The sequence below is a fragment of the Methylobacterium sp. 174MFSha1.1 genome (genome assembly GCF_900116815.1).
Taxonomy (GTDB): domain Bacteria; phylum Pseudomonadota; class Alphaproteobacteria; order Rhizobiales; family Beijerinckiaceae; genus Methylobacterium.
Window position 1 is genome coordinate 1 of the sequence record NZ_FPCB01000027.1, and the last position, 55,932, is coordinate 55,932.

Here is a 55,932-nt window from a genome sequence, read left to right on the forward strand (position 1 = left end):
GCGACCTTCGAGAAGACGGTCTCGAACATGCAGGAGGTGGCGGCCCGCGGCGGCAAGATCGTGCTGATCGGCGACGCGCGCGGCGCCGACGCGGCCGGCCTCGACACGCTCGCCACCCTGATGATGCCGGACCTCGACCCGGTCGTGGCGCCGATCGTCTACGCGGTGCCGGTGCAGCTGCTCGCCTACCACACCGCCGTGGTGCTCGGGAAAGACGTCGACCAGCCGAGGAACCTCGCGAAGTCCGTCACCGTGGAATGAGCCCGGCCTGCCGCGGCGGCTCGCTTCGGCGTGCCGACGCCTATCCGCGCGGCAGCGGCAGCGCCGCTGCCTCCTTCAGCGTGTCGAGCACCACCGAGGAATGGACGTGCGCCACGCTCTCGTGCGGCAGCAGCACGTCGTTGACGAGCCCGGACAGCGCCTTCAGGTCGGGCACGATCACCTTCAGCAAGTAGTCGCTGTCGCCGGTCATCACGTGGGCCTCCAGCACGCAGTCGAGGCCGCGGACCAGTTCGGCGAAGCGGCGGGCATTGTCGCGGTTGTGGGTGGCGAGCGCGACCTTGGTGAACACCGTGACGCGCAGGCCGAGCGGCTCCGGCGCCAGCTCCGCCCGGTAGCCCCGCACCACGCCGCGCTCCTCCAGCCGCAGGCGCCGGCGCGAGCACTGGCTCGGCGACAGGTGCACCCGCTCCGCCAGTTCCTGGTTGCCGAGCCGGCCATCCTCCTGCAAAGCCGCGAGGATTTTCAGGTCGAACCCGTCGAGGGTGAGAGGATCGGTCATCGAGGGCTCTGTCCATGCACGATCCGTGCATCGAGCCCGGGCCGGCGCCCGGATTTCGCACGCCCCGCGCGGTCCGTCCATGCTGTGATGCACACCATCAGCACGGAGGACAGAGATGGGCCCCTATCCGCACGACGCTCCCGCCGCCGAGGTCACCGCCCTGAACCCGATGGGCACCGACGGCTTCGAGTTCGTGGAATACGCCCATCCCGAGCCTCAGGCCCTGCACGACCTGTTTCGCGCCATGGGGTTCTCGGCGGTGGCGCGCCACCGCACCAAGGCGATCACGGTGTATCGCCAGGGCGACGTGAACTACCTCGTCAACGAGGAGCCCGGCAGCCACGGCCACCGCTTCGTCGCCGCCCACGGCCCCTGCGCCCCGTCGATGGCGTTCCGCGTCGTCGACGCGAAGGCGGCGTTCGACCGGGCGGTGTCGCTCGGCGCCGAGCCGGCCGACCCGGCGGACGGGGCAAAGACCCTCGACGTGCCGGCGATCAAGGGCATCGGCGGCTCGCTGCTCTACTTCGTGGAGACCTACGGCGCCAAGGGCTCGCCCTACGAGGCCGAGTTCGAATGGCTCGGCGAGCGCGACCCGCGGCCGGAGGGCCTGGGCCTGTTCTACCTCGACCACCTGACCCACAACGTGCATCGCGGCCGCATGGGCGTCTGGGCCGGGTTCTACGAGAAGATCTTCAACTTCCGGCAGATCCGCTACTTCGACATCGAGGGCAAGCAGACCGGCCTGTTCTCGAAGGCGCTGACCTCGCCCGACGGCAAGATCCGCATCCCGATCAACGAATCGGCCGACGCGAAGAGCCAGATCGAGGAATACCTGCACGCCTATAACGGCGAGGGCATCCAGCACATCGCCTGCGGCTGCCGCGACATCTACGCGACGATCGAGGCCCTGCGGGCCGGCGGCGTCGCCTTCATGCCCGCGCCGCCCTCGATCTACTACCGCCGCGTCGAGCATCGTCTGCCCGGCCACGGCGAGCCGCTGGAGCGGATGGAGCGCAACGGCATCCTGATCGACGGCGAGGGCGTGGTCGAGGGCGGGATGACCAAGATCCTGCTGCAGCTGTTCTCCGCCAACGCGATCGGGCCGATCTTCTTCGAGTTCATCCAGCGAAAAGGGGATGACGGCTTCGGCGAGGGCAACTTCAAGGCCTTGTTCGAATCGATCGAGGAGGACCAGATCCGCCGCGGCGTGCTGACGGCGGGCGACAGTCGCGACGCGGCGGCGTGATGCTCTCCGCCTGCCCTGAAGCGGTTTCAGCCGATAGAGGAAGCCTGATGGCGGGTGCCGGGCCGCATCGGGAATTCGCCTCCCTCGCGTTTTCGTAAGCCACCCCGCCCTTTCCCGGACGACTGAAGCGATAGCGGAAGGAGATCCGGGATCCAGCACAGAAAGTGCCGCGAAGCGGCTCTATATGCTGCACCGTCGCAGACATAGAGACGCTTCGCGACTTTTCATGCTGGATCCCGGATCTCCTTCCACTTCGTTACAGTCGTCCGGGAAAGGGGCGGGGGGCAAAACATGGAGGCCGGTTTGAGCCTGGCCGCCACGAGGCACGAGCGGGCGGTGTGCTTCCTGCCCACCATCGGGCTAGCTTAGCCCACGGCGTGGGTATGACGGCAAGCAACTTGTGGTCTCTCCCTCGGGGGACAAGGACATCCATGGCGTCTTCGATTTAGAATAATACTGAAATTCGGTCGTCCGACAGCACCGCCACCCCTCCCGACCCACCCTGTCTTTTCTCCGCCAAAACTCTCTCCGCCGGAGCGGCCCTTTGGCACGCGCCGTGACCTTGTCGCGCCCACACTTTCCCGCGTATCAGAACCCCGCGCGCCGGCCCGGCCGCGCCCCACCTCCGCCGGCGAGACCCGTCCCACCGACATGCTCAAGGCCTTCCTCGCCTATTACCGGCCGTACCGGACCCTGTTCCTCGTCGATTTCGGCTGCGCCATCCTGTCCGGCCTGCTCGAGCTCGGCTTCCCGATGGCGGTGAAGGCCTTCGTCGACGTGCTGCTGCCGCAGCAGGACTGGAGCCTGATCCTGCTCGCGGCCGTCGGGCTCGCGGCGCTCTACGTCGCCAATGCAGGATTGATGGTGGTGGTGACCTACTGGGGTCACGTGCTCGGCATCAACATCGAGACCACGATGCGGGCCCGCGCCTTCGACCACCTGCAGACGCTGTCCTTCCGCTTCTTCGACAACCAGAAGACCGGCCACCTCGTCGCCCGCGTCACGAAGGACCTGGAGGAGATCGGCGAGGTCGCCCATCACGGGCCCGAGGACCTGTTCATCGCCGTGATGACGCTCGTCGGCGCCTTCGGGCTGATGCTCACCGTCCACCCGCCGCTGGCGCTGATGACCGCCGCGATCCTGCCGGTCATCGCCTTCGTCACCGTCCGCTACGGCGGCCGCATGACCCGGAACTGGCAGGCGCAGTACGGCCGCGTCGGCGCCTTCAACGCCCGCATCGAGGAGAATGTCGGCGGCATCCGGGTGGTGAAAGCTTTCGCCAACGAGGCCCACGAGCGGCGCCTGTTCGCCGCCGACAACGAGCGCTACCGCGCCACCAAGCTCGACGCCTACAAGATCATGGCGGCGAGCCTGTCGCTCAACTATCTCGGCATGCGCCTCGTCCAGATCGTGGTGCTGCTCGGCGGCGCCGCCTACGTGGTGCGGGGCGATCTCAGCGCCGGCGGCTTCGTCGGCTTCCTGCTCCTCGTCGGGGTGTTCTACCGGCCGCTGGAGAAGATCAGCGCGGTGGTCGAGACGTATCCCAAAGGAATAGCGGGTTTCCGGCGGTACATGGCGCTGCTCGCCACGGCCCCCGACATCGTCGACCGGCCGGGCGCGATTCCCGCGCCCGCCTTCCGCGGCGAGATCCGTTTCGAGGGCGTGCAGTTCGGCTACGGCGGCCGTCCGGTGCTGGACGGGGTCGACCTCGCGGTGGGGGCCGGCGAGACCGTCGCCTTCGTCGGTCCGTCGGGGGCCGGCAAGACCACCCTGTGCTCCCTGGTGCCGCGCTTCTACGACGTCGAGGCCGGGCGCATCACCATCGACGGGCACGACATCCGCGACCTGACCCTTTCGTCGCTGCGCAGCCAGATCGGCATCGTGCAGCAGGACGTCTTCCTGTTCGCCGGCACGATCCGCGAGAACATCGCCTATGGCCGGCTCGACGCGAGCGAGGCGGAGATCCTGGAGGCGGCGCACCGCGCCCGGCTCGACGCCCTGATCGCGATGCTGCCCGACGGCCTCGACACGGTGGTGGGCGAGCGCGGCGTCAAGCTCTCCGGCGGCCAGAAGCAGCGCCTGGCGATCGCCCGGGTGTTCCTGAAGAACCCGCCGGTCCTGATCCTCGACGAGGCGACCTCGGCCCTCGACACCGAGACCGAGCGCGAGATCCAGCAGGCCCTCTCGGAACTGACCGAGGGCCGCACCACCCTCGTCATCGCCCACCGCCTCGCCACCATCCGGCACGCCGACCGCATCGCCGTAGTGTCGAACGGCCGCATCCTGGAGCAGGGCTCGCACGAGGCGCTGGTCGCGGCGAACGGCGCCTACCGGCGCCTGCACGCGGCGCAAGGAGGGATCGTCGCGGCGGAGTAGATGGTCTCAGTGCGCGGCGGTGTGGAGCGCCCAGACGTCTTCCTCGACGTCGAGCAGGGTCTCGTGCACCTGCCGCGCCAGGGCGAGCGCCGCCTCGTCGGTCGTCGCCGCGCCGCTGAAGCGGGCGATGGTCGCGAGCGACTCGACCGACAGCGCCTGCCGGAAGCGCGCGAAGCCGCCCGGACACTCCGCCTCGTAGGACAGGGCGAGGTCGCGCAGGACGTGCGCGAGCAGTTCCGCGGCGCGGGGAGGGGTGGGTGGACGGACCTTGTTAGCCGTCGCCGTGTCGTATGTCAGGATCATACGCGCACAGGTAGTACTTGATCTATGTTAGAAACACTCGGACTTACAGCCTAGGCCGTATGGCGTAGCACGCGCGCGCGAAGACGTCGCCGCCCTTCACGTAGCGGAGACGGCCCGTCCCGGAGCGAGTCGCGCAGGGTTTTTCCCGCCGCCATTCGCCACGGCGCCCAGTCGCGCGCAATAACAAAAGAGATCTATTGGTCGGCCCGCGCGCCGGATCCGCGGCATGCCGCTGGTGACGGATCGGACCGTCGGCCCGGCCGGCCGGGCTCCACGATGCCTGCGGCCGGTCGAGGCTCGCGGAGACCGGTCGCCGCGGTCGGAGAGATTGTCGGGCTCGGTGGGTGAGCCGACCGGGGGGAGGGCTCCCGCGACCCTTGTTTCTTCCGCGGACGGCCTCCGGCATCGTGTGGCCCGTCCGTCGAAGGCGCCGATCCGGCCGAGATCTTCGGGACGACGCGCCGTCCGAGACCGGGGGCGGCCGAATCGCGGGGCACCCCTCGGCACCGCCCGGCCGCGGTACCCTCGCCGCAAGGCGATCGGTCACGGACAGGCCCCGGCGCCGGGTCCGGGGCCCGTATCCAGCATCCCGGTTCACCGCCGGATGACTCGACGAGCCCCCGTGGGGCGATTGGGCGCCGCGCGGGGGAGGGGGGAGCGTCAGGTGCTCTGCAGCGCCGGGGCGAGGCGGGCCGCCGGGGTGCCGAGCCGGCCCTTGAGCAGGATGCCGCCCGCCGCGGCCAGCGCCGGCACGGCGACGATGCCGAAGGTCGCCGGCAGGCCGTAGCCGAGGCCGATCAGCGAGGCGCCGATCATCGAGCCGACCACCGAGCCGACCCGGCCGACGGCATTGGCCCAGGCGACGCCGGTCGCCCGGTTCGCGGTCGGGTAGGTGCTGGCCGCGAGCGCGTTGATGCCGATCTGCGAGCCGGCGACGCAGAAGCCGGCGCCGAACACCGCCGCCACCAGGAGGGCGACCGAGCCGGTGGAGCTGCCGATCAGCGCCACGAAGCCGGCGGCCGCGAGGTAGGACAGGCCGAGCACGGCGTGCGGGTTCACCCGGTCCATCAGCGCGCCGAGCACGAGGCCGCCGACGGTGCCGCCGGTCGCGAGCATGACCGTGACGAGGGAGGCTTCCTTGAGGGTGAGCCCGGCGCTGCTGATGATGGTGGGGAGCCAGCTCGACAGCAGGTAGAAGATCAGGAGGCTCATGAAGAACGTCACCCACAGGCACAACGTGCTGGCGACGAGGCCCGGTTGAAAGAGCTGGCCGATCGGCGAGCCTTTCGGCTTGGCGATGCCGGTGAAGACTGCACCCGAGAAGTCTTCCGCGGGGGCGATGCGCTTGAGGAGCCGGGCGACCGTCTCGGCCGGGGCCTGCTTGAGAACGAGGAAGCGGGCCGATTCCGGCAGGCCGAGGGCCAGAACCGGCACGAGGGCGAGCGGCAGCACGCCGCCGATCACCAGCACCGAGGACCAGCCGTGATCGGCGATCAGGTGCGCTGCCGCGAAGCCGCCGAGCGCCGAGCCGACGGTGAAGCCGCAGAACATCGCCATGGTGAGGAAGGAGCGGCGGTGCTCGGGGCAGTATTCCGAGGTCAGCGTGATGGCGTTCGGCATCGCGCCGCCCAAGCCCAGGCCGGTGACGAAGCGCAGCACCGTCAGCATCTCGATCGAGGTCGACCAGGCCGAGGCGAGGCTGGCGAGCCCGAAGAAGGCGGTGGTGACGACGAGCATCGCCTTGCGGCCGACCCGGTCGGCGAGCGGCCCGAACAGGAAGGCGCCGATCATCAGGCCGAACAGCCCGGCGCCGAACAACGGCGCGAGCTGGCCCTGCGTCACGCCCCACTGGGCCCGGAGTGCCGGGGCGATGTAGCCGATCGCCGCCGTGTCGAACCCGTCGATCGCGACGACGAGGAAGCACAGGAACACGATCCGCATCTGGAAGCGCGAGACCCCGTGGCGGTTGATGACGTCCTGGACGTCGATGCTGCGTGGATTGGGCATGGGTCGGGTTTCCTCCTGACGGGTTTGTTTGGGATTTTCTTGATTTTGCGCGCACTGGTGGCGCGATCTGTCCAGGAGATCGGACAGAAATCATTCTCTCGGCGTCATCCCGGGGCCGCGCAGCGGAACCCGGGATCCATAACCGCCGACGGTTCAGGACGAAGCGGATCGCTGCCCGTCTTCTCCGGGCACCTCGGCGGTTATGGATCCCGGGTTCTCGGCTTCGCCGAGCCCCGGGATGACCCTGAGGGTGGCAGGGGCGGGGTCGGCTTGCTCCCCGCCCGCATCCCCTCAGTCGACCGCCGAGGGATGTCGCGCGAGCGGGGTCACGCGCATCGTCATGAATGGGAACAGCGGCAGGCCGGACAGGATGTCGTGCAGTTCGTCGTGGCTCTCGACATCGAACACGCTGATGTTGGCGTAACGGCCGGCGACCCGCCACAGGTGGCGCCACTTGCCCTGGCGCTGGAGGTCCTGGGCCCTCGCCTTCTCGTCGGCCTTCAGCTTGGCGACATGATCGGGATCGAGGCCGTGCGGGATCGCGACGTCCATCTCGACGCAGTACAGCATGGGATCAGCTCCGGGCGTAGTGGCGCAGCTTGTCGGGATCGAGGGTCACGCCGAGGCCGGGGCCCTCGGGCAGGTGCACCGCGAAGTCGTGGAAGGCCAGCGGCTCGGTGACGAGGTCGCCGGTGAGGATCTGCGGCCCGAAATGCTCGCAGCCCCAGGCCAGCTCCCGCAGGCCCGCGAAGGCGTGGAGATGTGCCGCGGCGCCGACCGAGCTCTCGAGCAGGCAGCCGCCGTAGAGCCCGATCCCGGCGGCCTCGGCCACCGCCGCGACCTTGTGCAGGCCGATCAGGCCGCCATGCTTGACGAGCTTGAGCGAGACCGCGTCCGCGGCCGCGGCTTCGGCCACCGCCAGCATGTCGTGGGCGGTGAACACGCACTCGTCGGCGAGCAGCGGCGGCCCGTCGTCCCGCGCCCGCAGGCGCCCCATCCCGGCGATGTTCCAGGCCGGCAGCGGCTGCTCGACGAGGGCGATGCCGAGATCGGCCAGCCGCGGCAGGCAGCGGCGGGCGGTAGCCTCGTCCCAGGCCTGGTTGGCGTCGACGATGAGCGTCGCGCGGTCGGCGAGCGCCTTCGACAGGCGGGCGAGCCGCGCGAGGTCGGCCTCCGGCGCGAGCGCGCCGATCTTGATCTTGAAGGTGCGGTGGAGCCGCGCCGCGAGCTTGGCCTCGGCCTCGGCGATCTCCTGGTCGGGATCGCCGGAGGCGAGCGTCCACAGGACCGGGAAGCTCGTGCGCACCGCCCCGCCGAGGAGCGCGGCGACCGGCAGGCCGAAGCTCTGGCCCACGGCGTCGAACAGGGCGGTCTCCAGCGCCGCCTTGGCGGCGTTGTTGCGCTTGGCCGCGGCGTCCAGGCGCTCGCCGGCGGCGACGAAGCGGTCGGCCGGCTGCCCGATCAGGGCGGGGGCGAGGTAAGTGTCGATGGTGGCCTTGATGCCCTCGACGCTCTCCTCGCTCCAGCGCGGCCCGCCGAGGGTCGCCGCCTCGCCGATGCCCTCGACGCCATTGGCGAGGCGAAGCTGGACGATGACGTAGCTCTGCGCGGTGACCGAGGTCTGGGAGAGCTTGTGCTTCCGCACGGTGGGGACGTCGACGATCGTGGTGCGGATCTCGGCGACCGCGAGGTCTCGGGTGGGCGCGTGGTGCACGGCGTCGTGGAGCTGGTTCTTGGCGAGCATGGAGGGTCTCGGGGATGTGTGGGGGCGTTCGATGGGCGTCGGGGCCGGATGGCCAGGGCGGAGCCTCCGGCGCAGTCCCAACCCTCCCCCCTCTGCGGGGGAGGGTGGCCCCCGCGTCAGCGGGGGTCGGGAGAGGGGGCGACGCTTCCGGAGAGGTCGCGCGTTCGATGAAGGGCGCCACATCCTGAAGCGTCGCGCTGCCCCTCTCCCGGCCTGCGCCGCAGGCCACCCTCCCCCGCAGAGGGGGGAGGGTTTTCGGCGTCGCGCCTTAAGCGGCCTCGGCGTGCGGCCGGACCACCACCGGATCGGGCGCGTGCGCCACCTCCGGGTTGAGCGCGAAGTCGAAGCGGATGGTCGAGAACGGCCCCTCCAGCCCCGCCGCCGTCACCGCCGCCTGGTCGGTGACCCGCACCACCTCGGCGATCAGCCCGTCGCGGGTGGCGAAGGCGAAGTCGTCGTGCAGGTAGGGATCGTCCGAGAGGTTGATCTGCGTCGTCAGCTGCCGGTGGCCGGGGCCGGAGACGAAGAAGTGGATATGGGCCGGGCGCTGGCCGTGGCGGCCGAGCTGGTCCAGCAGCTTCTGGGTCTGGCCCTGCGGCGGGCAGCCGTAGCCCTTCGGCAGGATGCTGCGGAAGCGATAGCGGCCCTCAGCATCGGTCTCGATGCGCCGGCGCAGGTTCCAGGTGCTCTGGCCCTTGTCGAACACCGAGTAGTTGCCGAGCGTGTTGGCGTGCCAGACATCGACGATGGCGCCCGCCACCGGCGCGCCGTTCTCGCCGGTCACCTGGCCCTCGACGATCAGCACCTCGCCGTCCTCCGGGTCGTCGTCGAGGCGCGCCTCGCCCTTCGCCAGCGGCGCGCCGGCGACGTAGAGCGGGCCCTCGATGGTGCGCGGCGTGCCGCCCTCGATGCCCGCGGCCCGCTCCTTCGCGTCGATGCACAGGTCGATGAAGTGCTCGATGCCGAGGCCCGGCATCAGCAGGCCGAACTCGTTCTTCTGACCGGTCTCGGTCAGGTAGCTCATCGCGGTCCAGAACTCGCTCGGGGTCACGTCGAGATCCTCGACGATCCGGCAGGCATCCTCGACGACACGGCGCACGATCTGCTTCATGCGCGGGTTGCCGGTCTCGGTCGAGAGACCCGCAACCTTGTCGAACAGTCCTTGAGCCTCGGCGGAATCGGTGATCGGTGACGGCGTGGTCATCGGCGTTTCCTCTTTTGTGCTTGGGTGAAGGATTATCCGAGGTCGCCCCCGGCCACCGGCAGGGTGATTCCGGTGACGTAGGAGGCCTCGTCGGAGGCGAGGAACAGGATCGCGGCGGCCTGCTCGGCGGCAGTGCCGTAGCGGTGCATCAGGCTCGACGCCTTGGTCTGGGCCACCACCTCGGCGATCCAGGCCCGCTCCTGCTCGCTCGGCGGGGTCGGGTTGCGGGCGATGCGCCGGGGCGGCGCCTCGGTGCCGCCGGGCGCCACCGCGTTCACCCGGATGCCGTGCTCGGCGTACTCGACGGCGAGGCAGGCGGTGATGGCGTTCACCCCGCCCTTGGCGGCGGCGTAGGGAACGCGGTTGACGCCCCGCGTCGCCACCGACGACACGTTGACGATGCTGCCGCCGCCACCCGCCAGCAGGTGCGGCAGCGCCGCCCGGCAGCACCACAGGGTCGGGTAGAGCGAGCGCCGGATCTCGGCCTCGACCTCGTGCGGGGCGTAATGCGCGAACGGCTTGAACCAGATCGAGCCGCCGACATTGTTGACCAGCACGTCGAGCCGGCCGAACCGCGCCACCGCCGCGGCCATCACGGCGTCGCAGCCGTCAAAGCTCTCGACGTCGGCGAGCTGAACCGCGGCCTTGGCGCCGAGGTCGCGGGCCTCGGCGGCCGTCTCCTCGACGATCTCCGAGCGGTCGGTGAGGAGGAGGGCGGCGCCCTCGCGAGCGAGCCGTAAGGAGACCTCGCGGCCGATGCCCTGCGCGGCCCCGGTCACCACCGCGACCTTGCCCGCGAAGCGGTCCGGCGAGACGAAACCGCTCATGCCCCACCCCCGACGCCGCTCGCCGCGAACTTCTCGTAGTGGAAGCTCGCCGGGCTCAAACCCCGCTCGGCGAAGGTCTTGCGGACCGCGTCGACCATCGCGGGCGGGCCGCACAGATAGGTGTCGATGTCGCCGCCATGCAGGTGCGCGTCGGCGAGGTGCTCGGTGACGTAGCCCCGCTTCGGATGCTGGCTCTCCGGGGAGGCCACGCAGGTCTCGAAGCTGAAGCCCGGGATCTTCGCCGCCGCGTCGTCGAGGGCGCCGGTCTCGACGAGGTCGGCGTCGTGCGTGACCCCGTAGACGAGGTGGATCGGCTGGTCCGCCCCGGTCTCCGCGACCTTGCCGAGCATCGACAGGAACGGCGCCAGGCCGGTGCCGCCGGCGAGCATCAGCACCGGGCGGCGGATCTCGCGGAGATAGAAGCTGCCCGACGGGCCGGTCAGGTCGAGGGTGTCGCCCTCCCGCGCGCCCTCCGCGAGGTAGGTGCTCATCAACCCGCCCGGGATGTTGCGGATCAGGAACTCGGCCTTCGCGCTGCCCGGGACCGAGCTGAACGAGTAGGACCGCGCCAGGGCGCTGCCCGGCACCGCGATGTTGACGTACTGCCCCGGCAGGAAGCCGACCGGCTCCTCGGTCTCGAGCTTGAGCCCGAAGGTGGTGTCGGAGAGCCGCCGGACCGCCGAGACCCGGCCCTTGAGGGCGGCGGCCTTCGTCTTGCAGACCTCCGAGGACGCCGCGATGGCGAGAACGAGGTCGGTCTTCGGCCGCATCTGGCAGGCGAGGCCGTAGCCCTCGGCCGCCTCCTCGTCGGAGAGCGCGTCCTCGATGTAGCTGCCCGGATCGAACCGGCCGGATTCGCACCGGACCCGGCAGGTGCCGCAGGCGCCGTCCCGGCAATCGAGCGGAATGTTGATGCCGAGGCGGTAGGAGGCATCCGCCACCGTCTCGCCGGGGCGGCAGGCGATGAAGCGGGTGACCCCGTCCTCGAAATTGAGCGCGACGTTCTGCATGGCGCCCTCCCTAGATATGATAGACGTCGATGACGTGGTGGATGTAGTCGTTCTTGAGGACGACCTTCTTGGTCTTGATCAGCGGCGCCTCACCGCTGGTGTCCAGGGTGTAGAACGACGTGCCGAAATGCGTGTCGACCGTCTTGTAGCGGTAGTTGAAGGTGAGCCAGTTGAAGCGGAGCTTTACGGTCGTCTCGTCCTGCTCCAGGATCTCGACGTTGGAGATGTTGTGCGAGGTGCGCGGCTCCGGCAGGCTGGTGGCGCTGGACCGCTCGGTGCGGATGCGGAACACCCGGTCCTCCAGGCCGCTGCGGCTGTCGTAGTAGATCAGCGAGACATCGGTCTGCGGGTTGCTGACGAGCTGGTCGTCGTCGTCCCAGGACGGCATCCAGAACTCGACGTCGGGGGCGTAGAGCGCCAGCCAGGCGTCGAAGTCGCGGTCGTCGAGGAAGCGGGCCTCGCGGTAGAGGAATTGCTGCACCTGCTCCAGGGTGAGGGGCATCGGGGGCTCCTTGAGGGCGTGCGGGGGCGCTCGGCGCCCCGGAGGGGGCGGCGCCGTCGGTGTTTCGATGTGGGTGATGAGTCCGGCTCCCGACCCCTCCCTCCTCTGCGGGGGAGGGTGCCCCACGGAGTGGGGCGGGAGAGGGGGCGACGCTTCCGGAGAGGTCGCGCGCTCAATGAAGGGCGAACCCTGGACCAGCGTCGCGGTCCCCTCTCCCGGCCGGCTCCGCCGGCCACCCTCCCCCGCGGAGGGGGGAGGGTTCAGGCGGCGTGGCGCCCTACGGCAGGTGCCGCCGCATCGTGTCCATCCAGTAGCGGTGCTGGATCGCGAACAGGCCCTCGTCCTCGGTCTTGACCCCGCTCAAGAGCGGCTTCAGCCCGATCGCCTTCGCGCCCTCGTCCGCGCCCTCGATCCAGTGCTCGGCGCCGCGGCAGAGGTCGTTCCACTGCGCCGCGCGGCCGCGATAACCGATCTGGCAGGCGCGGAACTCCTCGAGGTCGTCCGGGGTCGCCATGCCGCTGGCGTTGAAGAAGTCCTCGTACTGGCGGATCCGCCGGGTCCGGGCCTCCGGCGCCTCGCCCTTCGGGGCGATGCAGTAGATCGTCACCTCGGTCTTATCGACGGCGATCGGCCGGTAGGTGCGGATCTGCGACGAGAACTGGTCCATCAGGTAGACGTTCGGATAGAGGCAGAGGTTGCGCGAGCGGCTGATCATCCAGTCCGCCATTGCCTGCCCGTGCTGGTCCGCCAGCTCGGCCCGCCGGTCCCAGTTCGGCCGGTCTTCCGGGTTCGACCAGGTGGTCCAGAGCAGCAGGTGGCCGTGCTCGAACGAGTAGAACCCGCCGCCCTGCTTCGCCCAGCCGCCCGCATCCATGGCGCGGGTCTTGTCGACGACGTGCGATTCCTTGCGCCGGCTGGTGGTGGCGGCGTAGTTCCAGTGCGTCGCCGAGACGTGGTAGCCGTCGGCGCCGTTCTCGGTCTGGAGCTTCCAGTTGCCGTCGTAGACGTAGGTCGAGGAGCCGCGCAGCACCTCCAGCCCGTCCGGCGACTGGTCGACGATCATGTCGATGATGCGCTTGGCCTCGCCGAGATGCTCGGAGAGCGGCTTCACGTCGGCGTTGAGGCTGCCGAACAGGAAGCCGCGGTAGTTCTCGAACCGCGCCACCTTGGTCATGTCGTGCGAGCCGTCGCGGTTGAAGCTCTCGGGGTAGCCGGCGCCCTCCGGATCCTTCACCTTCAGGAGCTTGCCGCCGTTGCTGAAGGTCCAGCCGTGGAACGGGCAGGTGAAGGTCGCCTTGTTGCCGCGCTTGTGCCGGCACACCATCGCGCCGCGGTGGCTGCAGGCATTGACGAAGGCCTGCAACTCGCCCTTGCGGTTGCGGGTGATCACCACCGGCTGGCGGCCCATGAAGGTGGTGAAGTAGTCGTTCGGGTTTGGGATCTGGCTCTCATGGGCCATGTAGATCCAGTTGCCCTCGAAGATGTGCTGCATCTCCAGCTCGAAGAGGTCGGGATCGGTGAAGATGTCCCGCCGGCAGCGATAGGTGCCGGTCTCGGCGTTCTCCTCGACCGCGCCCTCGACCACCTGATGCAGATCGTCCAGCATGATGTTCTCCCTGCCGCTCCGGCTGTTTCGGGACGAGAGGGAGCGTTGCCGGTCCACGCGCTGTGCGGGCCGGCTCGGACCTGTCTCTCGTCTTGCGCAGGGTGGCGTGGTCTCGGATGGACTGTGTCGTCCCGAGCCTCGCTCGCGCCCTGAGCGTTTCCTCTTTCTCCAGTTCTAAGGAACGGGCATACCGAGGTCCAAGACCGATTGGGAACAAAACCATTCCTGGGAGGAATGATTGGAGCTGCGCCACCTGCGCTACTTCGTGGCCGTCGCGCGCGAGCAGAGCTTCACCCGCGCGGCCGAGGCGATGCACGTCGCCCAGCCGGCCTTGAGCAAGCAGGTGCAGCAATTCGAGGAGGAGTTCGGCCTGGCGCTGATCGAGCGCGGCTCGCGGCCGGTGCGGCTGACCGAGCCGGGCCGGGTGATCTACGAGCAGGCGCTCCAGATCCTGGAGCGGGTCGACGACTTGCGCGAGACCGGCCGGCGCCTGCGCGTCGCCGAGCGCAACAGTTTTCGCATCGGCTTCGTCGCCTCGACGCTCTACGGCCGCCTGCCGGAGATCCTGCGCGGCTACCGGATGAAGCGCCCGGACGTCGACATGACGCTTCTGGAACTGCTCACCCTGGAGCAGATCGCGGCGCTGAAAGAGGGCCGGATCGATGTCGGCTTCGGGCGGGTCGAGATCGAGGACCCGGCGATCACCCGGGTGCTCCTGCGCAACGAGAAGCTGATCGTCGCGGTGCCGATGGCCTGGGACGCCGCCCGCCCGGCGGGTCCGCTGAAGTTGCACGACCTCGCCGACACGGCGCTGATCCTCTACCCGAAGAGCGCCCGGCCCAACAACGCCGACCGGATCCTGGCGCTGTTTCGCGAGCACGGGGTGCGCCCGCCGGTGATCCACGAGGTGCGCGAGCTCCAGACCGCGCTCGGTTTGGTCGCAGCGGAGGCCGGCGTGTGCGTGGTGCCGGCCTCGATCGAGCGCCTGCGCCGCGACGGCGTCGCCTACCGGCCCCTCGACGAGGAGCGGGCGCTGATCCCGGTGATCATGAGCTACCGCAAGAACGATCCCTCGCCGGAAATCGGGCTGATCCTGCAATGCGTGCGGGAGGATTACGAGCGGGAAGGGTTGGCGTTCGGGGTGTGAGGATGAATTTTAGGATTGCTTGTTCCATCCCATCCTCGACCTCAGGATGAGGTCGCGGGTGTGATATGAAACGGGCGGTCATGGGTGTGACAGAGCACGCAACATCACGGAATAGTCTATCCCGCTGACGCCTGTCCCACCCTCCGCGTCATTCCGGGGCCGCGCAGCGGAGCCCGGAATCCAGAACCGCCGGTGTTTCGGAAACGGGCGGAACGGTCTCCGTTCAATCCTGAACTATCCGCGGTTCTGGATCCCGGGCTCCGCTGCGCGGCCCCGGGATGACCCTGAGCGTTTGAAACGTCAGCGGGTCTCCTGTCCGCGGGTTCACTGCTTCACCCCATCACCAACCCACCATCCACGTACAGCACCTGCCCGGTCACGAACCGGCTCTCCTCGCCCGCCAAGAAGAGCACCGGCCCGGCCACGTCCTCCGGCGTCGCGAGGCGGCGCAGCGGCGTCTGGGCGATCAGGGCCTCGCGCACCGCCTCCGGCGTGTCCCGGCTCGCGTCCGTGAGAGTGACCAGCCCCGGCGCGACGCAATTGACCCGCACGCCGATCGGTCCGAGTTCCGCCGCGAGGTTGCGGCTGAAGCCGACGAGCGCCGCCTTGGCGGTGGTGTAGTCGTGGTAGGGGATGCTGGGTCGCGCCACGAGGTCGCTCGCCAGGTTGACGATGGCGCCGCCGCTGCGCCGGGTCAGCAGCGGCAGCAGCGCCTGGATCACCGTGTAGGCCGCCCGCACCGCGCCGTCGAACTGGCGCTGGTAGGAGTCCCACGGCACGTCGCGAAACCGCACGCGATGGTCGGGGTCGAAGCGGTAGGGCGCGAAGGCGTTGTTGACGATCGCGTCGAGACGGCCGACCTCCTCGGTGATCCGCGCGGCGAGATCCGCCACCGCCACCGGGTCGGTCACGTCGGTCGCGACCGCGAGCGCCTGCCCGCCGAGCGCCCGGCATTTGTCAGCCACCGCCTCGGCGGCGGCGTGGTTCTCGCGGTAATTGACGATGACGAGGCCGCCCTCGGAGGCGAAGGCCGTGGCGATCGCCGCGCCGATGCCGCGGCTGGCGCCGGTGACCAGGATCGCGCGGTCGCGGAACCTCACGGCGTGGCCTCCCTCGCGGGGATCAGGTCGCTCTTCACCACCTGACCCATGTCGAGGGGACGGCTGACGAGGCCGAGGCTGCGGAACAGGTCGGCGCCCTGTTGCAGGATCGCGGGATCGAAATGGCCGAGGCCCTCGCGCGCGGTGGTCGGCGACACGCTCGACGCGTTACGCAGGCGGATGACCTCGCGGTTGATCGCCTCGTCGCGCCCGTTGATCGCCCGGGTGACGGCGAGCCGCGCCGCCTCGTCGGGCTTGGCGATCATCCAGGCGGCGGAATCGCGGTAAGCGGCGAGGAAGCGCGTCAGGAGCGGCTTCCTGGCCTCGTAATCCTTGCGCGTCACCACGAAGATGTCGCTCGGCAGGTTCAGGTGGTCGCGCACCGCGATCACGTCGACCTCGCCGAGGCCCTTGGCGCGGCCGACGAGCAGCCCGGTATCGGTGGCCGCCGTCGCGTCGACCTGGCCCTGGATCAGGGGGGCGAAGTTGAGGAGGCCGGTCACCTCGACCGTGACGTCGCTCTCCTTCAGCCCGGCGCCGGCGAGCAGCAGCAGCAGGTGCTGGCGCGTGCCGCTCGCCAGGCTGTAGACGCCGACGCGCTTGCCCTTGAGATCGGCCACCGAGCGGATGCCGCGCGCCTTCGGGGCGACGACGTTGAACACGTTCTGCGGATAGATGTTGTAGACCGCAACGAGGTCCGCCCCCTTGTCGAGGGCGAGGTAGAACGAGGCCGGGTCGGTGAAGGCGATGTCGGCCTGCCCCGAGAGCAGCGCCTGGATCGCTGAGCCGCCGCCATTGCCCGGCACGTAATCGAGGGCGATGCCGCGGGCCTTGAACAGCCCGTGATCGGGCTCGGCGAGCAGGTTGGTGATCTCGCTGATCGGCTGGCTCCAGCCGCCGACGGTGAATTTGTCGAGGTTCTGCGCCAAGGCCGGGGAGCCGAGACAGGCGAGGGCGAGGAGAACGAGGAAGCGGAACGCGCGCATGGTGGGGTCAACCTCTGGCGTAGCGGCGCAGGATCAGGAACTCGAGCCCCCGGGCGGCCTCGTAGACCGCCATCCCGAGGGCGGTGATCACCACGAACAGGGCGACGATCAGGCTCGAATCCATCACGCTCTGGGCGGCGATGATCGAGGCGCCGAGGCCCTGGCGCCCGCCGACGAACTCGCCCACCACCGCGCCGACGAGCGCGAGCACGATGGCGACGCGAAAGCCCGCGAGGATCACCGGCAGGGCGGTGGGCAGCTTCAGGCGCAGAAGGGTCTGGGCGCGGCCCGCCCCGAGCATCCGAAAAAGCTCGCGCTGGCCGGGCTCGACCTGGGCCAGGCCCGTGAGGGTATTCTCGAAGAGCGGGAAGAAGCAGATCAGCGCGGTGATCACCACGGTCGGCGTCAGGCCGAAGCCGAACCACAGGATCAGGAGCGGGCCGAGCGCCAGCTTCGGCACCAGCTGGCTCGCCAGTACGTAGGGGCGCAGCACCCGGTGCAGCGCCGGCCACTCGCCGAGCAGGATGCCGGCGCCGAGGCCGAGGACGGTGCCGGCGAGGAGGCCGAGCGCCATCTCCGTCACGGTGACGCGCAGGTGCGGCCAGAGCCGGCCCGACGCCACCTCGCCCCACAATGTCTCGACGACGGCGGAGGGTGCCGGCAGGACGAGGGGCGAGACGGCGCCTGAGCGGCACCACGCCTCCCAGGCGACGAGCAACGCCGCCAGCAGCAGGGCGGAGGCGAGCCGCGTCCTCACGCCGCCCGTCCGATCGCCGGGGCAGGGCTATTCGAGGGCGCACCGTCCATGATCGCGCGGAGCGCGCGGCACACAGCCCCGAAGGCGGGCTCGTAGCGGATCCCCGGCGGCCGGGGCCGCGGCAGCGGCACCGCGCCTTCGTGCACCAACCGCCCGGCCGCCATCACGCCGACCCGGTCGCCGAGATACGCCGCCTCGGCGATGTCGTGAGTGACGAAGAGCGCGGCGGTACCGCGGGAGGCGCAGAGGCGCAGGAGGTCGTCCTGCAGCTCCTCGCGGGTCAGCGCGTCGAGAGCGGCGAAGGGCTCGTCGAGGAGGAGCAGGTCCGGCTGCGTCACCAGCGCCCGGGCCATCGCGACCCGGCTCTGCTGCCCGCCCGACAGGGCGGCGGGGCGGCGCTCCGTGAGGTCGCCGAGGCCCATGGCCGCCAGGAGGTCGCGGGCAGAATCGCGGTCGGAGGCGCGGGGCCGGCGCGCGAGCGAGACCGGCAGCAGCACGTTGTCGAGGGCCGAGAGCCAGGCGAGCAGGGTCGGGGCCTGGAACACGAAGCCGACGCCCGGGGCAGGGCCGGTCACCGCCCGCCCGTCGATCCGCACCGTGCCGGCATCCGGCGCGAGCAGCCCGGCGGCGAGCTTCAGCAGGGTGGTCTTGCCGCAGCCGCTGCGGCCGAGCAGGCAGTGGATCGCCCCGCGGGGGATCGCCCAGTCGACGCCCGCGACGGTCTCGGTCGGATCGCCGGGGAAGCGGTAGCGCACGCCGTCGAGGACGAGAGACGGCTCAGTCGGCATAGGGCGCGAAGCCTTCCGCCGCCGCCTCGGCGCCGGCGTCGATCTCCGTCATCGTGACGAGGTCGAGCAGGCTGAAGCGGCCGTCATGGTGCCAGCCGGCCTCCGGCGCGGTCATCCGGCCGATGGCGGTGATCCGGGTGACGCCGACCGCGGCTAGGTCCTCCGCGAGGGCGAACAGCCGCGCCGGGGCGGCGGCGATCCCGGCGGTCTGGAGGTAGGCGCGGTGCGGCGCCACCAGGGCCGGCACCTCCGCGAGATCCTCCACCGCCACGACGGCCACGCTGCGGTTGAGGCCGGACGGGCTTAAAGCCGTGGCGGCATCGAGCAGGACGACGCTCCAGGGATCGGCCGGGTCGCCGAGCAGCGTCGCGCCCCCGTCGAGGGCTCGCATCTCGTGGCTGCTGCGCCAGGCCGCGATGGTGGCGGCCTCGCCCGGATCGAGGCGCCGACGCGGGTGGCGGCTCGCGAGCGCCGCGAGTTCGTGGGCGAGGTGGCGGGCGAACTCGTCCGGCGCGACCGGAGCACCGCGCTCGACGAACAGCATCTGCGGCGCGTAGCAGCCCTGCTGCTCGTAGCGGGCGATGTCCTGGGCCGCGAGCCGCGCCAGCGGCCCGGCGCGGCGGCTGTCGAGCGCCTCGCGGGCGACCATCGCGAAGCCGATGCGGTGGCCGTGCGGCAGGAACCGGGTGGTGACCGGCACCTTGGCGCGGAGCGCGGCCAGCGTCTCGTTGCCGCCATAGGCCATGATGCAATCGGCCTCGCCCAGGAAGGCACCTTCCGCCCCGCCGGCCCCGCCCTTCCACCAGGTGACCGCCAGGCACTCGCCGAGTTCGGGATCCGCCTCCGCGATCAGATGCGCGAACCACCCCGCGGTCAGCGGCTCGGCCGAGGCGAGCTTGCCGATGCTGCCGGCCTTGACCAGGAGCCCCGAGACGAGGCTCCACAGCGGCAGGGCCGGGACGTTGCCGGCCCAGACGTGGAGCAGCAGGTCGGGGCCTCGCGCCCGCACGAACCCGCCCTTCACCGCCGGCTGGAAGCCGTCGAGCACGCCCGGATTCGAAAAATCCTCGGCGAGGAAGCGCAGGAGCTGCGGCCGCCGGAAGGTTTTGAGATAGCTCGACAGGCCGAGCCGCACCGTCTCGCGGTCGTAGCCGGTGACGACCGGCAGGAGCGCCTCCGCCTTGCGGCGCACCGGGTGGGTGCGGTCGAGCAGGCAGGCGCTCGCCCGGTCGATCGCCGCGACGATCCGGGCCGTCTCCATCCGCCGCAGGGTCGCGCGGGCGCGGACGTGTTCGCACAGGGCCTTCGCCTGATCCTCGTCGAGATCCGGCAGGGCCACCGCGACGGTCTCGCCCCAGGCGCGGTGCTCGACGATGCGCCGGCCGATTCTCTCGGCGGGAAGACCCGGCAGGTGACCGGCCTGCTCCAAGACACTCATCCCGGGATGCTCATCCCTGCGCGGCGGCCAGGAACTCGGCCACCGCGACCGAGCAGCCGCGCGAGGCCGAGCCCTCGACCCGGCCGAGGAGCTTGAAGCCGCCCGGCGCGATCACCCCGGCATCCTCGGTCAGGATCGCCGAGACCGAGTTGAAATGGGCGAGGTCGTGGTGGACCAGCACGCCGGTCTCGCCCGCGGGCAGGTCCTGGCCGGTCAGCGGATCGACGACGCGGCTGCGGATCCAGTGCGGGCCGGACTTGACCGGCCGACAGACCGCGTTGCCGTCGTCGTAGAACTGGGTGCTCAACTCGGTCATGCCGTACATGTTGAGGCACTCGCTCCGCGGGACCCCGAAGGCCTGCGAGAGCCCGTCGTAGAACGCGTCCGGCTCGATCTCGCGCGACTGGCCCTTGAAGCCGCCGGTGTCGAAGAGAAAGCTGCCCGCCGGCAGGGCGAAGCGGCGGCCCTGCTCGTCGAGCGCGTCCATCACCGGTACGAAGGCGTAGGTGGCGCCGAGGAGCGCGACCGGTTCGCCGGTGGATTCGGCCTGCGCCAGCATTGCCAGCAGCGCGTCGAGGTCGAGCCCGCCGGGACCGACGAAGACTGCGCTATCCTCGGTGCCAAAATGGTCCTTCGCCAGCGCGAGGTAATGGGCGAGGGAGGAGTTCGGCAAAGCCGCCTCGTCCGGGAACAGGATCCCCATCCGGATCTTCTCCCGCCCGCGCATGATCCGGGCGGCGAAGCCCGTGAGCATCGAGGCGTCGTAGACGTGAAGCGTCGGGTGGTAGCTGCGGCCGCGCCCGCTGCCGGTCGTGCCGCTCGTCATGAACACCCGCTCGGCCTCCTCGGGCGGGCAGCAGCTCAGGGTGAGGTCCTTGAATGCCTTGATCGGCACCGCCGGGATGTCGCGCCAGCGCCGCACCGTCAGCGGCGTGCGCCCGCGCTGTTGCGCGAAGCGCCGGTAGGGCGCGTTGTGGGCGAACTGGTAGGCGAAGACCCGCAGGGCCAGGGCCTCGAACTCGGCCTCGCTCGCGCCGGGGCGTCCGATGAAATCGAGGAGCGCCCCGACGATCTCCGCTTGCGACATCACGGCCACCTCGCGCCCATCCCGGGCGACGGCCAGTCCGGCGGAGATCATGCGCGAAAAGACGGCTGTGACGGCCCTGAGCCCTCGCCGGTCCCGCATCCCTACGCCGGCATGACCCGGATCAGGTTCATAGGGTCACCGCGGCGTCCGGACGGATCCGAACCGGCGGAATCTCAGCCTCCTCGCGAGGCCCCCCTGGGAGCCGGGGAGAGTGGGGGGTGTGGGGGCGGGTGTCAAGTTGGGCTCGATGGCCAACACGGATGGCCGCACGTCTCGGCGCATCGACGCTTCATCGTAAGCCACACCCTTTCCCGGACGACTGAAGCGACAGCGGAAGGAGATCCGGGATCCAGCGGAAGAAGTGCCGCGTAGCGGCTCTGTCTGTTGCACCGTTGCAGGCAAGCAGACGCTTCGCGATTTTTCGTGCTGGATCCCGGATCTCCTTCCGCTGTCGCTCCAGTCGTCCGGGAAAGGGCTGCGGGTGTTCGTCGGCCCATGTGGTCCGGCGAAGGGTACTGCCACGGACCCGGCGACGAGCGCTCAAGGCCGCGCCAACCCCTCCGCCAGCCGCCCGAACGCGTCGAGCGCCTTGGCCAAGGTCGCCTCCGGCTCCCCCGACGCCGCGACCCACAGGGCCGCGTGGAGCGAGGCGCCGTTGAGGAGCCGCGCGGCGGCCTCCGCGTCCACCGGGGGGATCGCCCCGTCGGCGACGAGGTCCCGGATGCGCCGCGTCGTCTCGGCGAGGCAGGCGTTCTGGCTCGGCCATAGCGACGGATCGCCGAGGAAAGCCGGGCCGTCGAGGAGCAGGATGCGCTGGATCTCCGGCTCCAGGGCCATCTCGATATAGGCCCGGTACTCGTCGAGGAGGCCGCGCCACGGATCGGTGGCCCGCGCGCCGACGGCTGCCAAGCGCACGGCCATCTCGGCGTCGATCTGCTCGATCACCGCGTGGAGCAGACCCTTCTTGTCGCCGAAATTGTGATAGAGCGCGCCCCGCGTCAGCCCGGCCGCGGCGGTCAGCTCGTCCATCGAGGCGGCGGCGAAGCCCTTCTCGGCGAAGGCCGCCCTGGCCGTCCGCATGAGCTTCTCCTTCGTCTCCTCCATCATCTGCGCGCGTCGCCCGGCCACCCCGACCCCCACTCATTTCCGCATACGGTACGTATGTGAATTGACATACGGCGCGTATCCGTGCTCTCTCACATACGTCACGTATCTCAAATCGAGGAGACGATCCATGGCCCCGGCTCATTCCAAGCGCGACGCCGTCTTCCCGCCCGGCCGGCAGGCGCTCTACGAGAAGCACCGCTACTCCGCGGCGATCCGCTCCGGCGACCTTCTGTTCGTTTCCGGCCAGGTCGGCAGCCGCGAGGACGGCTCGCCGGAGCCCGATTTCGAGGCGCAAGTGGCACTTGCCTTCGCGCGACTCTCGGCGGTGCTGGCGGCGGCGGGCTGCACCTTCGACGACGTCGTCGACGTCACGACCTTCCACACCGACCCGGCGGCGCAGTTCGACGCGGTGATGCGGGTGCGCGATCGTGCGATCGGGGCGGCGCCCTATCCGAACTGGACGGCGGTCGGCGTGACCTGGCTCGCGGGATTCGACTTCGAGATCAAGGTGATCGCGCGCATTCCGGGCACGGCCTGATCCCGGATCAGGGTTTCGCCGGCGCCTCGTCCGAGATGCCGACCTTGGCCCAGACGGTGAAGGCGAGCAGCGCCACCGGCACGCCGATGAGCGAGGTCAGGACGAAGAACAGGGGAAACCCGGTCCGCTCGACGAGGAAGCCGGAGAACCCGGCCAGCACGCTGCCCGGGAAGGCGCAGAGCGAGGTCAGGAGCCCGAACTGGCTCGCGGCGTGCTCGGTCGAGGCCAGCGTCGACATGTAGGTGATGAGCACCACCGACGCGAAGGCGTAGGCGAAGTTGTCGATGCCGACGGTGACCGCGAAGGTCCAGAAGGCCTGGCCGCCGTCGCCGCCATGCGCCGCCAGATAGGCGAGGCTCAGGTGAGAGGCCGAGGCCGCGACGGTGCCGATGAGCAGGCTCGGCAACATGCCGATTCGCGGGATGAGGGCGCCGGCGAGGAAGGTGCCGCCGAGCCCGATCCAGAAGCCGAACAGCTTGGTGACGGTGGCGATGTCGGTGTTCGAGAAGCCCTGGTGCTTGAACAAGGGCACCGCCATCGCGGTCGCGACGTAGCCCGGCATGCGAAAGCCGGCGACCAGCAGCAGGATCGCCGGCGCCATCGGGCCGAGGCGGCGGAGAAGGTCGCGGATCGGCGCCCAGACCGTGTCGACGAGGCCGGCGCGGGCTGCGTGGGGCGTCTTGTCCGAGGGCGGCTCGGGGGCGAGCACGGCCGCGACCATGCCGACCAGCATCAGGGCGCCCATGACGAGGTAGGCGCCGCGCCAGCCGATCCGGTCGGCGAGGAACAGTGCGCCGGCCCCTGCCGCGAGGTTGCCGATGCGCCAGCCGATCTCGGTCCAGGACGACAGCACGGCCTGCTTTTCGGGCGGCCGCACGCTGGTGATGCGCCAGCCGTCGATGACGAGGTCGAGGGTCGCGCCGGCAAATCCCAGCGCCACCGAGAAGGCGATCGTCCAGGCGAGCCAGTGGGCCGGATCCCCGAAGGCGATGCCGGCGAGCATCGCCATGACGGCCGCCTGCGCCACCACGATCCAGCCGCGGCGCCGGCCGAGCATCGCCCCGAGGAGCGGCGGGTCGTAGCGGTCGAGGAAGGGGGCCCACAGGAACTTGAACTTGTAGGCCAGCGTCATCTCGCTCAGGAGCCCGATCAGGGCGATCGAGATGCCGGCGTCCGAGAGCCACGCGGCCTGCGTCCCGTAGACGAGCAGGAAGGGGATGCCGGAGGTGAAGCCGAGCCCCAGCGCCGGCGCGATCCGGCGGTCGGTGAACAGGGCCGACCAGAACGGCTCTCTCTCGGGAGATGTCACGGCCGGTGCGGTCATGCTCGCTTTGATCTGCTAGCCCGGATCGGGGCGGATATTCGGGGAATTACAGCTTAACCGGCGGATGTGACGGCCGTTCCGGCGGAACCTGTCCCCGACGGCAGCCGGTGCTCGTCGATCAACCCCGCACCCCCTCCGCCCGCGGCACCCCGGCCCCCGCCTTGACGAACGGGCTGTCCGGCACCCGCGGCGCGAAGCGGAACAGCCCGGCAGGCGCCACGCCCTCCAGTTCCCCCGCCGCCAGATCGCGGGCGATCACCACCACGAACGGCGCGGCCGCCTCGCCGGGTCGGCCGAAGGGGCGGGGACGCGAGAACAGCGTGCCGACGCTCTCGACCAGCACGGGCCGGTCCGACTCGACGACCCGCACCAATCCCTTGAGGCGCAACAGCCGCTCGCCGAGACGGCCGGCGAGGTTGTCGAGCCAGGCGGCCAGGTCGTCGTAGGGGAGGGGGGCGACCGGCCGGGCGAGCCAGACCGCGACGCGGGGATGGGAGCCCGCCAACTCCGCCTGGAGCAGAGCCGGATCGAGGCCGGCGCCGGGCAGGGGCGCGAAGGCGGCCGCCACCGCGGCGGCACGGTCGGGATCGGCCACGATCTCGGCGAGCGGGTTCAGCCCCGCGACCTCGGCCCTCGCCTGCGGGAGGTGACCGTCGGGCGCGGCGTCGAGCTTGGTGAGGACGATGCGGTGGGCGGCGGCCCATTGCGAAGCGGCCTCCTCGAAGGCGGTGGTGTCGGGCCCGCGGAGCGCGTCGTAGGTGGCCAGCACCGAGACCCGCATCGGGAACCCGGCGAGGCTCGCGAGCTGGCGCAGGACCGGGCCGGGCTTCGACAGGCCGCTCGTCTCCAGCACGATGCGTCGGAGCGGCCCCGAAGCCTCCGGCCGCTCGGCGGCGAGCAGCGCCTCGACGGTGCGGGCGAGGTCGCTCGTCATCTGGCAGCAGACGCAGCCATTCGCCAGCATCGTCATCGGCACGTCACCCCCGCTCTCGCGCAGGATCAGCCCGTCGAGCCCGATCTCGCCGGCCTCGTTGACGATGATCGCGGTGTCGGCCGCCTCGGGGAGGGCAAGGTAATCGCGCAGGAGCGTCGTCTTCCCCGAGCCGAGGAAGCCGGTGAGGACGACGACATCGAGGCTCTCGCTCACGGCGCCGCCTGCTGCGGCGCTGCGTATTGCGCCGGCACCGCCTCGTCCCAGGTCGCCTTGACCAGGGCGCGTACGTCGGCGAGCAGTTCGGCGGTGTCGTAGATCACCCCGTCCTTGATCGTGTACTTGAGGCCCCGGTGCCAGGTGGCGCCGTTCGTCGCCTCGTCGAGGCGCAGGGCGCCTGTGCCGTAGAGCAGCTTGAAGTCGGTGAGCGGGTTGTGGTCGTGGACGAGCAGATCGGCGCGCTTGCCGACCTCGACCGTGCCGATCTCGTCCTCGAGCCCGCACAGGGCGGCACCCTGCGAGGTCGCGGCGCGCACCACCTCCAGCGGGTGGAAGCCGGCCTCCTGCAACAGCTCCAGCTCGCGAATGTAGCCGAAGCCGAAGATCTGGTAGATGAAGCCCGAATCCGAACCGGCACAGACCCGGCCGCCGCGGTTCTTGTACTCGTTGATGAACGCCATCCAGAGCCGGTAGTTCTCCTTCCACTCGATCTCGTTCTGGGTCGACCAGCGATACCAGTACGAGCCGTGGCCGCCGCGCTGCGGGGTGAAGTAGTCCCACATCGACTTCCAGGTGTACTCCTTGTGCCAGTCGGCCTGGCGCGCCCGCATCAGGTCGCGGTTGGCGTCGTAGATCGTGAAGGTCGGCACGAAGGTGAAGCCGAGCTCCAGGAACCGCTCCAGGGTCTCGTTCCACTTCTTCGATCCGGGCTCCGCCCCCTGTCGGAACATCTGTCCGGAGACCGAGAAGCGGAAGTACTCGTCGTTGTAGTCGTAATCGAGCGGGAAGTTCTGCACCACCCGGTCCTCGAACAGGGCCTCGGGCAGGCCGTAATAATGCTCGGCGCTGGTCAGGCCCCAGCCGGCGGTGGTGAGCGCGTTCATCCGCGTCACCGCCATCTGGGCGTGGTGGCAGCCGGATTTCAGCCCGAGCTTCGCGCACTCGTCGAGGGCCGCCTCCATGATGGCGGGCGGGGCCCCAAAAAACTTCACCCCGTCGGCGCCGCGCTCCTTGAGCTTGCGCAGCCACGCCCGCCCCTCCTCGGGGGTGTGGATCAGCTTCAGCATGTCGTTGACGGCCGGGAAGTAGCTGTAGGCCAGCAACCGCGGCGCCGCGATCTCGTTGGCGTCCGAGCGCTTCTTCTGGTCGAGCATCCAGTCGAGGCCGTTGAACGAACCCATCTCGCGCACCGTCGTCACGCCGTGGGCGAGCCAGAGCTTGTAGACGTACTCGACCGGCGGCACCCAGCCGTTGGCGGCGTGATACGCGACGCCCGCATGCGCGTGGCAATCGACGAAGCCGGGCGTCACCCATTTGCCGCGGCAATCGATCTCGTGGTCGCCGGGTGCCGGCCGGTTGGCGGTGTTGGCGAGATTGCCTGTCACCTTCTTCAGCTGCACGATGCGGCCGTTCTCGACCACGATGTCGGTCGGGCCGATCGGCGGCGCGCCGGTGCCGTCGATGACGGTGGCGCCCCGCAGCACCAGGCGCTTGTGCGGCCCGATCCCGCGGTCGCGGGAGGTCGAGGGCACGAGGGGCGGCTGGCCGGCCTTGGCCCGCTCGGCGGCGAGCTCGTTGCCGGCGGGGATGGGGGCGTCGCTCATGGGGTCCTCCCGTGTTCTTGTTAGGCCTAGCGCGCGTAGCGGCGGCCGAGAAGCGCGGTGCCGAGCGCGGTCAACACCAGGGTCGCGGCGAGCAGGATGAAGGCCAGCGCCGCGCCGAAGGGCCAGTTCATGCCCCGCGAGAACTGGTCGTAGACGGCAGGCGCCATCATCTTGAACTGCGAGCCGCCGAGCAGCACCGCGGTCGCGTAGGTGTTCATGCACAGGATGAAGACGAGGACGCAGCCCGCGACCGTGCCGGGGAGCGCCAGCGGCCACACCACCCGGCGAAAGACCGTGAAGCCGCTGGCGCCGAGATTGGCCGCCGCCTCCTCCACCGCCCGCGGGATGCTCTCGATCACCGAGGACAGGGTCAGGATCATGTAGGGCAGCACCACCGCGATCGTCCCGATCGCGACCGCGCCGGGCGTGTAGATCAGCTGCAACGGCGCCGCCGTGATGTGCAGGCCGCGCAGGGTGGCGTTGATGAGCCCGTCATTGCCGAGGAGCCCGAGCCAGCCCGCGGCGCGCACGACGTTGCCGACGAGGAGCGGGATCAGGGTCAGGACGGTGACGAGGCTCTTCCACCGGCTCTCCATCCGGGCGAGCCGGTAGGCCGCCGGGAAGCCGAGCGCCAGGGTCAGCGCCGTGCAGGTGAAGGCCATCACCAGCGTCGTGCCCATCACGCCGCGATAGTACGGGTCGGCCACGGCGGCGAGATAGTTCTGCGCCGTCGTCGCCTCGATCATCAGCTGCGTCGCGCTGTACTGATTGAGCGAGATGCGCGCGAGCAGCACCATCGGGCCGATCAGGAGCGCGGCGACGACGAGAACGGCCGGCAGGATGAGGGCGAACACGGGCGGACCTTCGGATTTGGGATTTTCTGGTTACGGGGGGATCAGGGTTGCCACCTGCCCTCCCTCCGCACAGGGCCATCATCGAGCCGCGAAGGCGTGCTCCGAGTGATCCCGGCTTTCGCAAAAGCTCTCGCACAAGAATGAGGCACGGGATCCCCTCTCCCGTGTGGGAGAGGGGTAGGGGTGAGGGTGGAGACGGTGCCGCAAGAAGGCTGGACCGTTCAGCCGCCAGCACAACGCTCAGCGTCTCACACGGAAGCGCGCCACCCTCACCCCCGACCCCTCTCCCACACGGGAGAGGGGAGACCCGCGGCAGGCTTGTTTCGGAATTTGCCAAAAAAGCCTTGAGGCATTCTGATCGACAGACCTACCCCTTGAATTCCTTGTTCCAGAAATCCGTGAACGCCGCCTGCTGCGCCTGCATCGTCGCGTAATCGAGCGGGCGGAGCTTGGCCTGCTGGGCCTCGGTCAGGCTGATCTGCTTGGCCAGATCCTCCGGGAGCTTCGCGTCCTTGACGGTCGGCACGTAGCCCATCTTCTGGGCGAAAGCGACCTGCGCCCCCGGATCGAGCATGGCGTTGAGGTACTTGAAGGCGCCGTCCTTGGCGCGCGAGTTCTTCGGCACGCCGGCCTCGAACAGGATCGGCAGCGCGCCCTCTTCCGGCACCGCCATCGCGACCGGGATGCCGGCCTGCTTCCACATGAAGCCGCGGGCGAGCCACATCAGCGAGATCCACACCTCCTCGGACTTGAGCGCCGCGGCCAGCGTCTCGTTCGAGGGATAGACCTTCGGGGAGTTCTTTTTCAGGTCCCGCAGGGCCGCCTGGCCCTTGCTGAAGTCGGTCGGCGTTCCGCCGGCGCCGATATTGGCGCCCGCCATGTTGAAGTTCCAGAGGATGTCCGAGAAACCGACCCGGCCCTTGTATTTCGGATCGAAGATGTCGGCGTAGCGGGTCGGCGGGGTGGTCACCTTGCTCGGGTTGTAGAGCACGACGAGCGCCGAGTAGATGTGCGGGATCGAGTGGGGCTTCTTGAAGACGTCGATCACCTGCGACAGCCGCGGCACCTCGGCGGCCGGCACGGTCTCCAGCACGCCGAGCTGGCTCAGCATGTAGCTGTCGATGTCGTTGATGCAGGCGACGTCCATGCTGGCGCGCCGGCTGGTGCGCTCGGCGATCAGCTTGGTGCGGCGCGGATCCTGGTTGGCGATGTCCTGCGACACCTCGATGCCCTGCGGCTTCATCAGCGGAATATCGATGTTCTGCTGCAGGAGCGCGCCGTAATCGCCGCCCCAGGTGCCGACGACGATCGGGGCGGCCTCGGCCCGGGCAGGGAAGGTGCCGGCGAGGCCGAGGGCGGCGCTGCTGGCGATCAGGGAGCGACGGGTGATCATCGGGCGGGGCTCTCCGTACGGGGGATGACGCGGGCGGCGTCGGGGGTCCAGGTGATGCGGACGGGGTCGCCGGCGCTCAGGCGGCGGCGGGGATCGTCGGGAAGCGGCGTCGGGCTCACCGCGACGATCGCCTCGCCGGCGAGGTCGAGGTGATACTCGGTGCGGGCGCCGAGATAGGTCACGGCCCGCAACCGCCCGGTGCCGGCGGGATCGGGCGCGACCTCGATCCGCTCGGGCCGGATCGCCAGCAGGCCGTCCGTCGCGGTCGCGTCGGGCGCGCAGGGCAGGGCGGCGCCGCTCGCGAGGCGAAACACGCCGGCCCCCTCGCGCGCGCCCTCGAGCAGGTTGCAGCGCCCGACGAAGCCGGCGACGAAGCTGTCGGCCGGGCGCTCGTAGAGGTCCTCGGCGCTGCCGACCTGGAGCACGCGGCCGTGCTCCATCACCACCAGCCGGTCGGCCATGGCGAGCGCCTCGTCCTGGTCGTGGGTGACCATCAGGGTGGTGAGGCCCAATCGCGACTGCAACTCGCGGATCTCGAGCCCGACCTCGGAGCGGAGCTTCGCGTCGAGGTTCGACAAGGGCTCGTCGAGGAGGAACACCGCCGGGCTCACCACCAGCGCGCGGGCGAGCGCCACGCGCTGCTGCTGCCCGCCGGAGAGCTGGCGCGGCAGCCGGTCGGCGAGCGAATCGAGGCGCACCAGCCGCAGGGCCTCGGCGATGCGCCGGTCGCGCTCGGCCCGTCCCACCTTCCGCATCTCGAGCCCGAAGCCGACATTGTCGGCGACGCTCATGTGCGGAAACAGCGCGTAGGACTGGAACACCATGCCGGTGTCGCGGGCGTGCGGCGGCAGCCGCGTCACGTCGCGCCCGCCGATCAAGACCCGGCCGGCGCTCGGCTCGATGAAGCCCGCGACCATCCGGAGCGTCGTGGTCTTGCCGCAGCCGGAGGGGCCGAGGAGCGCCACGAGCTCGCCCTGGCGGATGTCGAGGTCGACGCCGGCGACCGCAATCGCCTCGCCGTAGCGCTTCGTGACGCCGTCGAGCTGGAGGGTGCCCATCAGACGATCCGCGACAGCTTCACGAAGCGGTCGGTGACCAGCATCAGGATCGTCACCATCAGGATCTGCGCGGTCGCGACGGCGGCCAGGGTCGGGTCCATTCGGAATTCCAGGTAGCTGAGCATGGCGACCGGCAGCGTGGTGCGCCCCGGGCCGACGAGGAGGAGGTTGAGTTCGAGGTTCTCGAAGCTCGCCACGAAGGAGAACAGGGCGGCGGCCACGATGCCGGGCCGCAGCATCGGCAGGGTGATGCGGCGGAAGACCGTGAGCGGCGTCGCGCCGAGATTGGCCGCCGCCTCCTCCGCCGCGCGGTCGAGCCCGGCGAGGCTCGCGGTGACGAGGCGCACCGTCCAGGGGATGGTGATCAGCACGTTGGCGGCGACGAGGCCGCCGAGCGTCGCCTTGATGTCGGTGTCGAGCCAGTCCTCGGCCCGGAGATAGAACATGTAGAGGGCCGATCCGGCGACGATCGCCGGCACCGCCAGCGGCGCGAGCAGGAAGGTGTTGATGAATCCGCGCCCCGGGATGTTCGCCCGCACCAGCGCCAGCGCCGCGGCGGTGCCGAGCGGCACGCCGATCGCGGTGGCCATGAGGGCGATCTGGAGCGAGGTGAGGAAGCCGCGGGCGAAGTCGCGCTGCGCCCAGGCGTTGAGGTACCAGCGCCAGGTGAGGCCGTCGGGCGGGAAGGTGACGATCTCCTGGTCGAAGAACGAGGTGACGACCACCGTCACGATCGGCGCGAACACGACCGCGTAGGCCAGGACGACCGCCGCCAGGACGGCGAGGCGGCCGAGCCGGGCCGGGAGGCCGGCACCTGCAGGGGAGAGCCCGGCAGGAGAGAGCCCGGCGGGGGAGAGGGGGGCGGCGCGCATGCGGCTCACGGTTTCGGGGTGACGGCAGCTGACCTATTTGTAGGACAGGTCTCCGCCCTTTTGGCAAGGTCTGCCCGGGCGGCGAGCGAGGGGTTGGCAAGACGGGTGCCAAGACGGGTGCCAAGACGACTGCCATGCTCGCGGGCGGTCGCGCCAGGGCCTCGCGGCAGCGCCGTTCCGCGAAGGCGGCGTCGGGCGCAGATCCCCTCGCGGGTCGCGCGGCTTTCGCGCCCGACGCTGGCGTCCGGTCCGCGTCACTGATCCTCCGGAATGCAATGCCTGATAAAAAAACAAGCTTGCCTGTTTTTTTGTTGCTGTCCAGTGTGCCGCGGACCGCCCCGCCTGCCCGGCGATCCGGGCGCCACCCGACCCTGCAGGGACCGCCCGCATGAGCGCCGACCTCGTCCTGTTCCGCAACGCCCGCATCCTCGACGGCACCCACGATACCGCGCTCGACGGCCACGACGTGCTGGTCGAGGGCGGCACCATCCGGGAGGTCTCGGACCGTCCGCTCACCGCGTCGTCGGCCCGGGTGATCGATCTGAACGGCCGCACGCTGATGCCGGGCCTGATCGACTGCCACGTCCACGTCATCGCGACGATCCCCGATCTCGGCGCCAATGCCGAGCTACCGGATTCCCTGGTGGCGTTGCGCACCGCTAAGATCATGCGCGGGATGCTGATGCGCGGCTTCACCACCGTGCGCGACCTCGGCGGCGCCGATCACGGGCTGGTCATGGCGGTGCGTGAAGGCCTGATCGACGGCCCGCGCCTCGTCATCTGCGGCAAGGCCCTGTCGCAGACCGGCGGCCACACCGATTACCGCGGCCGCTACCACGCGCGGGACGTGAGCCATTACGGCACCAAGCTCGGGTCGCTCGGCCGGGTCTGCGACGGGCTCGACGCCGTGCGCCGCGTGGCGCGCGAGGAGATCAAGGCCGGGGCCGACTTCATCAAGATCATGGCCAATGGCGGCGTGTCCTCGCCGACCGACCCGATCGCGTTCTTCGGCTATTCGGTCGACGAGCTGCGGGCGATCGTCGAGGAGGCGAACAACGCCCAGACCTACGTCGCCGCCCATCTCTACACCGACGCGGCGATCCGCCGGGCGGTGGAGAACGGGGTGATCTCGGTCGAGCACGGCAACCTCGTGACGCCCGAGACCGCGCGGCTGATCCGCGAGAAGGGCGCCTACGTGGTGCCGACCAACGTCACCTTCGACGCGCTCGCCAAGGAAGGCGCGTCCCTGGGGCTGCCGCCGGCCTCGGTCGCCAAGATCGAGGACGTGCGCGAGGCAGGTCTTGCCGCCCTCGAGACCCTGCGGGATGCGGGCGTGATGATGGCCTACGGCACCGATCTCCTCGGCGAGATGCACCGCCACCAGTCGGAGGAGTTCGTGATCCGCGGCCGCTGCCTGCCGGCGATCGAGGTGATCCGCTCGGCCACGGTCAACGCCGCCAAGGTCGTGCGCCTGGAGGGCAAGGCCGGCGTGGTGGCGCCTGGCGCCTTCGCCGACCTGATCGTGGTCGACGGCGACCCGCTCGCCGACCTCTCGCTCCTCACCGGCCAGGGCCGGCACATGCGGGCGATCATGATCGACGGGCGGTTCGTGAAGGACGAGCTGGCGGCGTGAGGTCCCAGAGACTGTTTGATTGATAGGTAGGTTTTATCCCACCCACGACCTCATCCTGAGGTGTCAGTCGATGGAAAATCGACTAACCTCGCAGGAGGCCTCCAGATCACGCTGAGATCTCTGGAGGCCTCCTTCGAGGCTCAGCGATCTTCGATCGCCTCGCACCTCAGGATGAGGCCGTGGGTGGGAGAGAAAAGCGTTTCTTGGTGCTGTCCTCGCAACTCGAACAGGCTCTCACGGTCGCGGGACGATGCGGGAGCCCCGCTCCCGCCCGAGAGGCGAACAGGCACGCACCTTCTCGCCGATCTGTTCCGCGGCCCTGGGAGGGCAGGCCGGCGCGTCGTCTCGCGCCGAACTGGCGAAGCAGGATGATGAGTGCGGGCGAGCGATGACCGCTTCCTGCTCACCATAGGCGGGCGCATTCGGACGTATAGAGCCGATTTCGATCGCAGGGCGCGCGTCGACAGGCCGGATCGAGGCGGCGGCGTCACCCTGATGACGCTACGGAATGTTGCGAGTTCTGATGATCGGCGCTCAAGAAAGCTTAACCGTTCGTCAGGGAGAATGGCGCCGTTGGAACTACTGGCGTCGGGAAGACGGGATCATGCGTAACGGATTGTCGATCGCGGCGAAGCTGGGGCTGTGCCTCGTCGCCCTGGTCCTCCTGATCGGCGCGACGAGCGGCCTCTCGCTGACCGAGCTGAGCCGGGTCAACACGGCCGCGTCGGACCTGCGCGACGTCCGGGTGCCGGCGACCGACACGCTCGGCTGGATCGGCATCAACATCATGCGCCAGCGCGTCAACGGCTCCCGTCTGATCACCGCCGATACGCCGGAGCTGCGCGCCGAGGTCGCCGGGCAGATCGCCAAGCGCGACGCGATCATGGAGGCGCAGTACGCCCGCTTCGAGGCGCTGCCGCTCTCGCAGGCCGAGCGCGATCTCTACAAGGAATTCCGCCGCCACGTCGCCGACTATGCCGAGCAGCAGCGCCAGGCCGTCGCCAAGGCGACCGCCGGCGACATCCCGGGCGGGCAGCGGATCTACAACACCACGATGTCGAACGGCATCATCGCCATCATGGGCGCCTGGGAGAAGCTGGTGGCGCTGAACGGCGCCGGCTCGAAGGCGAGCGGCGAGCTGATCGAGGAGACCTACGCCGCGGCCAACCGCAACATGCTGGCGCTCACCGCGCTGGCGCTCCTCGTCGCCGGCGGCGCGATGGTGCTGGTGCGCCGCGGCGTCGCCGGGCCGCTGCGGGCGATCACCGCCGCGACCCAGCGGCTCGCCGGCGGCGAGACCGGGGTGGCGATCCCGGGGCAGGGGCGACGCGACGAGATCGGCGCGCTCGCCGGCTCGCTGGTGGTGTTTCGCGACAACCTGATCCGCAGCCGCGCCCTGGAGGAGGAGACCGCGCTCGCCCGCGCCTCGGCCGAGGCGCAGCGCAAGGCCGGCATGCGGCAGATGGCCGATGCCTTCGAGGCGGCGGTCGGCAGCATCGTCGGCGGCGTCTCGGCGGCGGCGACCGAGCTCGAAGCCACGGCCCGCTCGCTCAGCGGCAGCGCCGCGGAGGCGGCCGACCAGTCGGGCGCCGTCGCGGGCGCGGCGAGCGAGGCGGCCGCCAACGTCACCGTGGTGGCCGCGGCCGCCGAGGAGCTGGGCTCGTCGGTCCAGGAGATCGGCCGGCAGGTCTCGGGCTCGGCCGAGCTGGCGCGGGTCGCCGTCTCCGAGGCCGGCGAGACGGTGGCGCTGGTCCAGGACCTGTCGCAGGCTGCCGCCAAGGTCGGCGACGTGGTGGCCTTGATCTCGTCGATCGCGAGCCAGACCAACCTCTTGGCGCTCAACGCCACGATCGAGGCGGCCCGCGCCGGCGAGGCGGGGCGCGGCTTCGCGGTGGTGGCGGCGGAGGTCAAGCAGCTCGCCGGTCAGACCGCCAAGGCGACCGAGGAGATCACCGGCCAGATCGGCCGCATCCAGGCCTCGACCGGCCAGGCCGCGGCGGCGATCGACGGCATCGGCCGGCGCATCCGCGAGATCGACGGCGTCGCGAGCTCGATCGCCGCGGCGGTCGAGGAGCAGGGCGCCGCGACCCAGGAGATCGTCCGCAACGTCGCCGAGGCGGCAGCCGGCACCGGCGCGGTCACCGGCACCATCGCGACGCTGGCCGAATCCGCCGGCGAGACCGGGGCGGCCGCCGCCCAGGTGCTCGGCGCGGCCTCGGAGATGTCGCGCCAGTCCGAGCACCTGTCGGCGGAGGTGGCGCGGTTCCTGGCGACGGTGCGGGCGGCCTGAGCGGGGCCTTACCCCGCCGCCCGCACCACCCGCGCGCCTGCGGCTTCGGCTTCGGCACATTGCGCCTCCGTCGCCCCGGCATCGGTCACCAGGGTCCAGCGGCGCGGCAGGGGCGCCCAGGCGCCTTGCGTCGCGCGGCCGAGCTTGGAGGAATCCATCAGCACGACGATCTCGGCCGCCTGCTCCATCATCAGCGACTTGAGGGCGACCTGCTCGATCGCCGCCTCGCACAGGCCGCGGCCGGCCACGAACCCGTCGCCGCTGACCACCGCCTTGTCGGCGGTGAGCCGGCGCAGCGAGGCCTCGGCGAGCGGGCCCAGGGTGCTCATGCTGCCCGGCCGCACCGCGCCGCCGAGCACCGTCAGGGTGAGGCCGGGCGCGCCGGCGAGCACGCTCACGAGCGGCAGGTTGTTGGTGATGACCGCGTGGCGCCGCCCGGCAAGGCCCGCCCCGAAGGCGGCCACCGTCGAGCCGCCGTCGAGGACCAGGATGTCGTCGTCGGCGAGCAGCGCCAGGGCGGCCCGGGCGATGGCGGCCTTCTCGGGCCGGCCTTGAGCCTCGCGCTCGGGCAGGCTGGTCTCGGGCAGCGGATGGGCGATCACGGCGCCGCCATAGGTGCGCCGGATGGCGTTCTCCGTCGCCAGCCTTTGCAGGTCGCGCCGGATCGTCGAGGCGGAGACGCCGAAGCGCTCCGCCAGCTCCTCGACCACGACCTCGCCGGCCTGGAGCGCCTCCAGCAGCAGCGGGTGGCGGTGCCGGCCGCGCGTCACGAGTCTCATACGATTTCCGATTGATCGCTTCGCGATGCGGAAATCGGCCTCGCTCACGCGCCGCGCGGGCTGGCGATACGATTTCCGAACTGATCGTTCGGAAATCGTATCAGACCGCCCGACGCGGCGCGAGGTCGACCGCCTGACGCAGGGCCTCGACCAAGGAACCCGCATCGGCGACGCCCGTGCCGGCGATGTCGAAGGCGGTGCCGTGATCGACCGAGGTGCGGATCACCGGCAGCCCGACGGTGATGTTCACTCCCGCCTCCAGTCCCAGCACCTTGATCGGGCCGTGGCCCTGGTCGTGGTACATCGCCACCACGATGTCGTAGTCGCCCCGCCCCGCGAGGAAGAACAGGGTGTCGGCGGGCAGCGGCCCCTCCACCCGCCAGCCCTTCGCCCGGCAGGCCTCGACGGCCGGCGTGATCTTCTCGGCCTCCTCGCCGCGGCCGAACAACCCGTTCTCGCCCGCATGGGGGTTGATCGCGCAGACGCCGATCCGCGGATTCGCGATGCCCGCCTTGACCAGGGTGTCGTGGCCCCGCGCGATCACCCGCTCGACGAGGCCCGGCTCGATCCGCGCGATGGCGTCGATCAGCCCGATATGGGTCGTGACGTGGATCACCCGGAGCTTGGGCGAGACCAGCATCATCGAGACTTCCGGCGTGCCGGTGAGTTCGGCGAGGAGCTCGGTGTGGCCCGGATATTTGTGGCCCGCGGCGTGCAGCGCCTCCTTGCTCAGGGGCGCGGTGCAGATCGCGGCGGCCTGGCCGGCCTGGACGATCCGGACCGCCCGCTCGATGGAGCGGAACGCCGCCTCGCCGGAGATCGGCGAGACCTTGCCGAAGGGATGGCCCGGCGGGATCAGCCCGAGATCGATGCACGCGACGGTGCCGGGGGCGTCCGTCGCCTCCTCGGGCGAGGCGATCGCCTGGACCGTCAGCGCCGAGCCGACGATGCGGCCCGCCTCGCGCAGGCGCCCGGCATCGCCGACGACGAGTGGCCGGCACAAAGCCGCCACCTCGGGCAGCGCCAGCGCCTTCATGATGATCTCAGGTCCGATGCCGGAGGCATCGCCCATGGTGATCGCGACGGTCGGTCGGCTCATGTCGAAGATCCCTGGTGTCGGATGGCCCGGAGGTGGTGGACGGCGCGCAGGAGCGTGTCTTCGGTGCCGAAGGCGCCGGCCTTGGTGACGATCGGCACGGCGAGCGCGCCGCGCGTCAGGCCGAGGGACACGCCGGGCTCGATCTCGTCGATCAGCCGCAATCCGTCGACCCCCAGATGGGCGAGCAACGCCGCCGCGGTCTCGCCGCCGGTCGCCACGAGCGCCCCGAGATGGGGGGCGACGGGAGCGAGCCACGCGCCGAGGGCGTCGGCGAGGCGAGGACCGAGGGCGAGGTTGGGGCTTTCGCCCATCGCGACCTCGACCAGCACGTCGTCACCTGCATGCAATCCCGCCGCCACGGCGTCGCGGCAGCGCGCCCGCGCGGCCTCGTCCGCCCCGAGCAGCAGGTCCGGCGCGACCGCGACGTGGCGGGTCGCGCCGGCGAGCCGGCGCGCGGCGGCGCGGGAGGTGGCGGCGAGGCTTCCGACCACCACGAGGATGCCGCCGGGGCCGGCCGCGATCTCCTGCGCCGGGGCGGAGGGCCCGGCTTCCTGAGCGGCGAGCGCGTGGGCGAGGCCGGCGCTGCCGATCCAGACCAGGCTCTCCTGCGCGTCGAGTGCGAGGCCGGCCTCGGCGATCCGCGCGAGGTCGTCCTCGGTCTCGGCATCGGGCACCGCGACCGCTCCCGCCCGCGCCGCGTCGGACAAGGCCGCGCGCAGCACGTCGCCGCCGGCCCGCACGGTCGCGAGGGCGATCGCGGCGCCTCGCAGGCCGGCTTCCTCCAGCATCGCCGGGAGCGCACCGGTCGCGTAGGTGTGGTCCCGCCGCCAGAGCTCGGTCTCCTCCAGCGGCCGGCCCTGGACCCGGATCCGGCCTGCCACCGTGGTGCGGCCGGTCGCCGGGAAGGCCGGCGCCAGGATCCCGAAGGCCGCGCCGCCGTGCCGGCGCAAGGCCGCGAGGGTGGCGGCCAGTTCCGCCGCGGGCTGCCCGCGCAGGGTCGAGTCGATCTTCTTGAACACCGATCGCCCGGGCCGGTGCAGCCGGTCGAGGAGGGCGGCATGGCGCGCGGCCGCTGCCTCCGCGCCGAGCTGGCGGCTGTCGGCATCGTGCGAGACGACGTCCTCGTCAGTCCCGGAATCCTGCGCGCCGGATCCCGCCGTGCCCCATTGCACGCGGGCCGAACGGCCGCGCCGGGCGAAGGCGATGGCGCAATCGGCGGCCCCCGTGAGGTCGTCGGCGAGGATGAGCCAGCTTCGCGCCACGGTCACGCCCGCTCCGCCACGCGCGGCGACGGGACCGGCGCGGCCTCCTGCTCGGGGCGCTCGCCGAAATGCCGGGCGGTCCAGGCGGTGGCGAGCGGGGTGAGGATGGCGGTGACCACCACGGTCGCGGCGACCAGCACCGTCGCGGGGGCGGCGGCGTCGGCATAGGCCGGGTTGGCGGCGGCGATGATCGCCGGGACCGCGGCGGCGTTGCCGGCGGTCGAGGAGGCGGCGACGCCCGCCACCCCGGTACCGCCCGTGAACCGGTCGGCGAAGAAGAGCGGGATGCCGGTCACGACCACCACCGCGACGCCGAGCCCGAGGCCGAGCAGCCCCGCCTGCCAGATCTTGGTCAGGTCGAGCCCGGTGCCGAGCGCGAAGGCGAAGAACGGGATCATCACCGGCACGGCGCGGCCGAGGAAGTCGCGCATCTCGCGGTCGAGATTGCCGAGGATCATGCCGACGAGGAGCGGCAGGATGCTGCCGACCATCGTCTGCCACGGAAACGCCGACAGGCCGGCGACGCCGAGCGTCACCATGGTGAGGAAGGGCCCGGATTCGAGGCACATGATCGTGTAGGCACCGACGTCCCGCGGCCGACCGTACTGGCCCATCAGCGCCATGTAGAGGCCGCCATTGGTGTCGTTCATGGCCGCGACGATCGCCAGGGTCGAGAGGCCGGCGAACAACCCGCCGGCGATCGGCGCCTCGCCGAGCAGGCGGCCGAAGAGCACCCCGAGGATCATCGCGATCCCGACCTTCACGACGAGCAGCGTGCCGCCCTTCTTGACGATGTAGGGCGTTGCCCGGAAGTCGATGCTCGCGCCCATGCAGACGTAGAACACCGCCAGGATCGGCAGCGCGCCGGTGAACAGGGCGCCGGTGAACGAGCCGAACACCTTCGGGGTGGCCGGGAACAGCGTCGCGATCACCGCGCCGACGAGCAGCGGCACCACCATCATTCCGCCCGGCACGCGCTCGATCGCGCGCTTGATGCGAACCTCGCCCATCCGTAGCCCCGCCATACGGTCCTCCCTTGCGTGGATCGCGCAGTGAATTGCGCGTAAATCCGACTGTTAGCGCTCGAAGAGCGCATACACCGGCGGGGGTCAATGATTTATTTGCGCGATATGCGCGGATTGCGGGGGTGGGTGCCTTCGCGTGGCTGAGTCGGGGCTTGGGCTGCCGTCCTCGGCCTGCTCGCGTGACAGCCTCCACCGCGACGGCATTTCCAGTCCCCACACCCCTTTTTCCGGACGAGAGCAGCGACAGCGAAAGGAGATCCGGGATCCAGGAGAGACTTGCCGCAAAGCGGCTCTTTATGCTGCACCGTTGCAGACACAAGGACGCTTCGCGACTTCTCGTGATGAATCCCGGATCTTCTTCCGCTGTCGCTCCAGTCGTCCGGGAAAGGGGGGCTTGCAATGGAGGTCGGTGAGGATCCTTCACGCCGACTGCAACAGCGCTCAGAACGCCAGCTTCATCCCCCCGACGATGCTGCGCGGCGCGCCCGCGAAGATCGTACCGGTGGTGGTGGCGAGCACGCCGGCGCCGTTCTGCAGCCCGGTCACCGCGCTGATCGAGTTCGCCAGCGGCTGGGCCGAGGCGATGTAGGTCGTATTGAGCAGATTGCGCACTTCGACATAGAGGCTGAGGCGCTTGGCATACGATCCGACGAGATCGGTGTCGTAATGGACGTTGGCGTTGAGGATCGCGTAGCCCGGCGCCCGCAGCAGGTTGGCGTTGTCGAGGAAGAACCCGTCCTGGTAGACCGCCTCGACGAAGGCGCCGAGCCCCTTGAACGGTCCCGTCGGCTGGTCGTAGCCGATGCGGGCGAGGAGCTGGTGGGCCGGCACGCCCGGGATCAGGCGGCCCGCCCGGTCGAATCGCGCGGTCAAGGAACCGGCGCTCAACTGCTCGACGTAGCGGGTGTAGAACTGGTCGTTGAGGCCGTAGGCCGCGAAGGCGCGCCAGCCGGGCGAGAACGCCCACTCGGCACCCGCCTCGATGCCGCGATGCTCCGAGGCCGGGGCGTTGAAGGTGTAGCTGAGCAGCCCCGCCCCCGGTGACTGGGTGACGAACTCGTTGCGGAAGAACTCGTAGAAGCCGGTCAGGCTCAGGCGCAGGTCCGGCAGGGGCGACCACTCGGCGCCGAGATCGAAGCCGAGATTGGTCTGGGTGCGCAGGTCGGTGTTGTTGCCCGGCACGCCGGCCGGGGTCACGAACAGCACGCTCGCCGCAGGCGTCGCGTAGCCGGTGGCGACCCGGCCGCGGAACGCGAGAGTGTCGTCGGGCCGGTAGACCAGCGCCAGCTCCGGCGCCACGTTGAGGAAGCTGCGGTCGATCCGGGCCAGGGCCTGCGTCGTGCCGCCGGCCGAGTAGCCGTAGGTGAGGGTGCGCCCTGTCAGCCAGGTGTTCTCGGCCGAGACGCCGACGATTCCGGTCCATCGCTCGGAGAGCGCGATCTCGGCCCGGGCCCGGCCGCCGAGATTCGATTGCAACGCCTCCTGGTTGCTCACCAGCGCGCCGAGCCGCGGACCGCCATAGGGCGCGCGGTTGTAGAGCGCGATGTGGTTGTCGATGGCGCTGTAGGAGAGCGCCGCGTAGCCGACGACCGGCAGGCCGAAGACTTCCGTGCGGTGCGTGATGTCCGAGAGGACATTGTAGGACGGATAGCTGCCGCGCGAGGAGGAGGTGTAGAACGGCTGGTCGAAGTTGCGCTCGTCGAAGCCGACCTGGGTGCGCCAGGTCGTGTTGGCGTCGATGTCGTGCTCCCAGCGCCCGGCGATGAGCGTGCGCCGGTCGTTGCGGCCGAAGGCGCCCTCGTCCGCCGTCACCGGCACGGTGGCGCCGAAGGCGCCGTTGCGGAACAGGTTGAAGGTGGTGCAGCCGACGGCCGCCGTCGCGGCGCTGGCGCAGCCGCGCTGGTAGGGATTGATCCGGTACTGCGCCAGCGACGAGCGGGCGGGCAGGTCGACGTCGACGAGGTTGTTGATGACCTTCAGGGTGAAGCGGTTGTCCGGCGTCGGGGTGTAGCTCGCCAGCAGGTTGACGGTCTGGGTGTTGGCGCTGGCATGGTCCTGGAAGCCGTTGAGGCGGAAATCGCTGGCGAACAGGCTGACCTCGTAGGGCCCGCTGACCCCGCCCACCGTGAAGTAATGATTCAGGTAGCCGAAGCTGCCGGCGTCGGTGCCGATCTCGTAGCCGTCGATCTCGCGGCCGGTGCGGGTGCGGAAGGCGATCGCCCCGCCGGTGGCATAGTTGCCGAACAGGGGGGATTGCGGCCCGCGGAAGACGTCGATGCGCGAATAGGCCCGCGGATCGGTGAGGTCGAAGCGCGAGGCGCCGTCGGCCTGCGTGACGACGAAGCCGTCCTCCAGCACCACCATGTTCTTGATGACGCCGGTCGAGCGGGCGTTGTTGCCGCGGATCGACACCACCACGTCGCGCGGCCCGTTGCCCTGGCGCACGCTGACGCCGGGGCTGTTCACCAGCACCTGGCCGACGCTGGTCGCCGGGCGGTTGGCGATCACGTCCTGGCGGCCGATTCCCGTGACGATCTCGCCGACCGGGCGCTCGATCACGCTCGGGGCCGAGCCCGGCGGGGCGGCGACGCCGAAGGCGGGACCGGGCGGGCTCGCCCCGGCGACCGCGATCTCGTCGAGGGCGATGGTGTCCTGCGCCAGGGCGGCGCCGGGCGCGAGGGCGAGGAGAGGTGTGAGGAGGAGGGCGAGCGCGCGCGGGCGCAGGCCGGAACCGGGGAGGGGCGGCATCGGATGGCTCGTGAAGAAGGGGGAGAGGCGGCGCGCGAGCGCCGGCCAGAGGTCGCGTCAGGGGGCTCGCGTCAGGCCGTCGCGGGCCGGCGCAGGCCGCGCCTCAGGCCGAGCCACGCGGCGTCGAGGGCGATCATCGCCAGGATCGCCAGCCCGGTGAGGGGAAAGAGGATCCCCATCGCCGCGACGAGGCCGGTGACGGCGCCGATTGCGCGGCGGTCGTCGGGCCAGGCCGGCACGCCGAGGCGGCCCGCGGGGCGGCGCTTCCACCACATCACCGCGGCGGTGACGGCGAGCAGGATCGTGGCGAGGCAGAAGGCCAGCATCAGCAGCTGGTTGAGCCGCCCGGCGACCTCGCCCTTGTGCAGCCCGATCCCATACTGGATCCCGCGCCCGACGATCCCGATGTCGGAGAAGCGCACGTTCACCAGCGGCCGGCCGCTATACTGGTCGAGGGAGATCATCCGCTGGCGGGTGACGTCGCGTGGGTAGGCGGCGGCCGCGTAGACGCCGGTCGGGCCCTGCGGCAGCGCCAGCTCGTAGCCCGCCGGTATGCCGAGACCGTTCAGGATCTCGGCCGCCCGGTCGATGCCGATCGGCACGCCGTCGCGGGCATCGGAGCGCGGCAGCGGCGCGGCCTCGAGCGTCCAGCCGGTCTGGTCGAGCACCGCGCCCATCGGCACCGTCGAGACCGGCACCCCGGCCCAGAGCGCGTCCGGCTGGCCGAGCCCGGCGCGGTTCGACACCGCCCGGACCTGGTCGCCCCACAGGATCGACCACGGCAGGCCGGTGGCGGCGAGGAAGAACAGCCCGGCCCCGGCGACGAAGCCGGTGACGGCGTGCAGGTCGCGCCACCACACCCGCCGCGCCGGCGTGCCCCGCACCGAGACGAGTCCGCCGCTCTGGCCGCGCGGCCACCACAGGTAGATCCCGCTGAGCACCAGGATCAGCGTGAAGCCGGCCACGACCTCGATCAGGCCGTTCGCCACCGGCCCGAAATAGGCGAGGCTGTGCAGCCGGCGCACCACCATCATCGCCTCCTCGCCGCGCCCGACCCGGTCGAGGACGGCGCCGTCGTAAGGATCGAGGTAGACGAGGGTTTTGCCCTTGGGCCCCGCCATGGTGACGATGGCCGTGCGGTCGGGGGCCTCCGGGCCGGCATAGGTCGTCGGCTGGGCGTCCGGCACCGCGTCGGCGGCGATGAAGACCAATTGTTCCGGCGACAGAGGCGCCGTCGCGCGCACCGGCACGAGGGTGCGGTGGGCGAACAGCGTGCGGTTGATCTCGTCCTTGAACAGGTAGACCGAGCCGGTCGCCGACAGGAGGACCAGGAGCGGCAGGCAGAGGAGGCCGGCATAGAAGTGCCAGCGCCACACCGCGCGATGCAGGGCATCGCGCAGGCGGGCGCGCCCCGGGGCCGGGGCGGAGGAGACGGGCATGAGTCGAGGATCCGAAGGGCTCAGTGATCGATGCGGGTTCGCGGTCGATCAGGCCTGCGGCGGTCCTCGTGGGCTGGCGCTCGCGTCGGGCGGCGCGCGCGCCGGGCGCTCGTCGGCGGCGGGCGGGATGCGCTCGGCGAGGCCCGGGCGGTCCCAGGCAAGGTGGAAGGCGAGGAGGAGCGGGCCCGCGAGGAGGACGGGATGGGCCGCGACGCAGCAGGCGAGGGCGCAGTGGGTGCCGCCCTGCGGGACGCCGTCCGTCCCCTCGTAATGGCAGATCACCGCGCCCGGGGCCGCCTGGGCCGGCACGGGGGCGAGGGCGCCGAGCAGCACCTGCAGGCATAGCGCGTAGAGCGCGACCACCGCAATGGTCGCGCGACCGATCGACCGTGTCGGTGGGTTCCCGCGCATGCCGGAGGGGTAGGCTAGCGGGCCGGAGAGCGTCAATGACGAAGGATGGACGGTTCAGCGGATTTTCGGCGGGTGATGCCGCGTTGCGGCGCCCCAGTCTCCGGATGAGGTGTGGTCGCGGCCCTCCGGCCCTTGTACACTGATCCGAGCGCGACACCTCAGGCGCATGCGCAGTGCGTCGGCCGGTTCCTCGCAACGTGAGACAGTCGAATGACCGCCGTCGCCTTCGATACTCTGCGCTTCGTCCGGACCTTGCGCGACAAGCCCAAGATGTCGCCGGAGCAGGCCGAAGGTCTGGCCGAGGCCATCGCCGAGGCAATCCAGGCCGATCTCGCCACGAAGTCCGACATCAACGACCTCAAATCCGATATCGAGACCCTGAAGATCACGACGAAATCGGATCTGAGTGAGGCCGAGCTGCGCCTGGAGGCCAAGATCGAGGCCACGAAGTCCGACATCATCAAATGGATGATTGGTTCGATCGGTTTCCAGGCCGTCGTCATCATCGGCGCGATCGTGGCGTTGTTGCGCATCACTCACTGACGCGTCGCTCGAACGGGTCGGGACGTCGGGTCTTCATGGGGGCCTTTCCCTCGTGCCCAGGCCGCCCCGCGCCTCCCACGCGGCCTGATGGTAGTCCAGTCCAGTATTCGGCGCAGCAGGGTGCCCGCGTCCGTGTCATCGAACTGCCGTGACGGGCCGGTCGGCATGTCAGGATTCTGACCTTGGGTCAAAGTCCCGGTCCCCCGCTTTCCTGTGTTTCGCTTAAGCGAGAATTAACCGTAACGAGCGAATGTCGGCATCAACGCTCATCCATGGCCCGACCAGGCCGACGGGACACACGCCATGGGACTCGACGTCTTCCAGAGCATTCGCGCGACCCGGCCGGGCACCGAGTGCGACCGGCTCGAGCAGAGCTTCGTGGCGAATCTCGGCGGCGTGCTCCGGTCGATCGGCGCGATCAACGCGCGCGAGGGCCTGACGCCGGTCGACGGCGCCTCCCCGCCGCGGGACTGGGACGCGCTGATCGCGCATGTCCGCAAAGCCGCGCACGGCCCCGGCGAGGCCGACACGCAGCTCCGGGAGCGCGAGATCCGGGCCCAGACCCTGCTGCGCAGCGCCCGCAAGCGCCTCGACGAGGCCACCGCGCTGGAAGGTCAGGTCGAGTCGCGGGTGCGCACGGCGGAGGCGAGAGCCCATGCGGCCGAGGCGAGGACGCTCGCGGCGGAGGATGCCGCCCGCGCCGCCCAGGCGCGGGCCGTCGTGATGATCGAGGCGGCCGAGGCCCGTGCGCGCCAGGCCGAGGAGGCTGCCCGCAGCGCCCTGGACTGGCTGCGGCGCCTGCAGCAGGCGGAGCCCGGCGCCGGACCGGCCGCGGCGCCGCCCCTCGGGCTCCGGTTCCGGCGCGCCGCCTGAGCGCGGCCTCTCAGTACCCCCGGCCCACGTCCACCGCGGCCGGGATCCGGCCCGTGTCCCGGTAGGCGCGCACGTTTCCGGCGACGACCGAGGCCGCGCTGGCCGGGGTGGTCGGCCCGGAGATGTGCGGCAGCACGGTCACGCCGGGATGGCGCCACAGGGGCGACCCGGGCGGGAGCGGCTCGACCTCGAACACGTCCAGCACCGCGTGCGAGAGCTGGCCCGCATCGAGGGCGGCGAGGAGCGCGTCGGTCGCGACGATCGGCCCGCGGCCGAAATTGATCAGTGCCGCCCCCGGTTTCATCGCGGCGAGGCGCTCGCCGTCGAGGAGACCGCGCGTTTCGTCGGTGAGCGGCAGCAGGCAGACGGCGATGTCGCTCGCCGCGAGCAGATCCCCGAGGCCCTCCGGCCCGGAATAGCCCGTCACCCCCGGCGGCACCGATTTGGGCGAGCGGCTCCAGGCCGCGACCCGGAAGCCCGCCCCCGTCAGGCGCCCTGCCGCCGCGCTCCCGAGCGCTCCGAGGCCCAGGAGCCCGACGGTGACCGCGGCCGGCGGCCGGTAGGCGTGCTGGCGCCAGGTTCCGGCCTCCTGCTGGCGCCGGTAGGCCGGCATGTCGCGCTGCAGGTAGTAGGTCCAGGCCAGAACCGCCTCGGCCATGGTGCGGGCGAGCTCGGGGTCGATCAGGCGGACGATCGGCGCGCTGCTCTGCCCGAGATCGCGCACCAGCCGCTCGACCCCGGCCCACAGGCTCTGGATCCAGGCGAGGTTCGGCAGCAGCGCCACCTCGGCGGGATCGGGATTGGCCACGATGGCGATCCGGATCCCGGCGCGTTCCTCGGCGCTCAAGTGCCGGAACGGCCGGATGGTCTCCTCGGGCATGGCGGCGGCGAGCGCCGCCAGGAAGCCGGCCTCCTCCTCCGCGTCGAGATTGCCCAGGAAGGCGATCGGTTCGGACATCGAAAGCCTCGCGTCAGCGGCCGAGGACGGGGGTGAGGCGGGCGACCGCCTCCCGGGCGAGGCCCGGGCTGATGGCGAAGCACAGGCGGATGAAGCCCTCGCCCTCGGGCCCGAAGGCGGTGCCGGGGGCGACGCCGACCTTCGCCTCCTCGAGGAGCCGGAAGGCGAGGCCGAGGCTGGTCTCGTCGGGGCGCGGGGTGCCGGGGCCGGCGACCCGGGCCATCAGGTAGAAGGCGCCCTCCGGCACCGACACGGTGACGCCGGGCAGGCGCGAGAGGCCGGCGACCAGGATCTCGCGGCTCTCGGCGCAGCGCGCGACCATCTGGCGGATGAATCCGTCGCCCTCCTCCAACGCCGTGATGGCGGCGTGCTGGATGAAGGTCGGGATCGAGGTGGTGTTGTACTGGCCGAGCTTGGCGAAGGTGGGCCCGAGCCCGCGCGGGGCGATCAGCCAGCCGGCGCGCCAGCCGGTCATCGCCCAGTTCTTCGAGAAGGTGTTGGTGACGACCAGCCGGTCGTCCTCGGTGCAGATCTGCAGGAAGGACGGCGCGATGGCGTTGCCGTAGGTGAAGTGGGCGTAGACCTCGTCGGCGACGATCCACAGGCCGCGCGCCCGGGCGAGATCGCGAAGGGCCTTCATCTCGTCGAGCGGCATGATCCAGCCGGTCGGGTTCGAGGGCGAGTTGACCACGATCACGCGGGTGCGCGGGGTGATCGCCGCCGCGATGTCGGCGAGCGGCAGGGCGAAGCGCCCGTCTCCCTGCACCCGGTAGGGCACCGTCACCGGCACGCCGCCGGTGATGCGCACGGCTTCCGCTAGGTTCGGCCAAGCCGGGGAGGGGATGATGATCTCGTCGCCGGGCTCCAGCAGGGCCTGGGCCGCCTGCATGATCGCGTTCATGCCGCCGGCGGTGACGGCGAAGCGCTCGGGCGGGACGTCCACGTCCCAGTGCCGGGCGTGGTAGGCGCTCAGCGCCTCGCGCAGGCGCGGCAGGCCAAGGGAGGTGGCGTAGCGGGTATGACCCGCCAGCATCGCCTTGTGGGCCGCCTCGACGATGAAGGGCGGCGTCGGCAGGTCGCCCTCGCCGATCCACAGCTTGACCACCTCGGGATCGTCCCGGCCGCGGTCGGCGACGAGGCCGATCTGGCTCGTGCCGATGCCGCGCATCCGCGGCGACAGCGTGGCCGAGAGGTCCGGTGGGGTGGTCTCCGCGTGGGTCATCGCTGGGTCGTGCCCTCGTGTGGGGGGAGCGTGTCGGTGACCCTCCATAGCATTGCGGGCGTCGGGCGCGAGCCGCAACCCGCGCATACCGTCGCCAGGACTCTTGCGCGATGAATCCTGACCGATGGATTTGGGCCGGCGGGCCGCTACAACGCTCCCAAGAAGTAACACTGGGAGGAACCACAGCATGACGGTCAACCGCAGAACGGCCCTGGCGGGCGTCTCCGCCCTCGGTGCCGCCGCCCTCGCGTCGGGCGCCGCCCAGGCGCAGGGCGCCGCTCCGAAAACCTACGTGCTGGTGCACGGCGCCTATGGCGGCGGCTGGATCTGGCGCGACGTCGCCGCCGGCCTGCGCAGCCAAGGGCACCGGGTCTATACGCCGACCCAGACCGGGCTCGGCGAGCGCAGCCACCTCCTATCGCGCCAGATCACGGTCGACACCCATATCGAGGACGTGGCGAGCCTGATCGCCATGGAGGACCTGCGCGACATCGTCCTGGTCGGGCATTCCTACGGCGGCATGGCGGTCACCGGGGTCGCGGACCGGATGACCGACCGGATCCGCCACATCGTCTATCTCGACGCGCTGATCCCGGAGAACGGCGACACCGCCTTCACCATCCTGCCCGCCGGCATGGCGGAGGCCCGGCGCAAGACCGCCCTGGAGCAGGGCGCGGGCGTGGCGCTGCCGGTGCCGGGCCCGGAGGCCTTCCCGATTCCCGCCGGCCCGGCCAAGGACTGGTTCATGCAGCGCCTGCGGCCGCATCCGATCGGCACCTACGAGAGCCCGGTGCGGTTGAGCAAGCCCGCAGGCGCCGGCCTGCCGGTCACCTACGTCGCCTATACCAGCCCGGCCCTGGCCTCGATCGAGCCGAGCCGGCAGCGGGCGAAGGCCAAGGCCGGGTGGCAGTACCGGGAACTGGCGGTGCCGCACGACGTCGAGGTGCCGAACCCCGAGAAGGTCGTCGAGCTGCTGGCGGGGGTGGGGTAGGGCGGGGCTCAGAACTCTTCCCCACGCTGGATATCAAAACCTTCGCGTCATTCCGGGGCCGCGCAGCGGAACCCGGAATCCATAACCGCCGATGTTGGAGAAAAAGATGGATCGCTTTCCACCTTGTCCTGAAAGGTTGCAATCTAATTGAGCACTCCCGGACGGCGGGAAATTTTTAATCAAATAATATTATTTCGGATATTTTTGTTTATTATATATTTTTCTCTGCCAAACGACATCGAAATTGTAGGCGAGCGCGAGCGAATCAGAGATCGGAACGAGTGTATCTAATTTCAAAAAATAAAATATTAGATTCGCATGAGGGCCGCCAGAGAGACGGATGGGCTTATGTTTTTGCGCTAAGTATATGTTTGCATTTGATTTCTGGCTTCCGACTCAGGGGCGAGACGCATGTGCAATAAATCCCCTTGAATTCCGTCAGGGTAGGGATAATCTCCAAAGCTGGGCAATGCAGGGAGGCCCGGATGAAGCTGTCGATTGTGAATGTTTCTGCATTAACACTGGGTGCGTTGTTCATGCTCCAATCGCCCGCGGAGGCAAGAGGATGGGGTAGAGGTCCTAGCTTGAAGCAGGGCAGAAAGATCGCACAACAAGCGAGAAAAGACTTGGGGAACGGTGCTACTTACGTTCGTAAGGGAGCGTGCACCACAGGAGCAGCAGGAGTTGGCGGCGCAGTTGCCGGGCCAACAGGTGCTCTCGTAGGCGGTGGTATCGGTGCGTCCCGGTGCTAGAATTCTGGTGCCGATTGGGTCGCGACCCTAGCGCTTAGGGATTCCGGGTTCTCGCCTTCGGTGCGCCCCGGAATGACTTGGTAGACGTTAATCTCTGCAGTCCATATCGAGCAGGCTCTGAAGAATTCGGGTGTCAAGTCGGTTGACTTGACCGGGCCGGCGGCCGTCCGCGACGACCGCCGGCCCCACCTCACGCCGCCTTGCCAGCCGGCATCGCGACCGCGGCGGGCGCATCGACCGTCTCGTCCGCGCCCTCGTCCATCTCGCCCTGCCAGCGGGCGACCGCGGCGGTGGCGAGGCCGTTGCCGAGCACGTTGGTGACGGTGCGGCCCATGTCGAGGATCTGGTCGACACCCATGATCAGCAGGATGCCGGCGGCGGGCAGGCCGAACATCGGCACGGTCGCGGCCACCACCACCAGCGAGGCGCGCGGCACGCCGGCGATGCCCTTGCTGGTCACCATCATGACGAGGAGCATGGTGAGCTGCTCGGTGATGCCGAGATGGATGCCGAAGGCCTGGGCGATGAACAGCGAGGCCAGCGCCTGGTACATCATCGAGCCGTCGAGGTTGAACGAGTAGCCGAGCGGCAGCACGAAGCCGGTGACGCGGGGGCGCACGCCGAACTTCTCCAGCACCTCGACGGTGCGCGGGAATGCGGCCTCGCTGCTCGCGGTCGAGAAGGCGACGATCATCGGGGTGCGCAGGAGGCGCAGCAACCGCACGACGCTGTTGCCGAGAACGAGCCAGCCGGCGCCGATGAGGAGCGCCCACAACACCGCGAGGCCGAGATAGAACACCGCGATGAACTTGCCGTAATCGACGAGGACGCCGAGGCCCTGGATGGTGACGACAGAGGCCATCGCGGCGAAGACCGCGAGCGGCGCCACCTTCATCACCGCGTCGGTGACCTTGAACATCACCTGCGCGAGCCCGTTCAGCATGTGGATCATCGGGTCGGCGTAGCGGCGGTCGATCGCGCTGAGGCCGGAGCCGAAGAACACCGAGAAGACCAGGATCTGCAGCACCTCGTTCGTCGCCATCGCCGACACGATGCTGGTCGGGAAGACGTGGGTGATGAACTCGCGCAGGTTGATCGAGGCGGCCTTGAGGCCCGTCTGCGCGCCAGCATCCGGCAGCGGCAGGCCGAGGCTGGCGCCGGGCTGGAAGAGGTTGGCGACGAGGAAGCCGAGCGAGAGCGAGACGATCGAGGCGGTGAGGAACCAGCCCATGGCGAGGCCCGCGACGCGGCCGACGGTCTTGGTGTCGCCGAAGCTCGCGATGCCCGACACGATGGTGGCGAAGACGAGCGGCGCGATGATCATCTTGATTAGCCGCAGGAAGATGTCGGTGCCGATGGTGAAGTAGCCGGCGATCTCCTTCGCTTCCGCCGGGCTTCCCGCCATGCCGTGCAGCACCGCACCGACGGCGACGCCGAGCGCCAGCCCGATTCCGGTATAGAGCGTCAGCCGGCCCGAACGTCCGGTCGATTCAACCTGTGCCATGTGTCATGTTCCTCCCAGGGGTGAACGGATGTGCGGCAAGGGCCCCGGGCGCCATGGTGAGCGCGCCCGAGGTTTCCCGCAGATGTCTGGCGTTTCCGTCCGTGAAGTGGCCGCTCTCTTAGAGTGCCGTCAGGGCCTGCGGGCGCGTCAGCTGGTCGGGCTGGAGTACCCGGTCGAGCTGATCTCTGGCCATCAACCGCTTCTCGAGCACGAGGTCGTAGACGCCCCGGCCCGTGGCGTGCGCCTCCATAGCGACGGCGGTGGCGTTGCGATAGCCGATATAGGGATTGAGCGCCGTCACGATCCCGATCGAGTTCTCGACGCTGGCGCGCAGGCGCTCGCGGTTCGCCGTGATGCCGCGCACGCAATGGACGTCGAGGGTGCGGCAGGCCGCCTCGAGATGGGCCAGGCTGCGGAACAGGCTGTAGGCGATCACCGGCTCGAAGGCGTTGAGCTGGAGCTGACCGGCCTCCGCCGCGAAGGTGATGGTGACGTCGTTGCCAATCACCTCGAAGGCGACCTGGTTGACGACTTCCGGGATCACCGGGTTGACCTTGCCGGGCATGATCGAGGAGCCGGCCTGGCGCGCCGGCAGGTTGATCTCGTTGAAGCCCGCCCGCGGCCCGCTCGAGAGCAGGCGCAGGTCGTTGCAGGTCTTCGACAGCTTGACGGCGACGCGCTTGAGCACCCCCGAGACCTGCACGAAGGCGCCGCAATCCTGCGTGGCTTCCACCAGGTCCTCCGCGGTGATCAGCGGGATCCCGGTGATGGTCGAGAGCCGCTCGCGCACGAGGCCGGCATAGAGCGGGTGGGCGGTGATGCCGGTGCCGATCGCGGTGGCGCCGAGATTGATCTCGCGGATCAGGAGCTCGGCCTCGCCGAGGCGGGCCTCGTCCTCGGCCAGCATCCGGGCGTAGGTGCCGAATTCCTGGCCGAGCGTCATCGGCACCGCGTCCTGGAGCTGGGTGCGGCCCATCTTGAGGACGTCGCGGAATTCATGCGCCTTGGCCTCGAAGCTGGTCCGCAGGGCCGCCATGGCGTCGATCAGGCGGCGGATCGCCCCGATGCCGGCGATCTTGAGCGCCGTCGGGTACACGTCGTTGGTGCTCTGGCCCATGTTGACGTGCTCGTTCGGGTGCAGCCGCCCGTAATCGCCGCGGGCGGCGCCGAGCTTTTCGAGCGCCCGGTTGGCGATCACCTCGTTGGCGTTCATGTTGGTCGAGGTGCCGGCCCCGCCCTGGATCTGGTCGACGACGAACTGGTCGTGCAGGGCGCCGCCGCGGATCTCGAGGCAGGCCGCCACGATCGCGTCGCAGCGCTCCGGGTCGAGCAGGCCGAGCTCGCGGTTGGCGAGCGCCGCCGCCTGCTTGATCGCCGCGAGCGCCCGGATCAGGTCGGGGCAGGTGGCGAGCGTCATGCCGGTGATCGGGAAATTCTCGACGGCGCGCAGGGTGTGGATGCCGTAATAGGCGCTCTCCGGCACCTCCCGGTCGCCGAGAAGGTCGTGCTCGATGCGGGTCGCGGTCGTGGTCAAGGCGGGCTCCTGGCGGATTTTTCGGCACGCGGCCGCGAGCCGGCGCACCGGAGGGCGCGCAGGCGGCGGGGCCGCGTCGGATGGGCGGTCTGGGGCCGGGATCGGGTGGGTTCCGCCAAGGGAACCGCGGCGCCGTCACCGGATGGCGGCGGAATAATCCCGCATCGCCGGCAACGCCAATGCTAGGTTTGCGATGAACTATTCCGCATCCGAATAGTTTGGCGGGTCCTCCGCCGCGACGGCCCAGACCTCGTCGAGGAAGGAGCGGTGGCGCTCGGCGCTGCGGTAGAGGCGGATGTCCATCGGCATCTCGCGGCCGAGCACCGTCAGGGCGCCGGCCCGGATCTCGGGCGCGACCAGGCTGCGCGGCAGCCAGGCGATGCCGTGGCCACCGAGCGCCATCGAGCGCAGGGCCTCGGCCATCGAGTTCTCGTTGGTGTGGACCGGGTAGGTCGCCGGTGCGTCCTCGGCGGATTGCGCGATGCCGGCCAGCCGCCCGAGGAACGAGCCGCGGGAATATTGCAGCAGCGGCAGCCGGCCGCGCGCATCCGGCCTCAATCCGCTCGGGGAGGCGACCGCCGCCAGGCTGTCGCGGCCGACGACCCGGCAGGGATAGCGCTCGGGGTCGAGCGGGATCGGGATGCCGGGGTGATGATAGGTCAGGAGCAGGTCATAGCCGCCCTCGACGAGGGCCTGGACGCAGATGTTGAAGTTGTCCGGCAGCACCCGGCTCGCCACCGGGCCCAGCGCGTCACGGATGCGCCCGAGCCAGCGCGGCAGGAACGACAGGCAGAGCGAGTGCAGCGCCGTGATCGTCACCACCGGCAGCCCGGTGCCGTCGCTGCGGGCGCGAAAATCGGCCCGGCTCAAGGTCAGCAGCCGCACCACCTCCTCGGCGGTCTCGAGGAACTGGCGCCCGTCGGCGGTGAGGGTGATCGGGTAGGTGCTGCGGTCGAGGAGCGCGGTGCCGAGCCAGACCTCCAGCGAGCGGATACGCCGGCTGAAGGCCGACTGGGTCACGGCGCGGGCCTCCGCCGAGCGCGAGAAGCTGCGGGTCTCGGCGAGGCTCAGGAAGTCCTCGATCCACTTGAGTTCCATCGCGGTCGTCCGGGCGGGCGGGGGCTGGTGTGCTTCCCGCCTCCGCCGCCTCACGCGACGGCGAGACAGTCTATCGACCGGGCTCGTCGGTCGACAACTCTCTGCGTCATCCCGGGGCTCACCGAAGGCGAGAACCCGGGATCCATAACCGCTGACGCTTCAGGACGAGGCGACCAGCGTTCCACCTCATTCTGCATCGTCGGCGGTTATGGATCCCGGGTTCCGCTTTCGCGGCCCCGGGATGACATCGAGGGTGGAACGACCGTCGAGCGAATGCGGCAGGCTCTCGGAGGGAGCGTCCGCTCAGAACGTGATCGCGTCCACCACCTTGCGGAAGCGCGGCAGCATCGCCTCGCGGTCCTGGGCGCGCACCACGCCGACGGCGCGGAAATAGCCGTCGGGCTGGAAGCGGATGGTCTGCGACACCACCACCGGCATGCCCGAGGGCACGTCGGTGGCGCGCGCCACGATCTCGTGCCAGTCGGCGCCGTTCTGGCGGAAGCCCTGCGAGCGCTCGATCGCGAAGTCCTTCATGGTCTGGTTCGAGTACAAGGCGGCCTTGGCGAAGGCGTCGCGCTGCTCGGCCGACGGCGCCGGCTGCACCGCCTCGGCCAGCACCAGGATCGGCTGCTCCAGGTTCATCATCTGGTCCTTCGGCCCGTCGGTGTAGAGCACCGAGTTGCCGCCGAGCACCCGCACCGGGCGGAAGCCCGCGGTCTCGGTGACCCGGAAGGGCAGGGCCGCGACCTGCTGGTCGAGGGTGAGGGCCGGGCGCACCCGCACGCTGGTCAGCATCGCGCGCATCGCCTCGTCGGATTCCGCCGCCGGCAGGGTCTGGCCGATGATGATGCCGGTCACGGTCGGGTCCGAGACGAGGAAGACCCACTTGTGCAGGGCCGGCGCGCCGGCGGGCTGCTCGATCGGCTGCTCGCCGGTGAACAGCAGGCCCTCGCGCCCGTCGGCGAGCTTCAGGGGTTCGCGGGTCTTCACCACGAGGCCCTGGCTCTTCAGGTTCTCGTCGGTGAAGTTGGCGGTGAGGTCCTTGTAGGCCTGGGGCGGCAGCTCGACCACCGAGACCGTGGCGCCGCCGGCCGGCCGCTCGAAGCCGGTGAAGCGGCGCGACACCACCATGTCCTTGGCCGGCTCGAAGCCGAAGCGCGAGCCCGGCGGATAGACCGGATCGGCGGCCAGCGCCCCGGCGGGCAGGGCCAGGAGACCGGCCAGAAAACAGGACAGGAGCGCCAGGACGCGCATCGGGAGCACGCGCAGCGACAGGGGACTCGTCGGCATCAGACTCGTCTCTGGGTTGGCGAGAGGCCGCCCGGGATCGGGCATCGTCTCGGACTTCGCCGGATGCGTCGGCCGTGCGCGCCGGTCTGTCAAGCGGGCCGATCGCCGAGACGCGCCGCAAGGTCAGGTTGAGGCGCCCGCCCGCCACCACCCCGGGCAGGACCGGTCCCGGTCCGGAGGCCAGCAGGTCCGCGGGCAGGATGCGGTCGACGCCGTGGAAGATCAGGCGCGACGGGCCGCCGATCACCAGGGCGTCGCCCGACGACAGCCGCACCGAGCGGGTCGGATCGGAGCGCCGGAGGCCGCCGTAGCGGAAGAGCGCGGCCGCGCCGAGCGACAGGGAGAGGACGGGGGCCGAGAACTCCGCCTCGTCCCGGTCCTGGTGCAGGCCCATCCGGGTGCCGGGGGCGTAGAGGTTGACGAGGCAGGCCTCCGGCTCCGCCGGGCAGCCGGCGAGCTCGGCCCAGGCCCGCGCCACGGCCGCCGGCATCGCCGGCCAGGGCCGTCCGGTCTCCGGGTGCGTCGCCTGGTAGCGGTACCCCGCCCGGTCGGAGACCCAGCCGAGGGGGCCGCAATTCGTCATCCGCACCGAGAACGGCTTGCCCGTGCGCGGCATCGCCGGCGTGAAGGGCGGGGCCTCCGCCAGCACGGCCGCGAGGTCGTCCGCGAGGGCGCCCTGCGCCGCGGCGTCGAGGTAGCCGGGGTAGTGGATCAGGCCGGGGGCGAGTTCGATCAGGGCATGCTCCTCAGGCGGATGGCGTCGTGTCCTAGCCGATTCCCGCGTGAGCCGGCAGGCCCGGGCATGCTAGGCCCGGGGCATGACGATTCGCTCCGCCACCCTGATCGGCTCCGGCGCCATCCTGCTCTGGTCGCTGCTCGCCCTGTTCACCGCCGCCTCCGGCGCGGTGCCGCCGTTCCAGCTCGCCGCCATGACCTTCCTGGTCGGCGGGCTCCTCGGCTGCGCCAGCTGGATCGTGCGTCCCTCGGGCCTGTCGGCCCTGCGCCAGCCCCTCTCGGTCTGGGCGCTCGGGATCGTCGGGCTGTTCGGCTACCACGCGCTCTACTTCGCCGCCCTGCGCCTCGCGCCGCCGGCCGAGGCCGGACTCATCAGCTATCTCTGGCCGCTCCTGATCGTGCTGTTCTCCACCCTCCTGCCGGGGGAGGGGGGCCTGCGCGCGGCGCACCTCGCCGGGGCGCTGCTGGGTCTCGCCGGCGTCGTCACGCTCTTCCTCGGCCGCGGCTCGCTCAGCTTCGAGCCCGCGGCGCTCCCGGGCTACGCCGCGGCGCTCGCCTGCGCCTTCCTGTGGTCGGGCTACTCGGTGCTGTCGCGCCGGGTCGGCGCCGTGCCGACCGACGCGGTGGCGGGCTTCTGCCTCGCGACGGCGGCCTTGAGCCTCGTCTGCCACCTCGCCTTCGAGCGCACGGTGTGGCCGCAAGGAGCGGCGCAATGGGCGGCGGTGACGGCCCTCGGCCTCGGCCCGGTCGGGGCGGCGTTCTACCTCTGGGACATCGGCGTGAAGCGCGGCGACATCCGCCTCCTCGGCGTCGGCTCCTACGCCGCACCGGTGCTCTCCACCCTGATCCTCGTCGCCGCGGGCTACGCGCCGGCGACGTGGTCGCTGGCGCTGGCCTGCGGGCTCATCGTGGCCGGGGCGCTGGTGGCGACGCGGGC

At 70.5% G+C, this 55,932-nt stretch carries 47 protein-coding genes, 2 pseudogenes and 1 riboswitch (1 of these 50 only partly in view); of the genes and pseudogenes, 11 read left to right on the forward strand and 38 right to left on the reverse strand.

Features of this window, described 5'->3' with window-relative positions; translation table 11 throughout:
- Positions 1-261: pseudogene (locus tag BM430_RS22295) on the forward strand (glutamine--fructose-6-phosphate aminotransferase); the annotation flags it as partial.
- Between the two features lie 40 nt (positions 262-301).
- Here BM430_RS22295 and BM430_RS22300 read toward each other — a convergent pair.
- Positions 302-781, reverse strand: coding sequence for an Lrp/AsnC family transcriptional regulator (locus BM430_RS22300; protein WP_093569444.1), 480 nt, complete (start codon positions 779-781; stop codon positions 302-304).
- 115 nt (positions 782-896) lie between these two features.
- On the opposite strand from BM430_RS22300, the gene hppD reads away from it, so the two are divergent.
- Both hppD and BM430_RS22310 read left to right on the forward strand, forming a co-directional pair.
- Positions 897-2,027 carry a 4-hydroxyphenylpyruvate dioxygenase gene (hppD, locus tag BM430_RS22305; protein ID WP_093569445.1) on the forward strand — a complete coding sequence of 377 codons (1,131 nt, stop codon included), beginning with the start codon at positions 897-899 and terminating at the stop codon, positions 2,025-2,027.
- A 651-nt stretch (positions 2,028-2,678) separates the two neighbouring features.
- Complete coding sequence (locus tag BM430_RS22310) at positions 2,679-4,403, forward strand: ABC transporter ATP-binding protein (RefSeq protein ID WP_093569446.1); 1,725 nt, start codon at positions 2,679-2,681, stop codon at positions 4,401-4,403.
- A 6-nt stretch (positions 4,404-4,409) separates the two neighbouring features.
- Here the strand turns inward: BM430_RS22310 and BM430_RS22315 are convergent, their stop codons facing one another.
- From BM430_RS22315 to benA, 9 genes are all read right to left on the reverse strand, one after another.
- Positions 4,410-4,706: a hypothetical protein gene (locus BM430_RS22315; protein WP_093569447.1), complete on the reverse strand. Its 297-nt coding sequence runs from the start codon at positions 4,704-4,706 to the stop codon at positions 4,410-4,412.
- A gap of 660 nt (positions 4,707-5,366) precedes the next feature.
- Positions 5,367-6,713 (reverse strand): MFS transporter, encoded by a 1,347-nt coding sequence (locus tag BM430_RS22320; RefSeq protein WP_093569448.1) that lies wholly within the window; start codon positions 6,711-6,713, stop codon positions 5,367-5,369.
- Between the two features lie 291 nt (positions 6,714-7,004).
- Positions 7,005-7,283 carry a muconolactone Delta-isomerase gene (catC, locus tag BM430_RS22325; RefSeq protein ID WP_093569449.1) on the reverse strand — a complete coding sequence of 93 codons (279 nt, stop codon included), beginning with the start codon at positions 7,281-7,283 and terminating at the stop codon, positions 7,005-7,007.
- Between the two features lie 4 nt (positions 7,284-7,287).
- Positions 7,288-8,457: a muconate/chloromuconate family cycloisomerase gene (locus BM430_RS22330; protein ID WP_093569450.1), complete on the reverse strand. Its 1,170-nt coding sequence runs from the start codon at positions 8,455-8,457 to the stop codon at positions 7,288-7,290.
- A gap of 268 nt (positions 8,458-8,725) precedes the next feature.
- Positions 8,726-9,661, reverse strand: coding sequence for a catechol 1,2-dioxygenase (catA, locus tag BM430_RS22335; protein WP_093569451.1), 936 nt, complete (start codon positions 9,659-9,661; stop codon positions 8,726-8,728).
- A 32-nt stretch (positions 9,662-9,693) separates the two neighbouring features.
- Positions 9,694-10,488, reverse strand: coding sequence for a 1,6-dihydroxycyclohexa-2,4-diene-1-carboxylate dehydrogenase (locus BM430_RS22340; RefSeq protein WP_093569452.1), 795 nt, complete (start codon positions 10,486-10,488; stop codon positions 9,694-9,696).
- The gene (gene benC / locus BM430_RS22345; protein ID WP_093569453.1) at positions 10,485-11,498 is read right to left on the reverse strand and encodes a benzoate 1,2-dioxygenase electron transfer component BenC; all 1,014 of its coding nucleotides are present in this window, start codon (positions 11,496-11,498) and stop codon (positions 10,485-10,487) included. The genes BM430_RS22340 and benC overlap by 4 nt, the downstream gene beginning before the upstream one ends.
- A gap of 10 nt (positions 11,499-11,508) precedes the next feature.
- Entirely contained in the window at positions 11,509-12,000 is a 492-nt protein-coding gene (gene benB, locus BM430_RS22350) for a benzoate 1,2-dioxygenase small subunit (RefSeq protein WP_093569454.1), read from the reverse strand.
- Between the two features lie 277 nt (positions 12,001-12,277).
- Positions 12,278-13,606, reverse strand: a complete 1,329-nt coding sequence (benA, locus tag BM430_RS22355) for a benzoate 1,2-dioxygenase large subunit (RefSeq protein ID WP_093569455.1) — start codon at positions 13,604-13,606, stop codon at positions 12,278-12,280.
- A gap of 238 nt (positions 13,607-13,844) precedes the next feature.
- Between benA and BM430_RS22360 the strand changes: the two genes are divergently transcribed.
- A complete protein-coding gene (locus BM430_RS22360) occupies positions 13,845-14,753 on the forward strand; it encodes a LysR family transcriptional regulator (RefSeq protein ID WP_093569456.1) in 909 nt (302 codons plus the stop codon).
- A 332-nt stretch (positions 14,754-15,085) separates the two neighbouring features.
- On the opposite strand, the gene BM430_RS22365 is transcribed toward BM430_RS22360, so the two are convergent.
- From BM430_RS22365 to BM430_RS22395, 7 genes are all read right to left on the reverse strand, one after another.
- Positions 15,086-15,853 (reverse strand): SDR family oxidoreductase, encoded by a 768-nt coding sequence (locus BM430_RS22365; protein WP_093569457.1) that lies wholly within the window; start codon positions 15,851-15,853, stop codon positions 15,086-15,088.
- On the reverse strand, positions 15,850-16,839 hold the full coding sequence (locus BM430_RS22370; protein ID WP_093569458.1) for an ABC transporter substrate-binding protein: 990 nt from the start codon (positions 16,837-16,839) through the stop codon (positions 15,850-15,852). Before BM430_RS22370 ends, BM430_RS22365 begins: the two co-directional genes overlap by 4 nt.
- Before the next feature lie 7 nt (positions 16,840-16,846).
- Positions 16,847-17,596, reverse strand: coding sequence for an ABC transporter permease (locus tag BM430_RS22375; protein WP_093569459.1), 750 nt, complete (start codon positions 17,594-17,596; stop codon positions 16,847-16,849).
- Positions 17,593-18,384, reverse strand: a complete 792-nt coding sequence (locus tag BM430_RS22380) for an ABC transporter ATP-binding protein (protein WP_093569460.1) — start codon at positions 18,382-18,384, stop codon at positions 17,593-17,595. Before BM430_RS22380 ends, BM430_RS22375 begins: the two co-directional genes overlap by 4 nt.
- Positions 18,374-19,822 carry an acyl-CoA reductase gene (locus BM430_RS22385; RefSeq protein ID WP_093569461.1) on the reverse strand — a complete coding sequence of 483 codons (1,449 nt, stop codon included), beginning with the start codon at positions 19,820-19,822 and terminating at the stop codon, positions 18,374-18,376. The genes BM430_RS22380 and BM430_RS22385 overlap by 11 nt, the downstream gene beginning before the upstream one ends.
- A 10-nt stretch (positions 19,823-19,832) precedes the next feature.
- Positions 19,833-20,909, reverse strand: coding sequence for a LuxE/PaaK family acyltransferase (locus BM430_RS22390; protein WP_093569534.1), 1,077 nt, complete (start codon positions 20,907-20,909; stop codon positions 19,833-19,835).
- A gap of 81 nt (positions 20,910-20,990) precedes the next feature.
- Positions 20,991-21,116, reverse strand: a riboswitch (TPP riboswitch).
- Between the two features lie 333 nt (positions 21,117-21,449).
- A complete protein-coding gene (locus BM430_RS22395; RefSeq protein WP_244539621.1) occupies positions 21,450-21,989 on the reverse strand; it encodes a TetR/AcrR family transcriptional regulator in 540 nt (179 codons plus the stop codon).
- 154 nt (positions 21,990-22,143) lie between these two features.
- On the opposite strand from BM430_RS22395, the gene BM430_RS22400 reads away from it, so the two are divergent.
- Positions 22,144-22,554 (forward strand): RidA family protein, encoded by a 411-nt coding sequence (locus BM430_RS22400; protein WP_093569462.1) that lies wholly within the window; start codon positions 22,144-22,146, stop codon positions 22,552-22,554.
- Between the two features lie 7 nt (positions 22,555-22,561).
- Here BM430_RS22400 and BM430_RS22405 read toward each other — a convergent pair whose 3' ends face one another.
- The 7 genes from BM430_RS22405 to BM430_RS22435 form a co-directional block, all read right to left on the reverse strand.
- Positions 22,562-23,878: an AmpG family muropeptide MFS transporter gene (locus tag BM430_RS22405; protein ID WP_093569463.1), complete on the reverse strand. Its 1,317-nt coding sequence runs from the start codon at positions 23,876-23,878 to the stop codon at positions 22,562-22,564.
- A 118-nt stretch (positions 23,879-23,996) separates the two neighbouring features.
- Entirely contained in the window at positions 23,997-25,025 is a 1,029-nt protein-coding gene (locus BM430_RS22410) for a CobW family GTP-binding protein (RefSeq protein ID WP_093569464.1), read from the reverse strand.
- The gene (locus BM430_RS22415) at positions 25,022-26,632 is read right to left on the reverse strand and encodes an amidohydrolase family protein (RefSeq protein ID WP_093569465.1); all 1,611 of its coding nucleotides are present in this window, start codon (positions 26,630-26,632) and stop codon (positions 25,022-25,024) included. Before BM430_RS22415 ends, BM430_RS22410 begins: the two co-directional genes overlap by 4 nt.
- Positions 26,633-26,658: 26 nt before the next feature.
- The gene (locus BM430_RS22420; RefSeq protein WP_093569466.1) at positions 26,659-27,486 is read right to left on the reverse strand and encodes an ABC transporter permease; all 828 of its coding nucleotides are present in this window, start codon (positions 27,484-27,486) and stop codon (positions 26,659-26,661) included.
- Between the two features lie 367 nt (positions 27,487-27,853).
- Positions 27,854-28,879, reverse strand: coding sequence for an extracellular solute-binding protein (locus tag BM430_RS22425; protein WP_093569467.1), 1,026 nt, complete (start codon positions 28,877-28,879; stop codon positions 27,854-27,856).
- Entirely contained in the window at positions 28,876-29,937 is a 1,062-nt protein-coding gene (locus tag BM430_RS22430; RefSeq protein ID WP_093569468.1) for an ABC transporter ATP-binding protein, read from the reverse strand. Before BM430_RS22430 ends, BM430_RS22425 begins: the two co-directional genes overlap by 4 nt.
- Positions 29,937-30,809, reverse strand: coding sequence for an ABC transporter permease (locus tag BM430_RS22435; protein WP_093569469.1), 873 nt, complete (start codon positions 30,807-30,809; stop codon positions 29,937-29,939). Before BM430_RS22435 ends, BM430_RS22430 begins: the two co-directional genes overlap by 1 nt.
- A 388-nt stretch (positions 30,810-31,197) precedes the next feature.
- Here BM430_RS22435 and BM430_RS22440 point away from each other — a divergent pair, with 388 nt between their 5' ends.
- Together BM430_RS22440 and BM430_RS22445 are read left to right on the forward strand one after the other, a co-directional pair.
- Positions 31,198-32,442, forward strand: a complete 1,245-nt coding sequence (locus BM430_RS22440) for a metal-dependent hydrolase family protein (protein ID WP_093569470.1) — start codon at positions 31,198-31,200, stop codon at positions 32,440-32,442.
- A gap of 604 nt (positions 32,443-33,046) precedes the next feature.
- Positions 33,047-34,732 carry a methyl-accepting chemotaxis protein gene (locus tag BM430_RS22445; RefSeq protein ID WP_093569471.1) on the forward strand — a complete coding sequence of 562 codons (1,686 nt, stop codon included), beginning with the start codon at positions 33,047-33,049 and terminating at the stop codon, positions 34,730-34,732.
- A gap of 8 nt (positions 34,733-34,740) precedes the next feature.
- Here the strand turns inward: BM430_RS22445 and BM430_RS22450 are convergent, their stop codons facing one another.
- From BM430_RS22450 to BM430_RS22480, 7 genes are all read right to left on the reverse strand, one after another.
- On the reverse strand, positions 34,741-35,511 hold the full coding sequence (locus tag BM430_RS22450) for a DeoR/GlpR family DNA-binding transcription regulator (protein ID WP_093569472.1): 771 nt from the start codon (positions 35,509-35,511) through the stop codon (positions 34,741-34,743).
- 100 nt (positions 35,512-35,611) lie between these two features.
- The gene (pdxA, locus tag BM430_RS22455; RefSeq protein WP_093569473.1) at positions 35,612-36,610 is read right to left on the reverse strand and encodes a 4-hydroxythreonine-4-phosphate dehydrogenase PdxA; all 999 of its coding nucleotides are present in this window, start codon (positions 36,608-36,610) and stop codon (positions 35,612-35,614) included.
- The gene (locus tag BM430_RS22460) at positions 36,607-37,878 is read right to left on the reverse strand and encodes a four-carbon acid sugar kinase family protein (protein WP_244539622.1); all 1,272 of its coding nucleotides are present in this window, start codon (positions 37,876-37,878) and stop codon (positions 36,607-36,609) included. The genes pdxA and BM430_RS22460 overlap by 4 nt, the downstream gene beginning before the upstream one ends.
- The gene (locus BM430_RS22465; protein ID WP_093569474.1) at positions 37,875-38,882 is read right to left on the reverse strand and encodes a 2-keto-3-deoxygluconate permease; all 1,008 of its coding nucleotides are present in this window, start codon (positions 38,880-38,882) and stop codon (positions 37,875-37,877) included. Before BM430_RS22465 ends, BM430_RS22460 begins: the two co-directional genes overlap by 4 nt.
- 456 nt (positions 38,883-39,338) lie before the next feature.
- On the reverse strand, positions 39,339-41,645 hold the full coding sequence (locus BM430_RS22470; protein ID WP_093569475.1) for a TonB-dependent receptor family protein: 2,307 nt from the start codon (positions 41,643-41,645) through the stop codon (positions 39,339-39,341).
- 71 nt (positions 41,646-41,716) lie between these two features.
- Positions 41,717-43,084: a PepSY-associated TM helix domain-containing protein gene (locus tag BM430_RS22475; RefSeq protein WP_093569476.1), complete on the reverse strand. Its 1,368-nt coding sequence runs from the start codon at positions 43,082-43,084 to the stop codon at positions 41,717-41,719.
- A gap of 48 nt (positions 43,085-43,132) precedes the next feature.
- The gene (locus BM430_RS22480; protein ID WP_093569477.1) at positions 43,133-43,447 is read right to left on the reverse strand and encodes a hypothetical protein; all 315 of its coding nucleotides are present in this window, start codon (positions 43,445-43,447) and stop codon (positions 43,133-43,135) included.
- Positions 43,448-43,705: 258 nt separating this feature from the next.
- Here BM430_RS22480 and BM430_RS22485 point away from each other — a divergent pair, with 258 nt between their 5' ends.
- Entirely contained in the window at positions 43,706-44,038 is a 333-nt protein-coding gene (locus BM430_RS22485) for a CCDC90 family protein (RefSeq protein WP_093569478.1), read from the forward strand.
- Positions 44,039-44,341: 303 nt separating this feature from the next.
- Positions 44,342-44,911: a hypothetical protein gene (locus BM430_RS22490; RefSeq protein ID WP_093569479.1), complete on the forward strand. Its 570-nt coding sequence runs from the start codon at positions 44,342-44,344 to the stop codon at positions 44,909-44,911.
- A gap of 10 nt (positions 44,912-44,921) precedes the next feature.
- Here the strand turns inward: BM430_RS22490 and BM430_RS22495 are convergent, their stop codons facing one another.
- Together BM430_RS22495 and BM430_RS22500 are read right to left on the reverse strand one after the other, a co-directional pair.
- Positions 44,922-45,869, reverse strand: a complete 948-nt coding sequence (locus BM430_RS22495) for a 2-hydroxyacid dehydrogenase (protein WP_093569480.1) — start codon at positions 45,867-45,869, stop codon at positions 44,922-44,924.
- Between the two features lie 13 nt (positions 45,870-45,882).
- Positions 45,883-47,091, reverse strand: a complete 1,209-nt coding sequence (locus BM430_RS22500; RefSeq protein ID WP_093569481.1) for a pyridoxal phosphate-dependent aminotransferase — start codon at positions 47,089-47,091, stop codon at positions 45,883-45,885.
- A 187-nt stretch (positions 47,092-47,278) separates the two neighbouring features.
- Between BM430_RS22500 and BM430_RS22505 the strand changes: the two genes are divergently transcribed.
- Complete coding sequence (locus tag BM430_RS22505; protein ID WP_093569482.1) at positions 47,279-48,082, forward strand: alpha/beta hydrolase; 804 nt, start codon at positions 47,279-47,281, stop codon at positions 48,080-48,082.
- 942 nt (positions 48,083-49,024) lie between these two features.
- Here BM430_RS22505 and BM430_RS22510 read toward each other — a convergent pair.
- From BM430_RS22510 to BM430_RS22530, 5 genes and pseudogenes are all read right to left on the reverse strand, one after another.
- Positions 49,025-50,338, reverse strand: a complete 1,314-nt coding sequence (locus BM430_RS22510; RefSeq protein WP_093569483.1) for a dicarboxylate/amino acid:cation symporter — start codon at positions 50,336-50,338, stop codon at positions 49,025-49,027.
- 118 nt (positions 50,339-50,456) lie between these two features.
- The gene (aspA, locus tag BM430_RS22515; RefSeq protein ID WP_093569484.1) at positions 50,457-51,872 is read right to left on the reverse strand and encodes an aspartate ammonia-lyase; all 1,416 of its coding nucleotides are present in this window, start codon (positions 51,870-51,872) and stop codon (positions 50,457-50,459) included.
- Between the two features lie 198 nt (positions 51,873-52,070).
- Positions 52,071-52,970 (reverse strand): LysR family transcriptional regulator, encoded by a 900-nt coding sequence (locus tag BM430_RS22520; RefSeq protein WP_093569485.1) that lies wholly within the window; start codon positions 52,968-52,970, stop codon positions 52,071-52,073.
- Between the two features lie 303 nt (positions 52,971-53,273).
- Positions 53,274-54,224, reverse strand: coding sequence for a hypothetical protein (locus BM430_RS22525; protein ID WP_177303141.1), 951 nt, complete (start codon positions 54,222-54,224; stop codon positions 53,274-53,276).
- A gap of 142 nt (positions 54,225-54,366) precedes the next feature.
- Positions 54,367-54,996 (reverse strand): annotated as a pseudogene (locus BM430_RS22530) (alpha-ketoglutarate-dependent dioxygenase AlkB); the annotation flags it as partial.
- An 82-nt stretch (positions 54,997-55,078) separates the two neighbouring features.
- Between BM430_RS22530 and BM430_RS22535 the strand changes: the two are divergent.
- Positions 55,079-55,932 carry the 5' portion of an aromatic amino acid exporter YddG gene (locus BM430_RS22535; RefSeq protein WP_093569487.1) on the forward strand. It continues 34 nt past the right edge of the window, so 854 of the gene's 888 nt are visible here — the first part of the coding sequence; it begins with the start codon at positions 55,079-55,081; the stop codon falls past the right edge of the window.

What these genes read in the sequence shown, in the direction of transcription:
- BM430_RS22385 (WP_093569461.1), bottom strand. Translation starts at nt 19,822, where the DNA reads ATGAGTGTCTTGGAGCAGGCCGGTCACCTGCCGGGTCTTCCCGCCGAG.
- BM430_RS22340 (WP_093569452.1), bottom strand. Translation starts at nt 10,488, where the DNA reads ATGAGCGGTTTCGTCTCGCCGGACCGCTTCGCGGGCAAGGTCGCGGTG.
- pdxA (WP_093569473.1), bottom strand. Translation starts at nt 36,610, where the DNA reads ATGAGCCGACCGACCGTCGCGATCACCATGGGCGATGCCTCCGGCATC.
- benC (WP_093569453.1), bottom strand. Translation starts at nt 11,498, where the DNA reads ATGCAGAACGTCGCGCTCAATTTCGAGGACGGGGTCACCCGCTTCATC.
- BM430_RS22510 (WP_093569483.1), bottom strand. Translation starts at nt 50,338, where the DNA reads ATGGCACAGGTTGAATCGACCGGACGTTCGGGCCGGCTGACGCTCTAT.
- BM430_RS22525 (WP_177303141.1), bottom strand. Translation starts at nt 54,224, where the DNA reads ATGCGCGTCCTGGCGCTCCTGTCCTGTTTTCTGGCCGGTCTCCTGGCC.
- BM430_RS22320 (WP_093569448.1), bottom strand. Translation starts at nt 6,713, where the DNA reads ATGCCCAATCCACGCAGCATCGACGTCCAGGACGTCATCAACCGCCAC.
- BM430_RS22415 (WP_093569465.1), bottom strand. Translation starts at nt 26,632, where the DNA reads ATGAGCGACGCCCCCATCCCCGCCGGCAACGAGCTCGCCGCCGAGCGG.
- benA (WP_093569455.1), bottom strand. Translation starts at nt 13,606, where the DNA reads ATGCTGGACGATCTGCATCAGGTGGTCGAGGGCGCGGTCGAGGAGAAC.
- BM430_RS22520 (WP_093569485.1), bottom strand. Translation starts at nt 52,970, where the DNA reads ATGGAACTCAAGTGGATCGAGGACTTCCTGAGCCTCGCCGAGACCCGC.
- BM430_RS22330 (WP_093569450.1), bottom strand. Translation starts at nt 8,457, where the DNA reads ATGCTCGCCAAGAACCAGCTCCACGACGCCGTGCACCACGCGCCCACC.
- BM430_RS22450 (WP_093569472.1), bottom strand. Translation starts at nt 35,511, where the DNA reads ATGAGACTCGTGACGCGCGGCCGGCACCGCCACCCGCTGCTGCTGGAG.
- BM430_RS22465 (WP_093569474.1), bottom strand. Translation starts at nt 38,882, where the DNA reads ATGGGCGAGGTTCGCATCAAGCGCGCGATCGAGCGCGTGCCGGGCGGA.
- BM430_RS22500 (WP_093569481.1), bottom strand. Translation starts at nt 47,091, where the DNA reads ATGACCCACGCGGAGACCACCCCACCGGACCTCTCGGCCACGCTGTCG.
- BM430_RS22300 (WP_093569444.1), bottom strand. Translation starts at nt 781, where the DNA reads ATGACCGATCCTCTCACCCTCGACGGGTTCGACCTGAAAATCCTCGCG.
- BM430_RS22485 (WP_093569478.1), top strand. Translation starts at nt 43,706, where the DNA reads ATGACCGCCGTCGCCTTCGATACTCTGCGCTTCGTCCGGACCTTGCGC.
- BM430_RS22395 (WP_244539621.1), bottom strand. Translation starts at nt 21,989, where the DNA reads ATGCGGACGGCCAGGGCGGCCTTCGCCGAGAAGGGCTTCGCCGCCGCC.
- BM430_RS22495 (WP_093569480.1), bottom strand. Translation starts at nt 45,869, where the DNA reads ATGTCCGAACCGATCGCCTTCCTGGGCAATCTCGACGCGGAGGAGGAG.
- benB (WP_093569454.1), bottom strand. Translation starts at nt 12,000, where the DNA reads ATGCCCCTCACCCTGGAGCAGGTGCAGCAATTCCTCTACCGCGAGGCC.
- BM430_RS22390 (WP_093569534.1), bottom strand. Translation starts at nt 20,909, where the DNA reads ATGTCGCAAGCGGAGATCGTCGGGGCGCTCCTCGATTTCATCGGACGC.
- BM430_RS22425 (WP_093569467.1), bottom strand. Translation starts at nt 28,879, where the DNA reads ATGATCACCCGTCGCTCCCTGATCGCCAGCAGCGCCGCCCTCGGCCTC.
- BM430_RS22490 (WP_093569479.1), top strand. Translation starts at nt 44,342, where the DNA reads ATGGGACTCGACGTCTTCCAGAGCATTCGCGCGACCCGGCCGGGCACC.
- BM430_RS22315 (WP_093569447.1), bottom strand. Translation starts at nt 4,706, where the DNA reads ATGATCCTGACATACGACACGGCGACGGCTAACAAGGTCCGTCCACCC.
- catC (WP_093569449.1), bottom strand. Translation starts at nt 7,283, where the DNA reads ATGCTGTACTGCGTCGAGATGGACGTCGCGATCCCGCACGGCCTCGAT.
- BM430_RS22445 (WP_093569471.1), top strand. Translation starts at nt 33,047, where the DNA reads ATGCGTAACGGATTGTCGATCGCGGCGAAGCTGGGGCTGTGCCTCGTC.
- BM430_RS22380 (WP_093569460.1), bottom strand. Translation starts at nt 18,384, where the DNA reads ATGCCGACTGAGCCGTCTCTCGTCCTCGACGGCGTGCGCTACCGCTTC.
- BM430_RS22435 (WP_093569469.1), bottom strand. Translation starts at nt 30,809, where the DNA reads ATGCGCGCCGCCCCCCTCTCCCCCGCCGGGCTCTCTCCTGCCGGGCTC.
- hppD (WP_093569445.1), top strand. Translation starts at nt 897, where the DNA reads ATGGGCCCCTATCCGCACGACGCTCCCGCCGCCGAGGTCACCGCCCTG.
- BM430_RS22310 (WP_093569446.1), top strand. Translation starts at nt 2,679, where the DNA reads ATGCTCAAGGCCTTCCTCGCCTATTACCGGCCGTACCGGACCCTGTTC.
- BM430_RS22430 (WP_093569468.1), bottom strand. Translation starts at nt 29,937, where the DNA reads ATGGGCACCCTCCAGCTCGACGGCGTCACGAAGCGCTACGGCGAGGCG.
- BM430_RS22405 (WP_093569463.1), bottom strand. Translation starts at nt 23,878, where the DNA reads ATGACCGCACCGGCCGTGACATCTCCCGAGAGAGAGCCGTTCTGGTCG.
- BM430_RS22370 (WP_093569458.1), bottom strand. Translation starts at nt 16,839, where the DNA reads ATGCGCGCGTTCCGCTTCCTCGTTCTCCTCGCCCTCGCCTGTCTCGGC.
- catA (WP_093569451.1), bottom strand. Translation starts at nt 9,661, where the DNA reads ATGACCACGCCGTCACCGATCACCGATTCCGCCGAGGCTCAAGGACTG.
- BM430_RS22475 (WP_093569476.1), bottom strand. Translation starts at nt 43,084, where the DNA reads ATGCCCGTCTCCTCCGCCCCGGCCCCGGGGCGCGCCCGCCTGCGCGAT.
- BM430_RS22440 (WP_093569470.1), top strand. Translation starts at nt 31,198, where the DNA reads ATGAGCGCCGACCTCGTCCTGTTCCGCAACGCCCGCATCCTCGACGGC.
- BM430_RS22505 (WP_093569482.1), top strand. Translation starts at nt 47,279, where the DNA reads ATGACGGTCAACCGCAGAACGGCCCTGGCGGGCGTCTCCGCCCTCGGT.
- BM430_RS22400 (WP_093569462.1), top strand. Translation starts at nt 22,144, where the DNA reads ATGGCCCCGGCTCATTCCAAGCGCGACGCCGTCTTCCCGCCCGGCCGG.
- BM430_RS22470 (WP_093569475.1), bottom strand. Translation starts at nt 41,645, where the DNA reads ATGCCGCCCCTCCCCGGTTCCGGCCTGCGCCCGCGCGCGCTCGCCCTC.